Below are 54539 nucleotides of genomic sequence, written 5' to 3'. Positions count from 1 at the left end.
GGAGACGGCGTTCGTGTCGCTGGCGGCGCCCGACGTGCCCAGCGGACTCGACCGGTGCGCGAGGCTGGGGGCGCGGCGGATCGTCGTACTCCCCTACTTCCTCTTCACCGGCATCCTGCCGGACCGGGTGCGGCAGCAGACCGAGGGCTGGGCGGCGGCGCACCCGGGGATCGAGGTGCGGTCGGCCGACGTCATCGGACCCGAGCCGGAACTGCTCGACCTGGTGATGGAGCGGTACGAGGAGGCCGTCAAGGGCGACCTCAGGATGAACTGCGACTCGTGCGTGTACCGCATCGCGCTGCCCGGCTTCGAGGACAAGGTGGGGCTGCCGCAGCAGCCGCACTTCCACCCGGACGACGACGGGCACCACCACGGGCATCACCACCACGGCGGGCATGCCCATGCGCACTGAGGACACCGCCGGGCACGATCTGCGCCACCACGGTGACGCGGAGGTCCGCGACGACGGGTCCGAGCTGGTCGACATGGCCGTCAACGTCCGCGCGGACACGCCGCCGGCGTGGCTGCGTGAGCACATCGCCGGGTCGCTGGACTCCCTCGCGGCCTACCCGGACGGGCGGGCCGCGCGGGCGGCGGTCGCGGCGCGGCACGGGGTTCCGGTGGAGCGGGTGCTGCTGACGGCGGGGGCGGCGGAGGCGTTCGTGCTGCTCGCGCGTGCGCTGAAGGTGCGCCGGCCGGTGGTGGTGCATCCGCAGTTCACCGAGCCGGAGGCGGCGCTGCGGGACGCGGGTCACTCCGTGGACCGGGTGCTGCTGCGGGAGGCGGACGGCTTCCGGCTGGATCCGGGGGCGGTGCCGGAGGATGCCGACCTGGTGGTGATCGGCAACCCGACGAATCCCACGTCGGTGCTGCATCCGGCCGCGGGTGTCGCCTCGCTCGCCCGGCCCGGGCGGGTGCTGGTGGTCGACGAGGCGTTCATGGACGCGGTGCCGGGTGAGCGGGAGGCGCTGGCCGGGCGGACCGACGTGCCGGGTCTGGTGGTGCTGCGCAGCCTGACCAAGACGTGGGGGCTGGCCGGGTTGCGGATCGGCTACGTGCTGGCCGCGCCGGAGACGATCGCGGAACTGGAGCGGGCCCAGCCGCTGTGGCCGGTGTCCACGCCCGCGCTGGCGGCGGCGCGGGCCTGCGTGGCGCCGCGGGCACTGGCGGAGGCGGCGCACGCGGCTCACCGGATCGCCGCCGACCGGGCTCATCTGGTCGCCGGGCTGGCGGAGTTCGCCTCGGACGGGCTGCGGGTCGTGGCGCCCGCCGAGGGCCCCTTCGTCCTCGTACGGATGCCGCGTGCCGCCGCGGTGCGCCGGCGTCTGCGCGACCTCGGTTTCGCGGTCCGGCGCGGGGACACGTTCCCGGGCCTGGGTGAGGAGTGGCTGCGGCTGGCGGTACGGGACCGGGCGACGGTCAACTCCTTCCTCCAGGCTCTCGAGCGGGCCCTGACGTCGGCGCATCGCTGATCCGGGGCACCCGTCCCCGCGTGCCGTCCGGGAAACGGATCCCGACGGTGCCGTCGGCGGTGGCCGACGCGCTCGTCCCCGTGCGCACGGCGCGCGGGTCGGCGGTGAGCATGACGAGGGTGACCAGCAGCGGTGGGGCGCAGCTCGGTTCGAGGCAGGGGTCGCCGAGTGGTGGCCGTAGGCGTTGGTGTCGAGGGCCTGGGCCACCGGCCCTGCGGCGTCGCCCCAGCCGTACGGGCCGACGAGCGCGCAGGTCAGTCCGTTCCCCGGCGGGCCGGCGTCCAGCCGGGGCCGGTGCGCGCGGCCGGCGGTGCGGTGTCGTCGGCGACGGCCCGGCCGCCCTCCCGTAGCGGTGTGCCCGGTGGCGCGTCGATACGGTGCACGTCTCGATGCGGTGTCCGTCCCGGTCGCCCTGCCAGGAGGCCGCACGGCGTCCTTCGACGCCGAGGGGGTGGATACGGCCGCGCTGGGACGGGGTGCCGTCGGCCGCGAGCGGGGCGATGTGGTTGTCGGGGGCGGGGCTGCGCGCCCGTCTCGGGGCCGCCGCGCCGGCGTGGGCGAACCGGGCGTGGTCGGGACTGTCCTCGGCGGTCGCCGGCGGGGGCGGAAGGCGGTCGCTGCCGTCCCGGTCCTGACGCAGAAAAGGAGTTGACCCACGTCAGCGCGGGGCGCCGAACGCGGGTCGCGGGGTGAAAACGCCTACTCCGCCGAGTTCGCCGGCTACTCGACCACCAGCCCGTTCAGCACCACCCGCCGAGGTGACGCCAGCACGCGCACGTCCGTCCGCGGGTCCGCCTCGTACACCACGAGGTCCGCCGGTGCGCCCTCCTCCAGGCCGGGGCGGCCGAGCCATTTCCGCGCCCCCCAAGTCGTCGCCGACAGCGCCTCGACCGGCGGGATCCCGGCGGTGACCAGTTCCGCGACCTCGGCCGCGACCAGGCCGTGGGCGAGCGAACCCCCGGCGTCCGTGCCGACGTACACCGGGATCCCGGCGTCGTAGGCGCCGCGCACGGTGTCGTAGCGCCGCTCGTGCAGTCGCCGCATGTGCGCCGACCAGCGCGGGAACTTGCTCTCGCCGCCGTCGGCGAGCCGGGGGAAGGTGGCGATGTTGACGAGGGTGGGGACGATCGCGACGCCACGCGAGGCGAACAGCGGGACCAGGTCCTCCGTCAGGCCGGTCGCGTGCTCGATGCAGTCGATGCCGGCCTCGACCAGGTCACGGAGGGATTCCTCGGCGAAGCAGTGGGCGGTCACCCGGGCGCCCAGGCGGTGGGCCTCCGCGATGGCCGCCTCGACCGCCGCACGCGGCCAGCAGGCCGACAGGTCGCCGCGGTCGCGGTCGAGCCAGTCGCCGACCAGCTTCACCCAGCCGTCGCCGCGCCGGGCCTCCTGGGCTACGTACGCGACGAGGTCGTCCGGCTCGATCTCGTGGGCGTAGTTCCGGATGTAGCGGCGGGTGCGGGCGATGTGCCGGCCGGCCCGGATGATCTTCGGGAGGTCCTCGCGGTCGTCGATCCAGCGGGTGTCGGAGGGCGATCCCGCGTCACGGATCAGCAGCGTGCCCGCCTCCCGGTCGGTCAGCGCCTGCTTCTCGGCCACGTCCTTCTCGACCGGGCCGTGCGGGCCGATACCGACGTGGCAGTGGGCGTCGACCAGGCCGGGCAGCGCCCAGCCCTCGACGGACGTCACCTCGCGGGCGCCGGCCGGGCGGTCGTAAGAGATCCGGCCCCCCACCACCCACAGCTCGTCCCGGACCTCGTCCGGACCGACGAGGATCCGCCCCTTCACATGCAGTACCGCGCGATCGCTCATGTACCGCACCTTAGTGAGCTACCGCTCGCCCTTGCCCACCTGGTCCGAGGTCTCCTCCTCCACCTCGGCCATCGCCGGGTCCAGCAGGCGGGAGAGAAAGTGACGGGTGCGTTCGTGGCCCGGGTTGCCGATGACCTGGTCCGGGGAGCCGTCCTCGACGATCACGCCACCGTCCATGAAGACGACCCGGTCGGCGACCTCGCGGGCGAAGGTCATCTCGTGCGTGACGACCATCATCGTCATGCCCTCGGTCGCGAGCATGCGCATCACGGCCAGGACGTCCCCGACCAGCTCCGGGTCGAGCGCCGACGTCGGCTCGTCGAACAGCATCACCTGGGGGTCCATCGCCAGCGCGCGGGCGATGGCGACGCGCTGCTGCTGGCCGCCGGAGAGGGAGGAGGGGTAGGCGTCCGCCTTCTCGGCGAGGCCCACGCGCCGCAGGTTCTCGGCGGCCACCTTCGCGGCCGTCGCCTTGTCCCGCCTGAGCACCCGGCGCTGCGGGAGGGTGAGGTTCTCGGTGACGGTGAGGTGCGGGAAGAGGTTGAACTGCTGGAAGACCATGCCGATGCGGCGGCGTACGGCGTCGATGTCGACGTCGGGGTCGGTCAGTTCAGTGCCGCCGGCGAAGACCCGGCCCCTGGTGGGCTCCTCCAGGAGGTTGACGCACCGCAGCAGGGTCGACTTGCCGGAGCCGGAGGGGCCGATGACGCAGACCACCTCGCCCTGGCCGATCTCCAGGTCGATGCCGCGCAGCACCTCGTTGTCGCCGAAGGACTTGTGCAGGTCCTGGATCCGGACCTCGGGGGTGGTCACTTGACGGCCTCCTGGGCCTTTGCCTCCATACGGCGGACGAGGAAGCCGAGCGGGATCGTGACCAGCAGGTAGCACAGGCCGGCGACGAGGATCGGCGTGGAGTTGGCGGTCGTGCTGGCGAGGTCGCGTCCGTACTTGGACAGTTCGCGCTCCTCCAGGGTGACGCCCAGGAACAGCACCAGTGAGGAGTCCTTGAAGAGCAGGACGAGTTCGTTGGTGAGCGGCGGGAGGATGATCCGGAACGCCTGCGGCACGATGATCGAGACCATGGCCCGGGCGGGCGAGAAGCCCAGCGAGCGCGCCGCCTCCATCTGCCCCCTGGGAACGGCCTGGATGCCCGCGCGGATCGTCTCCGCCATGTACGCGGCCGCCACCAGGCCGAGCGCGAGGGCGACCTTGCCGTAGGTGCCGCCGATGATCTCGGTTCCGGGGAAGGCCAGCGGTACGGCCACACCGATGAAGATGAAGATCAACAGGGCGGGCAGGCCGCGGAATATCTCGATGTAGACGCCCGCGAGCCAGCGGTACGGGCCCACGGACGACAGCCGCATCAGCGCGAGGAGCATGCCCAGTGCCAGTCCGACGACGAAGCCGGACACGGTGTAGAGCACGGTGTTCTCCAGCGCCAGCGTGATGACGTCCGGGAACATCCGGCGCGCGATGTCGAGCTGCGCGAACTGGTTCTGCAGCTGTCCCCAGTCGGCCGTGACCGCGAAGGCGATCACGGCGGCGACGAAGACGGCGTACTGGATGCCGCGCGACAGACTGCGCTTCTGGGTCCGGGTCAGTCCCTTCTTCACGGGCCGGACCGGTACGTCGGTGTCGGTCATGGGGTCAGGAGGCCGAGGGGGAGGCGGCGGACGCGTCGTACGGGCCGATCCACTTCTCGTACAGCTTCTTGTACGTGCCGTCGGCCTTGGCGTCGGCGATGGCCTTGTTGATGGCGGCGAGGAGCTTGCTGTTGCCCTTCTTCACCGTGAAGCCGTACTGCTCACCCGTACTGAGGTTGTCGGCCACCTTGAAGGCGTTCGCGTTGGCCTTGTCCTTCAGCCAGCCCTGGACGACCGGGTAGTCGATGACGACGGCCTGGACCTGGCCGGTGCGCAGGCCGTTGAGGACCGCGTCGGAGGACTCGAAGGAGACCGGGTCGAAACCCTGCTTCTTCGCGTAGTCCTCGCCGGTGGTCTGCGCCTGGGCGCCGAGCTTCTTGCCCTTGGCCTTGACGTCGGCGAGCGAGGTGATGCCGCTCTTGTTGTCGACGAGGACGGCCTGGGTGGCGTTGAAGTAGGGGTCGGAGAAGTCGACGTGCTTCTTGCGCTCGGCGGTGATGGTCATGCCGGCCGCGGCGAGGTCGCACTGGCCGGAGTTGAGGAACGCGCCGGTCTTGAAGTTCTCGAAGGGCGTGTCGACGATGGCCTGCTTCACGCCGAGGTCCTTGGCGACCAGGTCGATGAGGGAGACGTCGAAGCCCTGGACCTTGCCGTCGATCTCCGACTGGAAGGGCGGGTACGGCAGGTGGGTGCAGGTGGTCAGCTGCCCCGCCTTGACGACCTTGACCCCGCCGGCGGCGGTCTTGGAACCGCTGCCGCCGTTGCCGGTGGAGGTGCAGGCGGCCACGAGCACCAGCCCGGCCGTCGCGGTGGTGGCGGCCAGAATGCGGGTCCGGCGCCCGGAGGGGGTGTTCACGGGGGGCCTCCTGTGGGGGAACTGTGGGTTCCGATTATAAGGAGATGTTTGGGTCTCTCAAACCAAACCGATGGTTACAAGGCTGTCTCGCCTAAGAAGTCTCCGGGCGCCGGCGGTTGACTCCGGCCGGCGCCGGAATCACGCGCCGCTGCCGGTGCCCCGTGCCATGCTCCCCCCATGGCCTCCCACCCGTCCCACACCCTTCCCGACGGCCGCCCCGTCCCCCTCATGACCGGCGAGGAGCGGCCCATGCTGGAGAGCTGGCCGGCCTTCCACCGGGCCACGCTGGAGCTGAAGTGCGCGGGGCTGGACGACGCGCAGGTGCGGCTGGCGTCGGCGGAACCGTCGCCGTTGACGCTGCTGGGGCTGGTGCAGCACCTGGCGGAAGGGGAGCGGAACTGGTTCCAGCGGGTGTTCGCCGGGCTCGCCGTGCCGCCGGTGTTCGAGGAGGAGAGCGGGTACGCCCTCGATCCCGGCCGGGGGCTGGACGAGGCGCTCGCGGCGTGGCGGCGGGAGATCGCCCGGGGGCAGGAGCTGTGCGCCGGGCGGTCGCTGGACGACACCGGGCGGATCACCGACGGCCCGATGGCCGGTCTCGAGGTCGGTCTGCGCTGGGTGCTCATGCACATGGTCGAGGAGTACGCCCGGCACAACGGTCACGCGGACATTCTGCGGGAGCGTATTGACGGTGTAACCGGAGCGTGAATTCAAGATGATTTGCTAATTCTTATTTCCAGGTAGCTTTCCCCAGTGCTTCTGCCCGCTTTTCCGGGGCGTAAACACACGGATTTTCCGAGCGGGTTACACGCTTGTGACGCATTACACAGGCGTTCCGTTTTGCACCTTTCGAGACGCACAAACCGGTATATATAGCTCGCTCATCGCGCCCCTGCCCGCGCCCGCGTGATAACACAGGACCCCCACTGAAGTAACCCCATCCGGCCATGCATTTTTGAATTTCCATCGGTAAATTCAATCCGCATGACTGCCGCACAAGCAGACCTGCTCATCGACCGCCCGGCGGTGGCGGACGGAGCCGCGCTCTGGCGTATCGCCAAGGACTCCGAAACGCTCGACCTGAACTCCTCCTACAGCTACCTGCTGTGGTGTCGTGACTTCGCCGGCACGTCGGCGGTGGCGCGCGGGGCCGACGGAGAACCGGTCGGTTTCGTCACCGGGTACGTACGGCCGGAGCAGCCGCACACCCTGCTCGTCTGGCAGGTGGCGGTCGACGCCGCCCACCGGGGTCACGGCATCGCGGCCGCGCTGCTCGACGGACTGACCGCGCGGCTCGCCGCCGAGCGCGGGATCACCGAGGTCGAGACCACGATCACCCCGGACAACACCGCGTCCGAGCGCCTGTTCACCTCGTACGCGGACCGCCACGGCGCCGCGGTCTCCCGCGAGGTGCTCTTCGACACGGGCCTGTTCCCGGACGGGCCCCACGAGCCCGAGGTGCTCTACCGCATCGGCCCCCTGTCTTTCTGAACCCTCACGCAATCCCCCACGCAACCCCCCACACACTCCCCCAGGCCCTCCCCACGCACGAGGAGCGATTCGTCGTGACCATCACCCAGCCCGACCTCAGTGTCTTCGAGACCGTGGAGTCCGAGGTGCGCAGCTACTGCCGCGGCTGGCCCACCGTCTTCGACCGCGCGCAGGGCAGCCGCATGTTCGACGAGGACGGCCACACGTACCTGGACTTCTTCGCCGGTGCCGGTTCCCTCAACTACGGGCACAACAACCCCGTCCTGAAACGGGCGTTGATCGACTACCTGGAGCGCGACGGCGTCACGCACGGCCTCGACATGTCGACCAGCGCCAAGCGGGCCTTCCTGGAGTCCTTCCAGAACCTGGTGCTGCGCCCGCGGGACCTGCCGTACAAGGTCATGTTCCCGGGGCCGACCGGCACCAACGCCGTGGAGTCCGCGCTCAAGCTGGCCCGGAAGGTGAAGGGGCGCGAGGCGATCGTGTCCTTCACCAACGCCTTCCACGGGATGTCGCTGGGCTCGCTGGCCGTCACCGGTAACGCCTTCAAGCGGGCCGGCGCTGGCATACCGCTCGTGCACGGGACCCCGATGCCCTTCGACAACTACTTCGACGGCAAGGTCCCGGACTTCCTCTGGTTCGAGCGGCTGCTCGAGGACCAGGGCTCCGGGCTCAACAAGCCCGCCGCCGTGATCGTGGAGACGGTCCAGGGCGAGGGCGGCATCAACGTCGCACGCCCGGAGTGGCTGCGGGCGCTCGCCGACCTGTGCGAGCGCCAGGACATGCTGCTGATCGTCGACGACATCCAGATGGGGTGCGGCCGTACCGGCGCCTTCTTCTCCTTCGAGGAGGCCGGCATCACGCCGGACATCGTCACCGTGTCGAAGTCCATCAGCGGCTACGGGCTGCCGATGTCGCTGTGCCTGTTCAAGCCCGAGCTGGACATCTGGGAGCCGGGCGAGCACAACGGCACCTTCCGCGGCAACAACCCGGCGTTCGTCACCGCCACCGCCGCCCTGCAGACGTACTGGGCCGACGGGTCCGCCATGGAGAAGCAGACCCGCACCCGGGGCGAGCAGGCCGAGCAGGCGCTGATCGCCATCACCGAGGAGAACCTCGCCGACGTCAAGGAGTACCGGGGCCGGGGGCTGGTGTGGGGCCTGGAGTTCCACGACAAGGGCCGGGCCGACCGGATCGCGCGGCGCGCCTTCGAGCTGGGGCTGCTCATCGAGACCTCCGGTCCGGAGAGCGAGGTCGTCAAGCTGCTGCCGGCGCTCACCATCACGCCGGAGGAACTGGACGAGGGCCTGCGCGTGCTCGCCCGTGCCGTCCGCGAAACCGCCTAGCGACCACCTGGCAGGCGTCCAGCAAGGAGGAAGTACACCACCGTGATCGTCCGTTCGTTCAAGGACATCGAAGGCACCGACCGGCACGTGAAGGCCGCGTCCGGCACCTGGGAGAGCAAACGCATCGTGCTGGCCAAGGAGAGGGTCGGCTTCTCCCTGCACGAAACGATTCTGTACGCCGGGACGGAGACGTCGATGTGGTACGCCAACCACATCGAGGCCGTCGTCTGCGTCGAAGGCGAGGCCGAGCTCCGCGACCACGAGAGCGGGCAGACCCACACGATCACTCCCGGCACCATGTACCTCCTCGACGGGCACGAGCGGCACACGCTGCGCGTCAAGGAGGACTTCCGCTGCATCTGCGTGTTCAACCCGCCCGTGACCGGACGGGAGGACCACGACGAGAACGGCGTCTATCCGCTGCTCACCGAACCCGAGGAGGTGTGACGACCAGTGACCATCACGACCACCACGACCACCGTCACCGACCTGTACCCCAGCCGAGGCACCACCGAGGTGTCGATCCCCCGCCAGGATCCGGTCGTCTGGGGTTCCCCGGACACCCCCGGCCCGATCTCGACGGCCGATCTCCAGGCGTACGAGCGTGACGGCTTCCTCGCCGTCGACCAGCTGATCACCCCGGACGAGGTCACCGTCTACCAGCGGGAGCTGGAGCGGCTCGTCACCGATCCGCGGATCAGGGCCGACGAGCGCTCGATCGTCGAGCCGCGGTCGAAGGAGATCCGGTCGGTCTTCGAGGTGCACAGGATCAGCGAGGTCTTCGCGAACCTGGTGCGGGACGAGCGGGTCGTCGGGCGGGCCCGGCAGATCCTCGGCTCGGACGTCTACGTCCACCAGTCCCGGATCAACGTCAAGCCGGGCTTCGGGGCCAGCGGCTTCTACTGGCACTCGGACTTCGAGACCTGGCACGCCGAGGACGGTCTGCCGAACATGCGCACGGTGTCGGTCTCGATCGCGCTGACCGAGAACTACGACACCAACGGCGGCCTCATGATCATGCCGGGTTCGCACAAGACGTTCCTGGCGTGCGCCGGCGCCACGCCCAAGGACAACTACAAGAAGTCGCTGCAGATGCAGGACGCGGGCACGCCGTCCGACGAGGCGCTGACCGGGCTGGCGAGCGAGTACGGCATCCGGCTGTTCACCGGCAGGGCCGGCTCGGCGACCTGGTTCGACTGCAACTGCATGCACGGGTCCGGCGACAACATCACGCCGTTCCCCCGCAGCAACGTCTTCATCGTGTTCAACAGCGTGGAGAACAAGGCGGTCGAGCCGTTCGCGGCCCCGGTGCGCCGACCGGAGTTCATCGGCGCCCGGGACTTCACACCGGTGCGCTGACGCGATGCACGCCGTTCCAAGGGCCTCCGTGCTGCGGCAGCCGGAGGCCCTTGGCGTGTCACAGCGCCGGGTAGTCCGTGTACCCCTCGGCTCCCCCGCCGTAGAAGGTGGCCGGGTTCGCTGTGTTGAACGAGCCGCCCGCCTTCAGCCGGGCCGGGAGGTCCGGGTTGGCGAGGAACAGCTGCCCGTAGGCGATCAGATCGGCGGTGCCGTCCTCGACGAGGGCCAGCGCCTCCGGCCCGGTCGGGCCCTCGGTCGCCGGGTTGAGAACGAAGGCGCCGCTGAACCGCTTGCGCAGCGCCGAGGTCAGGTCACGGGTGCCCGCCGCCTCCATCACGTGCAGATACGCCGGCCCCAGCGGCTCCAGCGCGTCGGCCAGCGCGGTGTACGTGGGCTCCGGCCCGGGTTCCTCGATGTCGTTGAGCGGGTTGCCCGGGGAGAGCCTCAGTGCGGTGCGCCCGGCGCCGATCGCGGCGGCGACGGCCCGGACGGTCTCCACCGCGAACCGGATGCGGCCCGGCACGGAGCCGCCCCATTCGTCGGTGCGCCGGTTGCTGCCGGACGCCAGGAACTGGTGGATCAGGTAGCCGTTGGCGCCGTGGAGTTCGACCCCGTCGAAGCCGGCCTCGATGGCGTTGCGGGCGGCGGCCGCGAAGTCGGCGATGGTGGCGCGGATCTCCTCGCCGGTCAGTTCGCGGGGCGTGACGAAGTCCTTCGGGCCCTCGTGGGTGTAGACCCGGCCCCGGGCGGCGACCGCCGAAGGGGCGACGTTGACCAGTCCGTCGGGCAGCAGATCCGGGTGGCCGATGCGGCCGGTGTGCATGAGCTGGGCGAAGATCCGGCCGCCGGCGGCGTGCACGGCGTCGGTCACGGCACGCCAGGCGGCGACCTGCTCGGCGGTGTGCAGGCCGGGGGTGCCGGGGTAGCCCTGGCCGACCGCCGAGGGCTGGATGCCCTCGGTGACGATCAGACCGGCGGAGGCGCGCTGGGCGTAGTACTCGGCGGTGAGGGCGGTGGGCAGGCCGCCGTCGGCGGCGCGGCTGCGGGTCATGGGCGCCATGACGATGCGGTTGGCCAGGCGCAGGCCGGGGAGGTCGATCGGGTCGAAGGCGGTGGTCACGGGTAACCCCCAGAGGATGACTTATTTGGTCGGCCAAGTAACGCGGCCGGGTCCACCATAACCCATTCATTGGTCGGCCAAGTAAATATCGGCTGGATACCCTTCCGGTCGGTACCACCAGGACGACGGGAAGTGCGGGAGCAGCGATGGACGCCACCGAGGAGCCGGCAGCGGCGAGCGCCCCAGCGGACGCGGCCGGGCCGGCCTGCCCCCTTCCCGCGGCCGCGCGCGGCGGGCCGGTCAGCCACGCGCTGAGCCGGGTGGCGCGGCTGCACCGCACGGCCGCCGCCGGCCGGCTGCGCGGAATCGGGCTCTACCCGGGTCAGGAACTGGTGATGATGCACCTGTGGGAGAACGGTCCGGCCCGGCAGTCGGAGCTGATCCGGATGCTCGGCCTGGACCCGTCCACGGTCACCAAGATGCTCCAGCGACTGGAGCAGGGCGGGCACGTACGGCGGCTGCCCGACCCCGCCGACCGGCGTGCCGTACGGGTCGAGGCGACGGAGTCCGGTGCCCGGCTGCTCGCCGAGGTGGAACGGGCGTGGAGCGCGCTGGAGGAGGAGAGCCTCGCCGGGCTGACCCCGGCCGAGCGGGAGCAGTTGCTGGCACTGCTCGGCCGGGTCGAGGCCAACCTGTGGTCACGGAACGCGGCGCAGCCCTGACGGGGTCAGCCGGCGAGCACGTCCAGCAGGCGGTCGACGTCCTCGGGGGTGTTGTAGAGGTGGAAGGCCGCGCGCAGGTTGCCCGCGCGGTTGGAGACCTCGATGCCGGCGCGGCTCAACTCCGGCTGCCGGGTGCCGAGTCCGGGCACCGAGACGATCGCCGAGCCGGGCGCGGGCACGGGCTCGTGGCCGAGCGTCGCGAGCCCGGCCCGGAACCGGTCGGCGAGGGCCAGGTCGTGCCTCTGGACGGCGGCCACGCCGAGTTCCTCGATCAGTTCGAGGGAGCGGCGCAGCCCCGCGAAGGTGAACAGGGCGTGGGTCAGGTCGAACCGCCGCGCCGAGTGAGCGAGTTGGGCCACCGGGCCGTAGCAGCTGTCCCACGGTTTCTCGGCCGCGACCCACCCGGCGAGCACCGGCGTCAGTCCGCCGAAGTCCTCCGGGACCACGAGGAAGGCCGCGCCGTGCGGGCCGAGCAGCCACTTGAAGGAGACGGAGACGGAGAAGTCGCAGGCGTCGGCGTCCATCGGCAGCCAGCCGGCAGCCTGGGAGAAGTCGACGTAGGTGCGCACCCCGTGTGTCCGGGCGGCCTCGCGCAGTGCGGGCAGGTCGGCGATCCGCCCGTCGGCGGACTGGGCGGCGCTGACCGCGACGAGCGCGGTGTCCGGGCGGACGGACTCGGCGATCCGCTCCAGCGGGACCGTGCGGACCTTGAGGTCGCCGCGGACGTGGAACGGGTTCAGTACGGAGGTGAAGTCGTCCTCGGCGGTGAGGACTTCGGCACCCGCGGGCAGCGAGGCGGCGATCAGCCCGGTGTGTGCGGCGACCGAGGCGCCCGCCGCCACCCGGGTGGCCGGGACGCCGGCGAGCCGGGCGTACGCGGCCCGGCAGGCCTCGACGTCCTCGAACAGCGGAGTCAGCGGCCTGCCTTCCGCCCGGAGCACCGCCGCCTCGTGCAGGGCGGCGACGGTACGGGCGGGCAGCAGGCCGTTGCTCGCGGTGTTCAGGTAGGTGCTCTTCGGGCTGAACTCGGCGCGGGCGAGGCTCTCGAAGGTCTCCATGGGTCCACTGTGCGGCCCGATGAAGTCACAGTCCATTGCGGATTTTTACGTGGAACCGCTAAGAAGCTCTTATAGGTGCGCCCTGAGCTGCGGTTTTCATCCGTGCTGCGGCACCGCGCACCCCTCCGGACCGCATGCCTCCGCGTCACCCTGGTCGACCGGCTTCAGCGGGGAGCGCTCGCCCCAGGCCTGGGTCAGCGCCTGGGTGAAGACCTCGGCGGGCTGGGCGCCGGACACTCCGTACTTCCGGTCGAGGACGAAGAAGGGCACGCCGCCCGCGCCGAGCTGGGCGGCCTCGCGCTCGTCGGCACGGACCTCGTCCGCGTAGGCGGCCGGGTCGGCGAGCACCTCGCGGGCGGTGTCGCCGTCCAGTCCCGCCTCGACGGCCAGCTCGACCAGCCGCTCGTCGCCCTCCGTGAAGAGGGACCGCTCCTCGGCGAAGTTCGCCCGGTACAGGATCTGGATCAGCGCGTCCTGCCTGCCGTGCTCCTTGGCGAAGTGCAGCAGGCGGTGCATGTCGAAGGTGTTGCCGTGGTCGCGGCCGCGGGTGCGGTAGTCCAGGCCCTCGGCGGCGGCCTGCGCGCCCAGGTTGTCCTCGCCGGCCTCGGCCTGCGCCTCGCTCATGCCGTACTTCTTGGTCAGCATCGCGATCACCGGCTGCACGTCGCCCTTGGCGCGGCCCGGGTCCAGCTCGAAGGAGCGGTGCACGACCTGGACCTGGTCGCGGTGCGGGAAGGCCGCCAGCGCCTTCTCGAAGCGGGCCTTTCCGACATAGCACCAGGGACAGGCGATGTCGCTCCAGATTTCGACGCGCATGTCTTCGGCTCTCTCCCGGCTCGTACCGGACGGAGACTCTCTCCGCCCGATACGTGAACGTTCAAGAACAGCGGTTCATTCCCGGACACGGAGTAGCGCAGGAACGTCGAAGGCGGCGGCGAACCCGACGGTGACCCACGCGATCAGCTGGAAGTCCCCCTCGGGCACGTCCGTCGCCGGCGCTACCGCTCGAGAACGCCGTTGAACCGGCGCGGAAGCCCGAGCGGATTGTCGTCCCGAAGCTCCGCCGGCAACAGCGCCTCGGGCGCGTTCTGGAACGCGACCGGCCGCAGCCACCGCTCGATGGCCGTACCGCCGACGGACGTCGAGGGGGACGTCGTGGCCGGGTACGGCCCGCCGTGGTGCTGGGCGGGCGCGACCGCCACACCCGTCGGCCAGCCGTTCACGAGCACCCGCCCCGCCAGCGACGTCAGCTCCTCCAGGATCTCCGCACCCCGGCCCTCACCCGCGGCCTCCTCGGCCGACAGGTGAACCGTCGCGGTGAGGTTGCCGGGCAGCCGGGACAGGACGGCCGAGGCCTCGCCCTCGTCGTCGTAGCGGACCACCACCGTGACCGGCCCGAAGCACTCCTCCAGGAGCAGGTCGTACGCCCCCTCCTCGGCCAGCTTGCTCGCCGGCACCGTGAAGAAACCCGCGCTGACCGTGTGCTCGCCGCCCGCGCCCGGGGTCACCGGGGACTCCACGCCGGGGAGTCCGGCGCGTTCGGCGACGCCGGAGAGGAAGTTGTCCCGCATGCGGTGGTCGAGCAGGACGCCCGCGTCGGTGTCGCTGACCGCGTCCGTGAGGGACTTGACCAGGCCGTCGCCCGCCACGCCGGACGGCACCAGCACCAGGCCGGGCTTCACGCAGAACTGCCCGACGCCCAGGGTCATCGACCCGGCGAGCCCGGCGCCGATGGCCTCCGCGCGCTCGGCGGCGGCGGCCTCGGTGACGACGACGGGGTTGAGCGAGCCCAGCTCACCGTGGAAGGGGATCGGCACCGGTCGCGCGGCGGCCGCGTCGAAGAGGGCACGCCCGCCCCGGATCGACCCGGTGAAGCCGGCGGCGGCGACCTGCGGGTGCTTGATCAGCTCGATGCCCGCCTCGAAGCCGTGGACCAGGCCGAGCACGCCCTCGGGGATGCCGTGCTCGGCGGCGGCCCGGCGCAGCACGTGGGCGACCAGCTCGGACAGGGCCGGATGGTCGGGGTGGGCCTTGACGACCACAGGGCAGCCGGCGGCCAGCGCGCTCGCGGTGTCGCCGCCGCCGACCGAGAAGGCGAAGGGGAAGTTGGACGCCGAGTACACGGCGACGACCCCCAGGGGCACCCTGTAGCGGCGCAGGTCCGGGACCGGCGGCGTCGCGGTGTCGTCGGGGTGGTTGATGATGACGTCGAGGAAGGCGCCCTCGTCGACGATGTCCGCGAAGGCCCGCAGCTGGTAGCAGGTGCGGGCGAGTTCGCCGGTCAGCCGGACCGGGCCGAGCGCGGTCTCCGCGTCGGCGGTCTCCACCAGCCCGTGCTCGGCCGCTTCCAGACCGGCCGCGGCGGAGCGCAGGAACGCCGAGCGGACCGTGCGGTCCGCGAGGGCGCCGCGCGCGGCGTGCGCTGCCGTGACTGCGTCGTCGACCTCGTCCGCTGTGGCTTCCACCGCAACCTGTTCACGCTGCTTCCCGGTGCGCGGGTCGACACTCCAGACTGGTGCTGCTGCCACGCGGGTTCCTCCACATGTGATGCCGCAGGACGGGGTCATCCACCAGGGTCGTTCGATATACTGAACGCTGTCTCTGATGATGAATCTGCTGTCGGAGACTATATCTCCGGTTCTCGTCGAACGAAGGGGTCAAGGGCGATGTCGGCAGGCGAGACGGGGGGCGGAGCGCAGGTCAAGTCCGCGGTGCGGACGGTTGAGCTGCTCGAGTACTTCGCCGGACGCCCCGGTATGCACTCCCTCGCGGCGGTCCAGGAGGCCGTCGGCTATCCCAAGTCCAGCCTGTACATGCTGCTGCGCACGCTGGTGGAACTGGGCTGGGTGGAGACGGACGCGACGGGCACGCGGTACGGCATCGGGGTGCGGGCGCTGCTCGTCGGCACCTCGTACATCGACGGCGACGAGGTGGTGGCGGCGGCCCGGCCGACGCTGGACCGGCTCTCCGACGACACCACGGAGACCATCCACCTGGCCCGCCTGGACGGCACCAACGTGGTGTACCTGGCCACCCGCCAGTCCCAGCACTACCTGCGCCCCTTCACCCGGGTCGGCCGCCGCCTGCCGGCCCACTCCACCTCCCTCGGCAAGGCGCTGCTCGCCACCCACACCGACGAGCAGGTCCGCAAGCTGCTCCCGGAGACGCTGCCCGCGCTGACCGAGCACACGACCACCGACCGGGAGAAGCTCATCGAGGAGCTGCACCAGGTGCGGGAGCAGGGCTTCGCCGTCGACCGCGAGGAGAACACGCTGGGGCTGCGCTGCTTCGGCGTGGCGATCCCGTACCGCACCCCCGCCCGCGACGCGATCAGCTGCTCGGTGCCGGTGGCCCGGCTGACCCCCGCCCACGAGCAGATGATCAAGGACGCCCTGTTCGACGCCCGGGACCGGCTGACGCTGGCGACGCGCAGACTCTGAGGAGGGCAGCGCCTCCCCCGTCCGGCGGAGACGGATCGTCGGCGGGCAGGAGGTGCCGTGCGCCGTCCGTGCGGGAGCGTGGACGCATGACACAGCCACTGGCTCCCACCCGCGCCCTTCGCGTCCCCGACCGCCGCCACCGGTTGCCGCGCCTCGTCGCCGTCGCCGCCTGCATGCCGTATCTCGGGCTCAAGGCCGCCTGGATCGCCGGGAGTCGCGTGGGGATCCCGGACGGCAGCCCCCTGCTGGAGCACCGGGCGACCATGGTGGTCGCCAACGGCGTCACCGTGCTGATGGACGGGACGGTCGTCGTGCTGGCCCTGCTGCTGACGCGCCCCTGGGGGATGCGCGTCCCGGCCTGGCTGCTCGCGGTGCCGATGTGGGTCGCCACGGGACTGCTCGCGCCGATCATGGCCGGGTTTCCGCTCCAGCTGCTGGTGCGGGCGGTCGACGGCGGGGGCGGGGGCGGTGAGGACGAGCCGTTCCTCGACGGCTGGGTGTTCGCGGTGGTGTACGGCGGGTTCATCGTGCAGGGCCTCGCCCTCGGGGTGCTGTTCGCGCGCTACGCCCGCGAGCGGTGGGGGCACCTGTGGCGGGGGCGGGTGTGGGAGCTGCCCGTCGGGAGCGCGGGGGCCGCGCAGCGGACGACGGCCGTGGCGGCGGCGGTGTTCGCGCTGCTCCCGGCCGTACCGCGGCTGCTGTGGGCCTGCGGGGGCACCGCCGGGCTGAACGCGGGCCGAGTGGCGGACCCGAGTGCCGGGCCGCGCGCCGTGGAGGCGCTGTACGTCGTCTTCCTCGCCGCCGCCGTCACCGGTGCCTGGCAGCTCGCCTTCCGCCGGGGCCGCCCCCTGCCGGTCACCGTGCCGCTCGCCCTGGCCTGGGTCGGCTCCGGCGCGGTGGCCTGCTGGGGCGGCTGGATGACACTGGCCTCCCTGCTCGTGGTCCACGACTCCGCCGACCGGCCCACACAGGTGATGACCCTCACCTACGCTGGCCAGATGATCGTCGGCCTGCTCGTGGCGAGCGTCGTCACGCACTTCCTCGCCGAGCGGTCCCTCCGGGCTCCACGGCGGCCGGTGTGACCGAGACCCTCCGGTTCCTGTTCGGCAGGCGGGCGCGGCGCCGCTGGATCCATCTGATCCTGGGCGGCGCGCTCGCCATGCCGTACGTTCTCGTCGGCTCCGTGGTCATCGGGCCACTCGCCGGCGTGGACGACGTCTTCACTTCGCTGCCCCTGCAACTCGGCTCGTTCGCCGTCGGATTGCCGCTCGCCTGCGTCACCTCCCTCTTCCCGCTCACCCGGCCGCTGGAGTCGGCCGCCGCACGCGCCCTGTGCGGCCTCGGCCCCGACGCCCTCGCCCACGGCCCGGCCCGGACGCGGGCCGCCCGGGCGCGTACGGCGGCCTGGTTCACGCTGCACCTGGGGTTCGGCGGGATCATCTCCGGGATGTCGCTGGCCGTACCGCCGTTCGCGGCCGTACTGATCGCGCTGCCCCTGGTCTCCTGGCTGCGCGACGCACGGCTCGGGCTGCCCGAAGTCCTCGATCACACCTGGGCGTTGGCACTCACGCCGATCGCGGGCCTCGCCACGCTCCTCGCCCTCGCCGCCTGCGCCGCCGGATCCGGCGCCCTGCTGGCCCGCTGGGCGCCCGCCCTGCTCGGCCCCACGCCGGAGGACCGGCTCGCCGCCGCCGAGTCCCGCGCCGCCGACCTCGCTGTACGCAACCGGCTCGCCCGCGAGCTGCACGACTCGGTCGGCCACGCCCTGAGCGCCGTCACCCTCCAGGCGAGCGCGGCCCGCCGGGTGCTCGACAGCGACCCGGAGTTCGTCCGCGAGGCGCTCGCCGCCATCGAGGACACCACCCGGCGCACGGTCGGCGAACTCGACGCGGTGCTCGGCGTGTTGCGGGACGGCGACGCGCCCGGCACGGCACCCGCGCCGACCCTCGCGGACGACCTCGACGGGCTCCTCAGGCGCACCCGGGCGGGCGGGCAGCGCGTGACGGCGGCCGTGGCCACCGACCCGGCCGCGCTGCCCGCGCTCGTCTCCCGCGAGGCGTACCGGATCGTGCAGGAGGGGCTGAGCAACGCCCTGAAGCACGCCGGCGAGCGGGTCACCCTGCGGATCGAGACCGCCGACGAGCATCTGGAGATCACCCTGGAGAACCCGCTCGGCGAGGCGCCCGCCGAGCGCCCCGGCGGCGGCCACGGCCTGCGCGGGATCGCGGACCGGGTGCGTCTGCTGGGCGGCACGTCGCAGGCCGGTGCCGCCGGGGGAACGTGGCGACTGCGTGTACGACTGCCGTTGAAAGGACCCGCATGAGAGGACCCGCATGACCCACCCGCCGATCCGTGTCGTCCTCGCCGACGACGAGCGCATGGTCCGCACCGCCCTGCGCGCCATCCTCTCCGCCGAGCCGGACGTGGAGGTGGTCGGCGAGGCGGCGACCGGGGCCGAGGCCGTGTCGGTGGTCCGCGAGCTGCGGCCCGACGTCGTGCTCATGGACGTCCGCATGCCTCGCACCGACGGCATCCGGGCCACGGAGCAGATCCTGGCCACGCTCGACCCGCCGCCCCGGATCGTCGTGGTCACCACGTTCGAGAACGACTCCTACGTGTACGACGCCCTGCGCGCCGGCGCCTCGGGGTTCCTGCTGAAGCGGGCCGACGCCGACGCGCTGGTCCAGGCGGTCCGGCTGGTGGCCCGTACCGACAGCCTGCTGTTCCCGTCGGCCGTGCGGGCGCTGGCCGCCGAGCACGCGCGCGTGAGGCCGGCGCCCCCGGCCTGGGTGAGCCGGCTCACGGGACGCGAGCGCGAGGTGCTGCGGTGGATGGCGGCCGGGCTCACCAACGCAGAGATCGCCCACCGCATGGAGGTCGGCCCCGCCACGGTGAAGACGCACGTCGCGGCGGTCCTGGCGAAGACCGGCACCCGGGACCGGACCCAGGCGGTGATCGCCGCGTACGAGGCCGGCTTCATGAAGCCGCGATGAGAAAAGCGGGCGAACGGGAACGATCGCCGCCGTCCCGCTCGTCTTCTGTGCGGGATGAACAAGACGATCAGGCGGGCGTCCGTCTTCGCGCTGCTGCTCGTGCTCACCCTGCTGGTCAGGGCGACGTGGGTGCAGTTCTACGACGGCAAGGCCCTCGCGGACGACAAGGACAACCGGCGCAACGCGATCGAGACGTACGCGGAGCCGCTCGGGAACATCGTCGTGGCCGGCGAGTCGATCACCGGCTCGGCGCGCACGAAGGGCAGTGACCTCGCGTACAAGCGCACGTACAAGGACGGCAAGCTGTACGCGGCGGTGACGGGCTACGCCTCGCAGGCGTATGCGCCGACCCAGCTCGAGGGCGTCTACCAGGACCTGCTCAACGGCACGGACACCCGGCTCAAGACGGTCATGGACACCGTCACCGGCAAGCGCGCCGACCCGGGGGACGTGGTCACGACGATCGACCCGGACGTGCAGAAGGCGGCGTACGACGCGCTCGGCGACAGCAAGGGCGGCGCCGTCGCGATCGACCCGAAGACCGGCAAGATCCTCGCGGTGGTGTCCACCCCGTCGTACGACCCGTCGTCGCTCACCGACGCCGGCACCGCGGGCACCGCCTGGAAGAAGCTCAACGCCGACCCCGGCAAGCCGCTCACCAACCGGGCGCTGCGCCAGCCGCTGCCACCGGGCTCGACGTTCAAGCTGGTCGTGGCGGCGGCCGCGCTGGAGGACGGCCTGTACGAGAACGTGGACGAGGACACCGTGAGCCCGGACCCGTACAAACTGCCGGGCACCACCAGGGTCCTGGAGAACGAGAACACCGCCGCGCCCTGCGAGAACGCGTCCATACGCGTCGCCCTGCAGTACTCCTGCAACAACGTCTTCGCGAAGATGGCCGTCGACCTCGGCCAGGACAAGGTGAAGGCGATGGCCGAGAAGTTCGGCTTCAACGACGACAAGCTCGACGTGCCGGTGCGGGCGTGGGCGAGCGTGTACCCGTCGGACATGGACAAGTCGTCCACGGCCCTGACGGGCATCGGCCAGTTCGACGTCACCGCCACCCCGCTGCAGATGGCCATGGTGTCGGCCGCCATAGCCAACGGCGGCAAGCTGGTCTCACCGCACATGGTGTCGCGGATCACCGACGGCGGCGGCGATGTGCTGAAGGACTACGACGACAGCACGGACGGCAAGGAGATCGTCAGTTCCTCGACCGCCGAGCAGTTGCAGTCGGCGATGCGGACGGTCGTCGAGCACGGCACCGGTACGAACGCGAAAATCTCCGGCGTGACCGTGGGCGGCAAGACCGGTACCGCCCAGCACGGCGAGAACAACAGCAAGACGCCGTACGCCTGGTTCACCTCGTACGGCAAGTCCGAATCGACCGGCAAGGAGGTCGCCGTGGCGGTCATGGTGGAGCAGTCGGACGCGGCGCGGTCGGAGGTCAGCGGTAACGGACTGGCCGCGCCGGTGGCCAAGGCGATGATGAAGGCCGCGCTGACGAACTAGCCGAAACACACGGGGGCGGCTCTCCCGAGCCGCCCCTCATCGCACCTCACGGCTCACTTCACGCCGAGGATCTGCTCCACGGGATCGATCGCGAAGTACACCAGGAACAGCGCCGAGACACCCCACAGCAGCCAGTTGACCTCCTTGGCCTTGCCGAGGACGGCCTTGATGACGACGTACGCCAGGAAGCCGGCGCCGATGCCGTCGGTGATGGAGTACGTGAACGGCATCGCGGCGATGGTGAGGAAGGCCGGGATGGCGATCTCGTACCTGTCCCAGTCGATGTGCTTGACGTGGGTCATCATCAGGAAGCCGACCGCGATCAGCGCGGGCGCGGCGGCCTGGAGCGGGACGATGGTGAGCAGCGGGGTGAGGAAGAGCGCCAGGCCGAAGAGGCCGCCGGTGATGAGGTTGGCGAAGCCGGTGCGGGCGCCCTCGCCGACGCCGGCCGCGGACTCGATGTAGGCGGTGTTGGAGGAGGCGGAGCCGATGCCGCCGGCGACGGCGGCGGCGCCGTCGATGAACAGGACGCGGCCGATGCCGGGCACCTGGCCCTTCTCGTCGAGCAGCCCGGCCTCCGCGCTGATGCCGACGATGGTGCCCATGGCGTCGAAGAAGTCCGACAGGATCAGGGTGAAGACCAGCAGGACGGCGGTGAGGACCCCGGCCTCGGCGAAGCCGCCGAACAGGCTGAAGTGACCGACGAGTCCGAAGTCCGGGGCGGCCACGATCTTGTCGGGGACCCTCGGGGTGGTCAGGCCCCAGCTCTTGATGTCGGCGACGGCGTTGATGACGATCGCGACGACGGTCATGGTGACGATGCTGATCAGGATCGCGCCCTTCACCTTGCGGGCGACCAGCGCGATGGTGAGCAGCACGCCGAGACAGAACACCAGGACCGGCCAGCCGGTGAGCCGGCCGGCGGCGCCCAGTTGCACGGGCACGGTGGTGTTCGCCGCGTCGGGGATACGGCTGACGAACCCGGCGTCGACGAAGCCGATGAAGGCGATGAACAGGCCGATGCCGACGCCGATGGCCTGCTTCATCTGCTGCGGGATGGCGTTCATGATCGCTTCCCGGAGTCCGGTGAGGACCAGGACGCAGATCAGTGTGCCTTCGAGGACGACGAGGCCCATGGCGTCGGCCCAGCTCATCAGCGGGGCGAGCTGGAAGGCGACGACGGCGTTGAGGCCGAGTCCGGCGGCGATGGCGAGGGGCAGGTTGCCGCCGACGCCCATGATGATCGTCATCACACAGGCCACGAGGGCGGTGGCGGTGACCAGTTGACCGGTGTCGAGCGTGTGCCCGAACTTGTCCTTGGCGCTGCCGAGGATGATCGGATTCAGGACAAGGATGTAGGCCATGGTGAAGAAGGTGGCGAAGCCGCCGCGTATCTCCCGGCCGAGGGTCGATCCGCGTTCGGAGATCCGGAAATAGCGGTCGACGCTGTTCGCCGCGGGTGGCGCGGCGCCCGGCCGGTCGGCCACCTTCTGTGTCTGGGACATCGTGTGCTCCTTGTTGCCTGATGATCGGTCTGCGGATGCCGGCTGGATTGTTCCCCCGTTGAACCCGCTTCAGGTTTTCTCCGTGTTACGGAATCAGGTGCCACCACCACGAGCGCGGCGGCCGGGACGCGAAGGACGACGGCTACACGATCATTCGAAGACGCGGCAACCCTTGCGGCACCGACGGCGACCAGGAACAGGGACAGACGGAACCTGGCACCGACGCAGCGCCCCGGACGGACGCCTTCGCCAACGGGCCTCACCACAGAAACAACCATGCGTTCGTTTTCGACGTCCCTTCCAGTGCGTGACAGAACTGCCCCGATCTGCTGGCCTGAGCCCCCCTCGGCCAGCACGGCCGGCTGGAGCCCCCCTCTGCCGGCCACGAGAACGCCCCGCCGGTGACGACCGGCGGGGCGTTCTTCCTTGCCAGCCCGTGGTGAGGAAGGTCGTCGCGGGCAGTGAGCCGTGTTCGACGGCAAGGCGGGCGGTGACGGCACGCACCGGGAGACGACGATCGACCGCCCGTGGTTCGCGGCCAACGGGACGATCGAGCCGGTCGTACCGACGCTGGAGTCGATCAGGCCCGTACGGGCCGCCGCGACTAGCTGACGAAGTACGTCGGGTTCGGGAGCTTGTACGTCCGGTCGGCGTAGCCACCGTCCAGGTCCGAGTACTGGTCGCCGAAGTTGGCGACGATCTCGTACCCGAGGTCGTCCTCGATGTGCTTGCGGGTGCCGGACTTGTACTGGACGGTGGTGCAGTTCCAGGTGCCCGGGGTAGCGCAGGAGCTGAGGTAGGACGGCGGGTTCGTCTTGTCCTTGAGGAACATGTGGTCGGCATCGAGGTTCACATCGGCGCCGATCTTCTTCAGGTTCTCGACGGCGGCGGAACGCTGCGCCTCGCTCAGGCCCGAGTTGTAGAAGACCTCGACGCCCTTGGACTCGGCGTACTGGACCAGCTCGGGGCTGCCGAAGACGGCCGGCCGGTCCGCCTTGTTCACGTAGTCGGCCCAAGTGGTCGAGTTGTACGTGTAGTTGTAGCGCTTCTCGTAGTCGAGGCTGAGCAGCAGCGTGTCGTCGATGTCGAAGACGACCGCGGGCTTCTCGCCCCGGTGGTGCGCCTTGCGGGCCGCCTGGTCGACGTGCTTCCTCGCCGCGGCGTCGATGCGCGCCAGGTCCTTGGCGTAGGGGCTGTCCGGGGACGCCTGGTACACGCCGTTGCTGTCGGCCGTCGTGCCGTAGTAGGTGTCGATGTCCTTCACCAGTTGCCCGATGTTGTAGGGCTCGTGGGTGGAGTTCGCCGTGGACTGACCGGCGGTGGCCGCGCCGGCGCCGTACAGGGCACCGCCGGCGAGGGCACAGGCGGCGACCACGGCGGCCGCTCTGAGGGACTTCCGCATGGAATCTCCGGGTCTGATGTGGTGGTTGTTGCACCAGGTCCCGCACTGTCTACGCGCATCACACCCAGGGATGCGACCCTAGTTATCCGATCGATACAATCCGGCCATGGAGCCCGGCAATCCGTCAGGCGTGGTTCTCCGTATTGAATGGGTGAGGTAATCCCTCCTGGACAACGGCGCCATTGACGGGTTTCACCCAAACTCATGGTCGATATACTGACGCGGTGGGACTGGATCACGCCTCGCTGACGGCTCTGGCCGTCCTCGGCGACGAGCAGCGTCGTCGCATGTTCGAGTTCATACGACGCGAGCGACGACCGGTGACGCGTGAAGAGGTGGCCGACAGCCTCGGGATCTCTCGCAAGCTGGCGGCCTTCCATCTGGACAAACTGGTGGCAGCCGGTCTGCTCCAGGCCCACTACGGCTCCCCCGCGGGCATCCGCAAGGTCGGCCGCAGGCCCAAGGTCTACGAGCCGGTGGCCGACGCCATCGCGGTGAACATCCCCGAGCGTCGCTACGGCATGCTGGCCGACGTCCTCACCGAGGCCGTGCTGACCGAGACGGAAGGCGAATCGGCCCGCGACGCCGCGCTCCGCGTGGCGTTCCAGCGCGGGGAAGCCCTGGGCGGCACCGAACGCGAACGGGTACGCCCCGGGCGGCTCGGCGTCGAACGGGCACTGAGTCTCGCCGCCGAAACGCTCGAGGAGTTCGGGTTCGAACCGGAGCGCGCCGCGCCCACCCTGCTGCGGTTGCGCAACTGCCCCTTCCATCCACTGGCGGCACAGGCCCCGGAGCTGGTCTGCAGCGTCAATCAGGCTTTCCTGGCCGGCTACCTGCGGGGCCTGGGAAGCGACAGGACCACCGCGGTGCTCGCCCCTCAGCCCGACTCGTGCTGTGTCGAACTGCGCGGCGACGACAGGGCTGGAGGCACCTCGGACCCGGGAACCACCTGCGGGCGATGAGGCCGGGCCCGACTTCCGCCCGTAGTGCCGGCGCTTCCGCGGGGTCGCCCCATCCATGTCCGTGACCAACTGGAGTCACGATGAACTCCGCGCATGCCGCAGAAACCACCTTGCGAGGACTGGGAGTCTGTTGCGCCATCGGCAACGTGGTGCTGCACGGACTCCTTGTCTCCGATCACCTCGAGGAGAAGTTCTACATAGGCGTCCTCTTCGCCGTGGGCAGTGCCGTCATGCTGGGGGTGGCGGCGGGACTGGTCGTCATGAAGCGTCCTCTGGCCGCGTGGCTGGCCGGAGCGCTCGTCAGCCTCGGCATGCTCGCCGGTTTCCTGCTCTCGCGTACGACCGGCCTGCCGGACGGGTACTACGAGGCCGGCTGGGAGCCGCCGTACGGGGCCCTCTCCTTGCTTGTCGAGGGTGTCTTCACCCTTGCTTTCCTCGCCTGGCTCGGAGAGCGGACGGCGGCCGGCACCGCTCGCCGGCTGTCGCACACGGCGCCGCAGTCCTCGACGTGCCCGACACGTCCTTCGACACCGTCGTCACCCTGATGCAGCATCACCTCCCGCAGGAGCCGCGCCCGCGGCACCGCGCGAGACGCACCGTGTACTGCGACCGGGGCGGACGGCTGCTGGTCGTGGGGTTCCGGCCGGGACACGGCCAGCCGCTTGCCGCCCCTGGTGACGTGGACGTCGGCCAGAAATTCGAAAGCACTCCGGATTCTTTTCTTCACCGGATCACCTCGAACGCGTGCCCACGGCCTCCTCGGCGCCGCCACGCTGGTGCCGGTGCTGCCCGCCGCCCTCGGCGTCGGCGGGAGCCGACCGGGCTCCCGTTTCGTCCGGGCCTCAGCCGGGGGAGCGTTCGGCAGGGCCGAGTGCGCTCCCCAGCCGCACGTTCCAGCGTCCGGCACGTCCGCTGAACTCGGTGGCGACCAGCGGTGCCACGTCGATCCGCCAGAAGGCGGACTCGGGCGCTCCGAGCACGCGCACCGTCGCGGCTCGGACGACCTCCGGCTCCACGACGGCGAGCGTCCGGCCCGGCAGCCGCGCGGCCTCTTCCAGCCAGACCCCGACGCGCGCGCAGAGCCGGTGCACCGACTCCCCGCCGTGCGGGGCGGCGGCCGGGTCCGCCAGCCACTCCGCGACCGCCTGCGGCTCGTCGGCGCCGAGCTCGGCCAGCGTCCGGCCGCGCCAGCGGCCCACGTCGAGCCCGGCCAGCGCCGCCACCGCGGTGGCGTCCAGGCCCAGCGCGGACGCCGTCTCCCGGCACCGCACCGTGGGGGAGGCGAGCATGCGGTCGGCAGCCGGAAGGGAGCCCGCGGCCGACCGGGCACGCGCGGCGCCGGTCGCATCGAGCGGGCAACCGTCGTCGAAACGGGCTTCCCGCAACGCCCCGCTGATCGCGGGTGAGACCAACATCACTCGGCTCGTCATCCGCCCGTCCCCGTGCCCTCTCCGAACCCGATTTCCTTGTCATGCACGGGATCTGGCGCCGTGGCCCGTGCTCCCCGGCGCGCACCCCGCCGCCCGTGCGCCCTTGGCCGAACCTCTGCTTCGCGGTACGTTCGGCGCGATACCGACGACGGTTCCACGGAAGCCGGTGAGATTCCGGCACGGTCGCGCCACTGTAAGCCCCGTTCGCACCCTGCGGTGCGGGCCGGGGTGAGTCAGACCCGCGCCGTCGTCACGTGCACCACCAAGACGGGACGCGAGTTCCCCAGGAGGTCCTGCCATGGCGCAGTCCGTCGCTCAGCCGACCACTACCCCCACCGCCGTACCCGCCAAGCTGCCGATCGGCACGATCGCCCCCTGGGCGGTCTTCTTCGGCATCCTGATGCTGGTCCTGCTCTACTTCGTCGGCGCCGAGCAGGGTGCCACCTCGGTGATGTCCGGCGAGAACGTCCACGAATGGGTGCACGACGCCCGCCACCTGCTCGGCTTCCCCTGCCACTGACGACGGCGGAGAAGCGTACGAGCCCATGGGCCCCCTGAATTCGGCAACGGTCCGAAACCTCCTGGTGCGTGGCATGCTCGCGGGTCTCGCCGCGGGCCTGCTCGCCCTCGTCGTCGCCTATTTCCTGGGCGAGCCGCGCGTCGACTCGGCCATCGCCTACGAAGAGGCGCACTCGCACGAGCACGGCATGGAAGCCGTCAGCCGCACGATGCAGTCCACCGGCGGCCTGGCCACCGGCGTCCTCGTCTACGGGGTCGCGTTCGGCGGCATCGCCGCCCTCGCGTACTGCTTCGCACTCGGCCGCATCGGCCGCTTCGGGCCGCGCGCCGGCGCGCTGCTCCTGGCGGCCGCCGGCCTGGTCGCCGTGTACGTCGTGCCGTTCCTGAAGTACCCCGCCAACCCGCCGTCCGTCGGCGACCCCGACACCATCGGCAAGCGCACCACCCTGTACTTCCTGATGATGGTCCTCAGCGTGCTGCTGTCCGTCACCGCGGTGATCATGGGCAAGCGCCTGGCTCCGCGCCTGGGCAACTGGAACGCGACGCTGGCCGCGGGGGCGTTCTTCCTCCTTGCCGTCGGCCTGGCCTACGGCTTCCTGCCGGCTGTCAACGAGGTCCCCAAGGACTTCTCGGCCACTTTGCTGTGGCAGTTCCGGCTGGCGGCCCTCGCCGTCCAGGTCACCCTGTGGACCGTCTTCGGGCTGGCCTTCGGAGTGCTGGCAGAGCGGGTGCTGGTCCCCAGGCCCGCGAAGGCGGTCGCACCGGAGGAGGGCGCTGCCCGCGGCAAGGCGGCTGCTGTACCCCGTTGAGGCCGCCGAGCCGTGGCGCGGGTCAGTGGTAGGCGTGCACGACGGCGTGTCCCTTGCCGCGGCCGATCATCCACCGGTTGAGGGGCGTGGTGACCAGGAACGCGAGGGCGAGGGAGAACGCCAGCGAGCCCCAGAAGAGGGCGCTGCTCAGGCCCGCGTCCATGGCCCCGGGGATGCTGACGACGACCGTGTTGTCGATCAGTTCCATCACGGCGATGGAAACGGTGTCGGCGGCGAGCGCCACCTTCAGGGCCTGCCGCGCCGCCAGGCCCGCCCGCAGGACGCCACGCATGGTGAGGGCGTATCCGAAGACGAAGGCGAGGGCGATGGACAGTGCCACCGTGGCGGCGTCGTGCAGCCCGGTCGCGGTGCCGATGACCATCCCGAGAACCTCGCCGATCGCGCATCCGGTCAGGCAGTGCAGGGTGGCCTGGGCGGCCATGCGCCAGCTCGGCCCGCGGCCCCCAGGGGCAGCATGTCCGGTGTGGTGATGCTGGTGGGTGGAGTGGTCCATGGTTCCCTCTTTCCAGGACGTCTCTCTCGCGGGCACCCACGTCAACCAGATACCCCCTGGGGGTATTCCCGCCCCTGCGGTACGATCCGCCGGCTGGTCGACGCCCTGGCCGAGTGAGGCTGCCGGGGCGGAAGGGTCAGACGGTTCTGGTCTCGCCCTCGCGGGCGGTGTCGGTGGGCCTCCCGGCGGCCACGGCGGCGCGGGCGGTCGCCGTCTCACGGGTGAGCGCGGGCCCGACGTGGGTGACGAGCAACTCCCGTACACCTGCCTCGCGGGCCACGCGCCCCGCGTCCTCCGGGGTCAGATGGACCTGTTCGCCTTCGCGATGCTCGTCGATGTCCGCCTCGCAGAGGAACAGGTCGGCGCAGGAGGCCAGTTGGGTGAGCGCGGCGCAGGGGCCGCTGTCCCCCGAGTACGCCAGGACGCTCCCCTGGCACTCGGCGCGCAGCCCGTACGCCTCGGTGTCGTGGGCGACGGCGCGGGCGGTGAGGCGGAGGTTCCAGTGCTGGACGGCGTGCTCGTCGTACAGGGGACGGAAATCCATGACCTCGCTCAGGAAGTCCACGTCCGGTCGGCCGAGGAATCCCGCCAGCCGCCTCGCGCAGTCCTGCGGCGCGTACACCGGGACGGGCGCGGGCGGGGTCAGTCCGCCGAAGGCGAAGGCATGGGCGGCGGCGAGCAGATCGGCGCTGTGGTCGGCGTGCAGATGCGAGATCCAGATCGCCGTGAGCCGCGCCGGATCCGTGTGCCGCTGCAACTCGGCGAAGGTCCCCGTCCCGGCGTCCACCCACACCTCGGCGCCCCCGCCGCGCAGCAGGTACCCGGAGCAGGGGCGGCCGGGCCCCGGGTGCGGGGAGGCGGTGCCGAGGACGGTGAGGCTGAGGGGCACGCAAGGAGCGTACGTGGCGCCGTACCGCCCTGCCTCGCGATTACGGCATCGTCGTCCACCCCGGATCCCGCCCGCTCAGCCCCACCGCCCGGTCCAGCAGCGGTGCGCCGTCCGGGACGGGGACGACCGGGCCGAAGATGCCGCCGCGGCCCGGGTCCTCGGCCGCCGCGAGGAGGAAGCCGTACGACGCCTCCAGCGCGGCCGGGTCGGGGGCGTACTCCTGGCCGGTGGCACGGGCCAGGTCCCAGCCGTGGACGACCAGTTCGTCGGCGGCGACCGCGCCCGCGACCGCACCGGGCAGGTCCACGCCGCCGGCGCGGGTCATGCCGGTCCAGGCGTCGGGGTCGCGCCAGGCCTCGGCGAGTTCGTCGAGGACCTTGGGCAGTTCCTCGCGCCAGCCGGGGCCGATGTCCGGCACGGCGGTGTCGGGGCTGGTGTCGGTGGTGACGCCCAGGTCCTTGCGGGCGGCGTCGCGGAAGGCGGTGGCGAGGCCGATCAGGTGGCCCAGCAGGTTGCGCACCGCGTAGTCCGGGCACGGGGTGGCGGCCGAGAGCCGCTCGTCGGTCACGCCCTCGGTGAGCCGTGCCAGGGCACGGGTCTGCGGGCCGAGGTCGAGGGTCGTGTCGGTCATGACGTGCTCCTCCGGGAGTGCGGTACCGGTACGGAGGGTGGACCGGCCGGGGCCGGGAAACTCATCGGTGCCGTTCCCGGCCGGTCGCTTTCCCGAGGCACCTTCCCGATGTCCGGGGGCGCCCGCCGTCTGTGGAGGCATCCCGCACTGCGCCCGCTGGTCATGGCCGGCGGTGCGGCGATGCTGTTCGGCGCCCCGAGCAGCACGACGGCATACGCCGTCGTGGACAGCCTCGGCCACTCCCCCGCGTGCACCGGTGTCCTGTACGCCGTGCAGGGCACCGGCTCGGTGGCGGTCGGACGCTGCGCCGGCTCGGCGAGCGGCGGTTCGCGGTGGGCGGGATCGCCCTGATGGCGGTCGCGGTGGCCGGGCGGGCGGTGCCGTCCGACGCGGTGGCGCCGGCGTGCAGCGCGGGGATCGGGCTCGGGCTGCCGTGCGTGCTGATCGCCGCGTTCACCGCCGTACAGCGCGAGACACCGGGGCCGCTGCTGGGCCGTATGACCGCCACCGCCCACACCCTGATGTTCACGCCGAACGGGCCGGCCGTCGGAGCGGGCCTGGTCGTACTGGTCGACCACCGGCTGCTGCTGATCCTGTTCGGCCTGGCGCTCCTCACCACGACCGCCGCACTCGCTCAGCGCGCGGACAGCGCCGCACGCACCGCCGCCAGGTCCGCGTCCGACGCCAACCCGGCGTGATACAGCCGTAGCTCCGTGGCCCCCTGCTCCCGCGCCCGGGCCGCGTCCGCCGCGAGGGTGTCCGGGCTGCCGCCCATACCGGAGACCACGGTGAAGCCGGCGGCGATCACGGCCCCCGCGCGGCCCTGATCGGCGAACGGCGTCAGCAGCCCCGTGCCGCCCGCGCAGGGCACCACCACGCCGTCCGCCACGGACAGGACGTGCGCGGGGTCCACGCCCGCGTTGGCGCCGCAGTGGTAGGACACCGGGTCCGCGTGCAGCAGGACCTGGAAGCCCTCGGGCGCGGCGGCGCGGACGGCGGCGACCGCCTCCTCCTGGAGCGTGCGGGCGGTCCGGTCGCGCCACGCGCGCGTGGCGGCCGCCGTCTCCGCGCCGAGGAGCCTCTCCACGCCCGCCCAGCCCCCGTCGTCGGCCGCGCCCTGCCACAGGGGCTCCAGCGCGGTCCGTACGGAGGCCGCCAGCGCGTCGGCGTCCAGGCCCTCCTCCGCGTAGCCGGCCCGGCAGTCGGGGCAGAAGCACAGCGCCATCAGGTACTGCCCGGTCTCGCCGAGGCCGACCCCGCCGGTCTTGTCGTGGGCGTGCAGGTGCTGCAGCCCGTACCAGCCGAGGGATTCCAGCTCCGTGCCGCGCGCTCCGGGCCGTACGGCGGCCTCGGCGGCCAGGCCCACCAGGTACGCGCGCGTGGCGGGCTGGGCGATGCAGGGCGCCCAGGGGTAGCGGTCGCCGTAGGCGTTGACGACCGAGGTGCCGGGGTGCTCGGCGCCGAGGCGGGAGTTGTGCGCGAGGACGACCCAGGTGTGGACGTCGAGGCCGGCCGCGACGAGGGCGCCGGCGGCCTCGCCGTAGGCGTCACCGGGGGCCCAGTCGCCGGCCGGGTACGGGCGCAGGGCGCGGTCCGCCCAGCGGTCGGGGTCGACGGGGTAGAGCACCGCCGCGTGCTCGGCGGTGATGATGCGGTGGCGCGGGTGGCGGGGGGTCAGCGCGCGCGTGGAGTGGTAGGCGGCGGCGAGGGTCACCTGCGCCACGCCGAGCGCGGCGATCCGCGCGGGGGCCGCCGGGTCCCCGTTGACGTCCCAGGGGTAGACGAACGCCGACGCCCTCACACGTCCTCCTCGAGCAGCGCGTACCCACGCTCGATCAGCTGGGCGAGCTGCTTGACATGGTCCTCGGCCGGCTCGTGCAGCGGGGGCCGCACCTCCCCCACGTCGAGGCCGCGCAGCCGTACGCCCGCCTTGACGAGGGCGACGGCGTAGCCGCGGCCCTGGGCGCGCAGTTCGACGAGCGGGCGGAAGAAGCCGTCCAGCAGGCGGTGGACGGTCGCCTCGTCGCCCGTCTCAAGCGCCCGGTGGAACGCGAGGGCGATCTCGGGCGCGAAGCAGAACACGGCCGAGGAGTACAGCGTGATGCCGATGCCGCGGTAGGCGAGCTGGGTCTGCTCGGCGGTGGGCAGGCCGTTGAAGTAGAGGAAGTCGCCGGGGGCCTCGGTGCGGACGGCGCTGACGATCCGCTGCATCAGGTCCAGGTCGCCCACGCCGTCCTTGAACCCGATGATCCCCTCGGTACGCGCCAGCTCGACCACGGTCGCGGGCGTGAAGACCGCGTTGTCGCGCTGGTAGACGATCACGGGCAGCTCCGTGGCGGCGGCCACCTCCCGGTAGTGGCGCAGGAGGCCCTCCTGGCCGGGGACGACGAGGTAGGGCGGCATGGCGAGCAGGCCGTCGGCGCCGGCCGCGCGGGCGAGTCCCGCGTACCGCACGGCGAGCACGGTGCCGTATCCGGCGCCCGCGACGACCGGTACGCGTCCCTCCACGGCCTCGACGGCCGCCCCTACGCAGGCCTCGAACTCCTCGGGCAGCAGGGCGTGGAACTCGCCGGTGCCGCAGCAGGCGAACACGGCGGCGGCCCCGGCCTCGACGCCCTGGCGCACGTGCGTGCGATAGACGCCGAGGTCGACGGAACCGTCCGGACCGTACGCGGTGACGGGGAAGAACAGCGGCCCCCGGGGGTCGCGGAGACGAGCGGCGAGAGGGGCTGGCGTCACGGGCTCTCCCTGTCGGTGCATATTTCTGATCAACGTCTACATTTCTGAACGCGCCCACGCTAAAGGCCCCACTCGACGCGGGTCAAGCACGCGAACGCGCTGATACAGGAGCGGATTTCCGCACTCCAACGCCGCACTTGACCACACACACCGGCCCTCCCTAGCGTGTCCATGCATGTGAATGTCGGACAAGAATCCGGACGTGCATGCGTCGATCCAGCCGCCGCCCGAGCCAAGGAGACCCAGGATGCCCGCTCCCCGTACCGTTCTGCTCACCGGCGCCGCCGGCGGGCTGGCCACCCTGATGCGCGGACTGCTTCCGGAGTACGGCTACGACCTGCGCCTGTTCGACGTGCGCCCCGTCGAGGACGCGCCCGAGGCGGTCACCGCGGACCTCGCCGACAAGGAGGCCCTGCGCGAGGCGGTCCGGGGCGTCGACGCGATCGTCCACCTCGCGGGCATCTCCCTGGAGGCGTCCTTCGAGAAGATCCTCAAGGCCAACATCGAGGGCACCTACAACCTCTACGAGGCGGCCCACCGGGAGGGCGTGCCGCGCATCGTCTTCGCCTCCTCCAACCACGCGGTGGGCTTCACCCCGGCCCCCCGGGGCGATGCCCCCCTCATCCCGATCGACACCCCGCGCCGCCCGGACACCTTCTACGGCCTGTCCAAGTCCTTCGGCGAGGACCTCGCGCAGTTCTACTGGGACAAGCACGGCCTGGAGACCGTCTCCGTGCGCATCGGCTCCTGCTTCCCCGAGCCGACCAGCGTGCGCATGCTCTCGGTGTGGATGAGCCCGGCCGACGGCGCCCGCCTCTTCCACGCGGCCCTGACCGCCGAGAACGTCGGCCACACCGTCGTCTACGGCTCGTCCGCCAACACGCGCCTGTGGTGGGACCTGACGACCGCGCGGGCACTCGGCTACGAGCCGCGGGACGACTCCGAGCCGTACGCCGGGAAGCTCATCGCCGAGCACGGCGAGCTGGACCCGGAGAACCCGGCCCACGCCCACCTCGGCGGCCACTTCGTCAACGATCCGCCGATCTGGCCGCACTGACGGCGGGCGCGGCGGAAAAACGACCCTGACAGCGGCGGGGCGGGCACCGAACGGGCCCGCCCGCCGCCGCCTTCGGGCACGGACACCGCCCGATCACACGTCCCCGGCCGAAGCCGCCCAGGTCCGAGGGCGGGCACACCCGACGGCGAACGGGCACACCCGGGCGGTATCGGGCAGGCAACAGACCTGGTCAGCGCCCGAGACCCGCTGTACAACTTCCCCCATGGGCCCCACCGGGCCCGAACGGGCAACACGGCGGGAAGGCGGTGTGAGGCATGAGCGGAAGAACGGCGGAAGAACGCCAGCGGGAGATCGTGCGAGCGGCACGCGCCACCGGCATGGTCGACGTCACCGCGCTCGCCGCCGAGCTGGGCGTGGCCAAGGAGACCATCCGGCGCGACCTGCGCGCCCTGGAGGACCACGGCCTGGTGCGCCGCACGCACGGCGGCGCCTATCCCGTGGAGAGCGCCGGGTTCGAGACGACGCTCGCCTTCCGTGCCACCAGCCACGTACCCGAGAAGCGCCGGATCGCGGCCGCCGCGGCCGAGCTGCTCGGGGACGCGGAGACCGTCTTCGTCGACGAGGGCTTCACCCCGCAGCTCATCGCCGAGGCCCTGCCCGCGGACCGGCCGCTGACCGTGGTCACCGCGTCCCTGCCGGTCGCCGGCGCGCTCGCCGGGACCGAGAACGTCTGCGTCCTGCTCCTCGGCGGCCGGGTCCGCCCCGGTACGCTGGCGACCGTCGACCACTGGACGACGAAGATGCTCGCCGGCTTCGTCCTCGACCTCGCCTACATCGGCGCCAACGGCATCTCCCGCGAACACGGCCTGACCACGCCCGACCCGGCGGTCAGCGAGGTCAAGGCCCAGGCGATCCGCGCCGCCCGGCGCACCGTCTTCGCCGGGGTGCACACCAAGTTCGGCGCGGTCAGCTTCTGCCGGTTCGCCGAGGTCGGCACGCTGGAGACGATCGTGACGAGCACGCTGCTCCCGGCGGCCGAGGCCCACCGGTACTCGCTGCTGGGGCCGCAGGTGATCCGGGTGTGACATCCCGACCCGGTCCGTAGATCAAACCCACTGCCCTCCAGAGCACATCCACGCCATAGCACGCCCCTTATCTCCCTATACGTCCAGGAGCGATCCATGCGAACCCAGAGCCGACGACGGCCGCCGCGAGCCATGCTCGCCCTGGCCGCCGCAGGGACGCTGCTCGCCCCGCTGCTCTCCGGCTGCTGGGTCGGTGCGGGCGGGTCCGGTTCCGGCGGCGACTCCATCAACGTCCTGATGGTCAACAACCCCCAGATGACCGAGCTGCAGAAACTCACCGCCGCCCACTTCACCAAAGAGACCGGCATCAAGGTCAACTTCACCGTCCTGCCCGAGAACGACGTCCGCGACAAGATCAGCCAGGACTTCGCCAACCAGGCGGGCCAGTACGACGTGGCCACCCTCTCCAACTACGAGATACCGATCTACGCCCGCAACGGCTGGCTGCACGAGATGGACACCTATGTCGCCAAGGACCCGGCCTACGACGAACAGGACGTCCTGGGGCCGATGCGCCAGTCCCTCACCGCCGACGACGGCAAGCTCTACGGCCAGCCCTTCTACGGCGAGTCGTCCTTCCTGATGTACCGCAAGGACGTGTTCGACGCCGAAGGCCTGACGATGCCCGCGCACCCCACCTGGACCCAGATCGCCGGCCTCGCCGCCGAGGTGGACGGCGCCAGGCCCGGCATGAAGGGCATCTGTCTGCGCGGCCTGCCCGGCTGGGGCGAGGTGATGGCACCCCTCACCACGGTCGTGAACACCTTCGGCGGCACCTGGTTCGACAAGGACTGGAAGGCACGGCTCGACGCCCCCGCCTTCGAAAAGGCGACGAAGTTCTATGTCGGCCTCGTCCGCGAGCACGGTGAGTCCGGCGCCGCCCAGTCCGGCTTCGCCGAGTGCCTCAACAACATGACCCAGGGCAAGGTCGCCATGTGGTACGACGCCACCTCCGCGGCCGGCTCCCTGGAGGCCAAGGGCTCCCCCGTCAAGGGCAAGCTCGGCTACGCCCCCGCCCCCGTGGAGAAGACCGAGTCCTCCGGCTGGCTCTACACCTGGGCCTGGGGCATCCAGAAGGCGTCCCGCAACCCCGACAAGGCCTGGAAGTTCGTCTCGTGGGCCTCCAGCAAGCAGTACGAGCAACTGGTCGGGGACGAGATCGGCTGGTCGAACGTCCCGGCGGGCAAGCGCGCGTCCACGTACACCAACGCCGCCTACCGCAAGGAGGCCGCCGCCTTCCAGGACATGACGAAGGACGCCATCGAGAACGCCCGCCCGAACGACCCCGGCGTGCAGCCGCGCCCCGCGCCCGGCATCCAGTTCGTCGGCATCCCCGAGTTCACCGACCTCGGCACCAAGGTCTCCCAGGAGATCAGCGCGGCCATCGCCGGACGCCAGTCCGTCGCCTCGGCCCTGAAGAAGTCCCAGCAGCTCGCCGAGCGGATCTCCAAGGAGTACGAGGGACGATGACCGCCACGACAACGGCCCCCGTGGCCGCACCATCCATGCGCACGACCCGCCGGCCCTCCGCCCGGCTGCGCGCCTGGGCCACCCGCGCCCCGCTGCTCCCCGCGCTGGTCTTCATGATCGCCGTGACCCAGCTGCCGTTCGTGGCCACGCTGGTGATCTCCTTCTTCGACTGGAACGCCCTCTACCCCAAGGCCCGCCACTTCACCGGCCTCGACAACTACCACCAGGTGCTCACCGACGCGGACCTGCGCCACTCGGTGTGGACGACCGTCCTGCTCACGGCCGCGGTGGTCCTGATCAGCCTGGTGCTGGGCCTGGCCCTCGCGCTGCTGCTGGACCGGCGGTTCCGCGGCCGGGGCGTGGTGCGCACGCTGCTGATCGCCCCGTTCCTCGTGGTCCCGGTGGCGGCGGCGCTGCTGTGGAAGCACGTGCTCTACAACCCCGAATACGGGCTGCTGAACGGCCTGTTGCACTACGTGGGCGGCCCCCAGCCGGACTGGATCTCGAACACGCCGCTGCTCGCGGTCGAGGCCTCCCTGGTGTGGCAGTGGACGCCCTTCATGATGCTGATCCTGCTCGCCGGCCTGCAGAGCCGCGACCAGCAGCAGATCGAAGCGGCGAGAGTGGACGGCGCGAGCGACTGGCAGATATTCCGCCATCTCACGCTTCCGCACCTGCGCCGCTACCTGGAGCTGGGCGCGCTGCTGGGCTCGATCTACATCGTCCAGAACTTCGACGCGGTCTTCACCATCACGTCCGGCGGTCTGGGCACCGCCAACCTGCCCTACACCGTTTACCAGAGCTTCTACCAGGCCCATGAGAACGGCCTCGCCTCGGCCGCGGGCGTGCTGGTGGTCATCGGCTCGATCGTCATCGCGACCTTCGCCCTGCGCGTGGTGTCGTCCCTGTTCCGCGAGGAGGTGTCCCGCGCATGAGTGCCATCGCCGTACGCGTCAGGAAGCACCGGGGCGTTGGCCTGGGCCTGCTGGCCTGGCTGGCCGGCATCGTCTTCTTCCTGCCCATCGCCTGGATGGCGCTGACGTCCTTCCACTCGGAGCAGGACGCGGCGACCAACCCGCCGTCCTTCGCGGCGTCGCTGACCCTCGACGGCTACCGCGAGTTCTTCGGCACCGGCGGCGGGGCGAGCCCCTGGCCGGCGCTGGTCAACTCCACGGTGGCGTCGGTGGTGTCCACGCTCTGCGTCCTGCTGCTGGCCCTCCCGGCGGCGTACGCGCTGTCGATCCGGCCGGTGAGGAAGTGGACGGACGTCCTGTTCTTCTTCCTCTCCACGAAGATGCTGCCGGCGGTGGCGGGCCTGCTCCCGATCTACCTGTTCGCCAAGAACACAGACATGCTGGACAACATCTGGCTGCTGGTCATCCTCTACACCTCCATGAACCTGCCGATCGCGGTCTGGATGATGCAGTCCTTCCTGGCCGAGGTCCCCGTGGCGGTGATCGAGGCGGCCCGGGTGGACGGCGCGCGCCTGCCGACGATCCTCGCGCGCGTGGTGGCCCCGATCGCCCTGCCCGGCATCGCGGCGACGGCCCTGATCTGCTTCATCTTCAGCTGGAACGAACTGCTCTTCGCCCGCGTGCTCACCGGCGTGGTGGCCGAGACGGCCCCCGTCTTCCTGACCGGCTTCATCACCAGCCAGGGCCTGTTCCTGGCCAAGGTGTGCGCCGCGTCGCTCGTCATCTCCCTGCCGGTGCTCGCCGCGGGGTTCGCCGCCCAGGACAAGCTGGTCCAGGGCCTGTCGTTGGGAGCCGTCAAATGAAGGCCGCCGTCATCGAGTCCGTGGGCCGCGCCGTCGTCACCGAGGTCCCCGACCCGACGCCCGGCCCCCGCGACGTCGTCGTCGAGGTCGCGGCCTGCGGGCTGTGCGGCACCGACCTGCACATCCTTCAGGGCGAGTTCGCGCCCAAGCTCCCGATCGTGCCCGGCCACGAGTTCGCGGGCGAGGTGGTCGGGGTGGGCACCCAGGTCACGGAGGTGTCCGTCGGCGACCGGGTGGCGGTGGATCCGTCCCTGTACTGCCACGAGTGCCGGTACTGCCGTACCGGCCACAACAACCTCTGCGACCGCTGGGCGGCGATCGGCGTGACCACGGCAGGCGGCGCGGCACGCTACGCCGTCGCCCCGGTCGCGAACTGCGTACGGCTGCCCGAGCACGTCCGCACCCAGGACGCGGCCCTGGTGGAGCCCCTGTCGTGCGCGGTGCGCGGTTACGACGTACTGCGCTCACGCCTGGGCGCGCACGTGCTGATCTACGGCTCCGGAACCATGGGCCTGATGATGCTGGAGCTCGCCAAGCGCACGGGCGCGGCGAGCGTGGACGTGGTGGACGTGAACCCGGCCCGGCTGGAGACGGCGCGTCGGCTGGGCGTCTCCGCGTCGGCGGTGAACGCGGACGAACTGGACCGGCCGCAGGGCTGGGACGTCGTCGTCGACGCGACCGGCAACGCGGCGGCGATCCAGGACGGCCTGGACCGGGTGGCCAAGGCGGGGACGTTCCTGCAGTTCGGGGTGGCCGACTACGCGACACGGGTGACCATCGACCCGTACCGCATCTACAACCAGGAGATCACGATCACCGGCTCCATGGCCGTCCTGCACAGCTTCGAACGCGCGGCCGAGCTCTTCGCGAACGGGGTGCTGGACCCGGAGGTCTTCATCAGCGACCGGATCCCGCTGGAGCGCTACCCCGAGGCGCTGGAGCAGTTCGCGGCGGGGGTGGGACGCAAGATCGTGGTGGTGCCGCAGGGGCTCGGCTCCAGCCCGTCCGGCGTTTGAGGACGAGGCCCGTTCAGGGCCGAACGGGGGTTGGGGTGAAGTCCCCAGCGGCAGGGGGTCCGGGGCTGCCCCCCGAAAACGGGGCGCAGGCGACGCAGCCCCCGCCACGGTCCAGGTGCGGAGCCCCTGGTGGGGTCGAAGGGGCGGAGCCCCTGGAGACGGGACGGGTAGGGGCGGCGGGGGCGAAACCCGTCGGCCCGCCCGCCGGCGGCCCGCGGCGGTCACTCCCCCGATTGACCGCCGGGTAAGGGAACGGTAAAGCGGGTTCGATCGTTCACCCGGCATGACAGCTATGACCCCTGGCTCGAACATCCCTCTGTCCGTCTCCCGCGTGGCGGTGGACGTCGCCGCGCCGGTGCGGCTCGACGTGTCGGGCCTGCTGCTGACCGCCGACGGCAAGGTGCGCTCAGACGACGACTTCATCTTCTACAATCAGCCCAGCGGGCCCGGCGTGACGTACCGGTCCGGCGGCGGGACCGCACCCGACGCGATCATCGTCGACACCGCCGCCGTCCCGCCCGGCATCGAGAAGATCGTCGTCACCGCGAGTCCGGACGCCGCGGGCCAGACCTTCCAGGGCATCGAGCCCACGGCGACCATCCGCAACGCGGACGACGGGTCCGCTCTGGCCACGTTCACGCCACCGCAGCTGGGCACCGAGACGGCGCTGGTGGTCGTGGAGATCTACCTGCGGGGCGGGCAGTGGAAGGCCCGTGCCGTCGGCCAGGGCTACGCCAACGGGCTCGCGGGCATCGCGACCGACTTCGGCGTGACGGTGGAGGAGCCGGCGCCGGCCCCGGCACCCGCTCAGACCCCGCAGCCGGTCACCGCTCCCCCCGCGCCGGTCACCGCTCCCCCCGCACCCGCGGTACCCCCGGCCCCGCCCGCGCCGCCCGCCCCCGGCGCCGGCAAGGTCAACCTCGACAAGGGCCGGGTCAGCCTGCAGAAGAACCAGACCGTCTCCCTCGTCAAGGGCGGCCGGCCGCTGCTGTCGCAGGTCAGGATGGGTCTCGGCTGGGAGCCCGCGTTCCGCGGCAAGGACATCGACCTGGACGCGTCGGTCATCGCCTACGGCCCGCAGCGCAACCACATCGACAGCTGCTACTTCGGCAAGCTCACGATCCTCAACGGCGCGGTCAAGCACTCCGGTGACAACCTCACCGGCGAGGGCGGCGGCGACGACGAGGTGATCGCGGTCGACCTCGGGCGTCTGCCGCAGGAGGTCACCGGCCTGGTCTTCACCGTGAACTCCTTCTCGGGCCAGAAGTTCACCGAGGTCGCCAAGGCCTACTGCCGCCTGCTGGACGCGGCGACCGGCGAGGAACTGGTCCGCTTCGACCTCACCAGCGCCGAGCCGCAGACGGGTGTGATGATGGCCAAGCTCGTCCGGCAGTTCTCCGGCGAGTGGGACATGACCGCGATGGGCGACTTCGTCAAGGCCCGCACGGTACGGAACATGGTGCAGCCGGCCGCTCAGGCCCTGTAAGCACTGGCAGGAAGCCCTCGTACCAAGCCCTCGTACGATGCCTGCGGGTGCCCCCGGCTCCCGGGGGCACCCGGCGCTCACTTCTCGGCGCCGGGCCGCAGCCCCTCCGTCAGCAGGGACAGATACCGGCGGATGTGCCGGCCCTGCGCGTTCGCCAGCTCGGACGCCGTCGCGATCCCGTGGGCCAGCCTCAGGACCTCGATCGGCTCGATGTCGGCCCGCAGGGTTCCCTCCGCCTGGGCCGCCTCCACCAGCCGGGTCGCCGCGTTCCGCATCAAGGTGCCGCACGCCGTGAGGGCGGCGGAGCCGGTTCCCGCCGTGACGGCCGAACCCTCGCTCCGCACCACCGTCATCCGCCTGGCTTGGCACCGCCCTCCTCGTCGTCGTCACCGCCTACCTGTTGGTCGGCTTCGACTCCACCGTCGTCAACGTAGCGCTGCCCGGCATCCAACAGGACCTGGGCTTCAGCCGCACCGGTCTGTCCTGGGTCCTCAACGCCTACACGCTCGCCTTCGGCGGCCTGCTGCTGCTCGGCGGACGCACCGGCGACATCCTCGGCCGCCGCCGCACCCTCACCGTCGGCGTGCTGCTCTTCGCCGGCTCCTCCCTGCTCGGCGGGCTCGCCACCGACAGCGCCTGGCTCCTCGCGGCCCGCGCGCTGCAGGGCGTCGGCGCCGCCCTCATCGCGCCCAGCACCTCGGCATCTACTCCTCCATGGCCGGCATCGGCGCCTCCGTCGGCCTGGTCCTCGGCGGCATGCTCACCTCCTGGGCGTCCTGGCGCTGGTCCCTCCTGAGCAACGTGCCCATCGGCATCGGCGTCGCCGTCGCCCTGCCCCGCTTCCTCACCGAGACCCCGCGCCACGCGGGCCGGTTCGACACGGCCGGCGCGCTCGCCGGAACCGCCGGGACGACCTCGCTGGTGTACGCGTTCATCCGGGTCTCGGAGACCGGCTGGAGCGACACCCAGGCCATGCTCGGCTTCGGCACCGCCGCCGCGCTGCTGGCCGGGTTCGTCCTCGTCGAGTCCCGCGCCGCCCAGCCGATCATGCCGCTGCGCCTGTTCGCCGACCGCAACCGGGCGGGCGGCTACACCGGCGTCCTGCTGCTGCCCGCGGGCATGTTCGGCGCGTTCTACTTCCTCACGCTGATCGGCCAACACGTCCTGGGCTTCAGCCCGTTGCGCGCCGGGTTCGCCTTCCTGCCGATGACGCTGGCGATGTTCACGGTCGTCCGCTTCGTACCCCGGCTGCTGGCCCGCCTCGGCGCCAAGCCGGTCCTGCTGACGGGCATGGCGCTGGTGGTCGCGGCGAGCCTGTGGCTGTGGCGGCTCGGCCCGGGCGACGGCTATGCGACCGGCCTGCTCGGCCCCCTGCTGCTCTTGGGCATGGGCGTCGGCCTGAGCTTCATGCCGCTCAACGCGACGATCCTCGCGGCGGTCGAGCCACGCGAGGCGGGCGCCGCATCGGGTCTGCTGCAGACCCTCCAGTGGCTCGGCGGCACGCTCGGACTCTCCGTCCTGGTCACGGTGTTCGGCACGGCGACCCGGCACGCCACCGGTTCCCCGGCCGAGATCCTGACCCACGGCGCGTCCCGCGCCTTCGGCGTCGGCGCTGATCGCGCTGGGCGCGCTGCTGGTGTCGGCGTTCGTGATCAGGGGGCGGGACGAACGGCCGTGAGTGGGTGTGGCCCGCACCCCGCGGAGAAGTGCGGGCCACGCCTGCGCTCAGGCCGCCCAGGGCCAGTCGGCGTCCCGAGCGGCTTCGAGCAGGGACACCATCCGGAAAGCCGCGTCCGAAAGCCCCCCGAAGGTGTGCCGGTTCCCCTTGCCCGACGGCCCGTGTCCCGCCCGGTAGCCCTCCAGGTTCCAGGTGTAGACCGGGACGTCGGCCGGGACCTGCTCGGTCGGGTCGCCGTAGTAGCTGTGCGCGTACTGCTCGTCGGTGACGATCAGCACTCGGTCGTGCTTGCGGTAGTGCTTGCGCACGGCCGCCGTGGTGTCGGTGCCGCCCAGGTTGCCGAAGCGTCCCAGGATCTTCAGCACCGACTCGCCCTTGGTGAACCGCACGCGCCGGCTCGTCGTCCCGAACTCGACGAGGTCCGCGTCCGCCGCGCGCAGTGCGAGCGCCGTGCCGAAGACGGCCGCCGCGTCGGCCCGGGTGAGCTGCGAACGGTCGGACACCTGCGAGTAGAACATCGAGCCCGAGCGGTCCACGAGCACCAGCGTCCGGCCGGGCAGCGCGGGCACGTTGGCCAGCGAGTGGCCGAGCGCCTGCTCCAGCGGGTACGACCAGCGCAGCGAGGGCGCGTGCTGGTATGCGGCGAGATACCGGAAGGGGAACTGCCGCGAGCGCGCGACCTCCGCCGGGTCGCTGATCCTGGCCGCGACCCGGGCCGCGACCTCGTCCGAGACCCCGGCCTCGTCGAAGTTGCGCAGGTTGCGGGCGAGCGCCATCGACCCCATGGACGGGATCACGGACTCCCAGGCCGCCTTGTCCATCGGTCCCTGGAGCCAGCCGGCCAGGGCCTCCCAGGTGAGGCCCGCCGCCGCCAGCCGCTCGGCGCCGTCGGGTGCCGTGACGACCGCCCGCCGCCGCTCGGGCGGCAGCGCCATCAGCTCGCGGTGCGCGGTGAGCACGGGGCTCGACGCGGGCGGTACGGCGGTGTCGGGGTGGTGACGGCGGTCGAGGGCGTACTGGAACAGCTCGCCCTGCCACGGCTTGTCCGGATCCGGCGCAGCGTGCACCAGGTTGAGGATGTCGCCGAAGCGGTAGCCCTTGGAGGCGGTGTCGTACTTCAGCAGCGACTTGCCGTGGTAGAGGCGGCGTACGGCGTCGGCGACCCCGCGCTTGACCGGCTTGGGGAGGGCGCGGCCGTACGTCGCCGTCCAGTACGCGAGCAGCTCGCCGGGCTCGTCCGGGCGCTGGAGTACGCGGTCCACGACGCGGCGGTTCGACGGACCGTCGGTGACGCCCGCGTCCAGGCGCGCCTTCACGTACTCGGCGGCGCCCACGATCGAGGCCGTGCGCATGTTTCCCTCGCCGCGCAGCCAGCCGAGCAGGCCGGCCGTCCAGGACGGGTCGGTGACGGCGAGCTCGCGCACGAGCGTGGCGAACCGGTCGTCGCGGTCGGCGCCGGTCTCGTAGAAGGTGTTCTGCCCGACCAGGTTGGACACGGCGAGCAGGAAGAGCTCGGAGCGCGCCTCACGCTCGCGTCCGCGGCCGCCCTCGTACGTACGCAGGACGCGCCCCGTGGAGGTGACGCGGGAGGTCGGCCGCGCCTTGGCGGCCTTGGTGTTGAACCGGGCCATGGTGAATTCCCCCGAATTCGTGGTTGCGTTGGTTTCGGGGGGAGGCGCAGCAAAAGGAGGATGCCCGAGGACAGAATTCGGCGACGGCACATAATCAGGCGCGTCTTCCATTTCCGCCACATCGACCCTGGGTCGATGACGGGATTCGAACCCGCAACATACCTGATCCACGAAGTACCCGTTGCCTTCGCACCGGGCACCCACCATGAGCTGCGCCTCCCGAGATCAGTTCCGCACCGGGAGGTGCGCGTGAAGTTGTGGTGTCCAGAGATCGAGGTCGGCGGAACCGACGTGTGGTGCTCTAACCCCTGAGCTACACCGGCTCGTTGTGCCGGTGGCGGGACTCGAACCCGCGGCCGCCCCATTATGAGTGGAAGTAGGTCCTGCCTTCGCACCTGGACATGCATCACTCTAGGAGGCGACCCGCGGGACGAGCGAGCGAATTAATTACCGCTTCTGGCGCTTCCAGGGGCCCGTGATGGCGAGCATGACGCCGGGATCCTGGATGTTGGCGAACAGGGTGCTGCCGTCGGGTGAGAAGGTGACGCCGGTGAACTCGCTGTACTCCGGCTCCGCCTCGGTGCCGATGTTGAGCTCGTTGCGGGCGATGGGGTACGTACGGCCGCTGTCGGTAGCGCCGAACAGGTGCTGGACGCCCTCGCCGTCCTCGGCGATGACCAGGCCGCCGTAGGGGGAGACGGTGATGTTGTCGGGGCCGTCGAAGGCGCCGTCGGCGGACGGGTCCGGGTTCACGCCGAGCAGGACCTTCAGGGTCAGCGTGCGGCGCCCGGGGTCGTAGAACCAGACCTGGCCGTCGTGCTGGGCGGGGCTCTCCTCGCGGGCGAAGGAGGAGACGATGTAGGCGCCGCCGTCGCCCCACCACATGCCCTCGAGCTTGCGGGCTCGGGTGATCCGGCCGTCGGTGAACTGCTTGCGGACGGAAGTGGTCCTGGCGTCACGGTCGGGGACGGTCACCCAGTCCACCCCGTACACCGTGCCGGTCCTCGTCGCCCGGGAGAGGTCGTCGACGAACTTGCCGCCGGAGTCGAAGCACTTGAAGGCCTGGAGCACGCCCGCGTCGTCGGCGAGGGTGCGCAGCATGCCACGGCCGTGGTGGAAGCCCTCCGGCGGGGTCCAGCGGTACAGCAGGCCGTTGGGGCCGGACGCGTCCTCCGTCAGGTACAGGTGGCCGCGCCTGGGGTCGACGACGACGGCCTCGTGGGCGTAGCGGCCGAGCGCCTTGACGGGCTTGGGGTCGCGGTTGGCGCGGCGGTCGGCGGGGTCGACCTCGAAGACGTACCCGTGGTCCTTGGTCATGCCGTTCTGGCCGGCCTTGTCCTCGGTCTCCTCGCAGGTCAGCCACGTGCCCCACGGGGTGTTGCCGCCCGCGCAGTTGGTGGAGGTGCCGGCGATGCCGACCCACTCGGCGACGTGGTCGCGGCGGACTTCGACGACCGTGCAGCCACCGGAGGCGGCGGGGTCGTAGACGAGGCCCTCGGTGAGCGGCACCGGGTACGTCCAGTTGGCGCGCGGGCCCTTCAGCTCGTGGTTGTTGACCAGGAGAGTGGCGCCGCGCGGGCCGCAGAACGTGGAGGTGCCGTCGTGGTTGGAGGGGGTGAACTCACCCGACTCCAGTTTGGTCCTGCCGCTGTAGGTGATGATCCGGTACTTGAAGCCGGCGGGCAGCGCCAGGATGCCGTCGGGGTCGGGGATCAGCGGCCCGTAGCCGACTCCGCCGTGCGCGCCGGCCGCCTCACCGCCCGCCTCGGTGTCGGTGGACGCGAGAGCGCCCGGCGCGGTGGCGAGGGCGCCGACGCTGCCCGCCAGTGCGACTCCGGCACCGGTGATCGCGGATTTTCTGGCGAAGTCCCTGCGGGTGAGCGACATGGTGTCTCCTGTGACGGTGTGCGTGCCGTGGAGGGTGGCGGACCTCGGGTCGGCGAAACAGTCCCGCCCGTCCCTGAACGGGAGTTGAACACCGGACGACTTCACCGGGCCCGCTTCCATGAATCCGTAATTACTCACCCACGGCCCGCAAAAGTCCCGCCGACTTCCGGCCGTTGCGGAAGACTTCGCTCGTTCGGCGTGCGACTGAGGCTGCCGCAGCCGCGACGGGTGACCTCAACCGCCGCGCTGCGACCGCGCCTTGAACGCCGCCTTCCTGGCCTCCTTCGCCACCCGCTTGTCGGGGTGGAGCCGCCCCATCGCCTCCAGGACGTCCGCCGTCGCCGGATGTTCCACCCGCCAGGCCGCCGCGAAGAAACCGCTGTGCTGGCGGGCGAGGCCCTCCACGAGGGCCTGGAGTTCCTCCGAGTTGCCCTCCGCCTGGAGCTGGGCGGCGACCGTGTCGATGGTCAACCAGAAGACCAGTTCCTCGGAGGGCGGCGGTACGTCGGCGGCGCCGTGTTCGCTCAGCCAGACCCGGGCGAGACCGCCGAGTTCCGGGTCGTCGAGCACGTCGCGCAGCGCCGGTTCGGCCTGGGCGCCGACCAGGGAGAGCGCCTGCTGGCAGCGCAGCCGGCGCAGCGGCGCGCCGGGGTCGCCGCCCCGCGCGGCGGCCAGCAGCTCGCGGGCGGCGGCGAGGGGTTCGCGGCGGGCGAGCCACTGCTCGGTCTCGGCCTGGGCGGCGGCAGGCGGGAAGGCGGAGGTGCCGTCGAGCAGGACGTCCGCGCCCTTGTCCGCGAGTTCGCCGACGGCGGGCGCCTCGAACCCGGCCTCCAGCAGCCGCGCCCGCAGCCCGTACGCGCCGAGCGGGGTCAGCCGGACCATGCCGTACCGGGTGACGTCGGTGTCGTCGACCGGTCCGGACGGCTCCCCGGCGGTTCCGTCGGGGCCGTCGGCGTCCGTCATCAGGGCCTCGTCGACCGGCTGGTACTCCACGAGCCCTATCGGCTCGAGCACCCGGAACTGGTCGTCCAGCCGCATCATGGCGTCGGAGACCTGCTCCAGTATGTCGTTGGTGGGCTCCCCCATGTCGCTGGGCACGATCACCGAGGCGGCCAGCGCGGGCAGCGGGACGGGGGTTCCGCCGGGGCCGTCCTCGCTGACGGTGAGCAGGTAGAGGTTGCCGAGGACGCCGTCGAGGAAAGCGGCCTCGGCTTCGGGGTCCCAGTCGAGTGACGAGAAATCGACCTCGCCGCCGGCGTCCATGGCGTCCACCAGACCGTCGAGGTCGGGCACGCTCGCGTCGGCGACCACGGTCTCCAGCGCGGCGAGCCACACCGCGAGGACGTCGTGCGGGGAGCCGCCGGTGAGCAGTGCGAGATCCTGCCCCGCGGCCACGGTCCCGGCCTCCTCGTCGGTGATCTCGACCAGGCCGGCGTCCAGGGCGACCCGCCAGGCCTCGCCGGCGAGCGCGGCGGCGTCGTCGCCGCTCAGTGACAGCGCTTGTGCGGCGGCCGGGAGCTGCTCGTCGACCAGCCCGCCCCCGGCGTCCACGCGGGTTTCGGGTCCGGCCCAGCGGGCGAGCCGGGCGGCCCGGGAGAGCAACGGCGTGGACAGCGCGTCGCGCGCCAGCTCCGCTTCGGGGTGCAGCCGCACCGGCGGCAGGGGGGAGCTGTCTGACATCGGCGGGTTCTCCTCGGACCTTGAAAGGCTTCAGCCGCTCAGCCTAGACGGATTTCGACCCATGCCGCCCGGTTCATCTCCCCGACGGGAGCCGTACATGGCCGAAACCTTGACAACTGGCCTGACCAAGCAGGAGATTGACGCGCGTAGAAGTCGGGGGACAACTGTTCACTCACGCGTTCCTCCGTTTCTACGCGTGTCATGCACGCTCCACTCAGGGCACGCTGTCCCACCCTCGTCCCGGCGCTCACGCATGTCCCCGGAGGGATCCCTTGCCGAGCAGGTCTTCCGCGCGCCTCGCCGCGCTCACCGTCGCCGCCGTCTGCAGCGCGGCGTCCACCATCGCCCTCACCTCGCCCGCACACGCGGACTCCGTGCGCATCCACGGCATCCAGGGCACCACCCGAATATCGCCGTACGCCGGCCAGAAGGTGACGGACGTGCCCGGCGTCGTCACGGCCACCCGCACCTACGGCTCGTCCCGGGGCTTCTGGATCCAGGACGCGGTCCCGGACGACAACCCGGCGACCAGCGAGGGCGTGTTCGTCTTCACCAGCTCCACCCCGAAGGTCGCCGTCGGCGACTCGGTCACGGTCACCGGCACGGTCTCGGAGTACGTGCCCGGCGGCGCCTCGACCGGCAACCAGTCGCTGACCGAGATCACCAAGCCGGCGGTCACGGTCCTGTCCAGCGGCAACACCGTCCCGGCCGCCACGGTGATCGACGCCGAGTCGGTACCGGCCGAGTACACCCCGGCCGGCGACACCGCCGCGAGCGGCTCCGTCAACGGACTGGCCCTGGACCCGTCGAAGTACGCCCTGGACTACTACGAGTCCCTGGAGGGCATGAACGTCCAGGTCGCCGACGCCCGCGTGGTCACCGCGACCGACCCCTACAGCGAGCTGTGGGTCACGGTGAAGCCGCACGAGCACCGCAGCCGCCGCGGCGGCACGGTCTACGGCTCCTACGACTCCCAGAACACCGGCCGCCTGCAGATCCAGTCGCTCGGCCCGACCGCCGACTTCCCGAAGGCGAACGTCGGCGACACGCTGACCGGCACCACCACCGGCCCGCTGGACTTCAACCAGTACGGCGGCTACACCCTGGTCGCCGGCCGGCTCGGCACCCTGAAGAGCGCGGGCCTGGAGCGGGAGACCACCCGCAAGCAGTCCCGCGGCGAGCTGGCGGTGGCCACCTACAACGTCGAGAACCTCGACCCGTCCGACGCCACCTTCGAGGAGCACGCCTCCGCGATCGTGAACAACCTCCAGTCGCCGGACATCGTGTCCCTGGAGGAGATCCAGGACGACAACGGCGCCACGGACGACGGCACGGTGGACGCGAGCGTGACCGTGAACAAGCTGATCGACGCGATCGTGGCGGCCGGCGGCCCGAAGTACGGGTGGCGCTCGATCGACCCGGTCAACGACCGGGACGGCGGCGAGCCCGGCGGCAACATCCGCCAGGTGTTCCTCTTCAACCCCGAGCGGGTGTCCTTCACCGACCGCGCGGGCGGCGACTCCACCACCGCGGTCGGCGTCACCAAGGAGCACGGCAAGGCGCGGCTGACGGCCTCGCCGGGCCGGATCGACCCCGCCAACGCGGCCTGGACCTCAAGCCGCAAGCCGCTGGCCGGGGAGTTCGTCTTCCGCGGCAAAACGGTGTTCGTGATCGCCAACCACCTCAACTCCAAGGGCGGCGACCAGGGCCTGACCTCGCAGTACCAGCCGCCGGTGCGCAGCTCGGAGGTCCAGCGGCACGCGCAGGCCACGGCGGTGAACGCCTTCGTCAAGGACATCCTGTCGGTCCAGAAGAACGCGGACGTCATCGCGCTCGGCGACATGAACGACTTCGAGTTCTCCGGCACCACCAAGATCCTCGAGGGTGACGGCGAGCTGTGGTCGGCGATTCTGTCGCTGCCGAAGAGCGAGCGCTACACCTACGACTACCAGGGCAACGAGCAGGTCCTGGACCAGATCCTGGTCAGCCCCTCGATCCGGCGCGGCTGCGACTTCGACTACGACAGCGTGCACATCAACTCGGAGTTCAACGACCAGATCAGCGACCACGACCCGCAGGTCCTGCGGTTCCGCCCGTAGCACCCGCGGGCCGAACGGAGAAAAGGGGTCGCGGGCTCAGGTGAGGATCCCGCGATCCCTCCCGGTCGTCGCGCCCGTTCAGCGGCGGGCGTGGCGCTGGCGCCACCAGATGCCTGCCACGACGAGTGCCGCGCCCGCCGCGCCGACGACCAGCGTCGGCACCGGGTGCCGCGTCCCCGCCTTGACGAAGGTGCGCGCCGGGCGCGGAACGCGCCGCTCGACGGCGTGCCCGGCGTGGCCGGCCGAGTCCTGGACGGCGTGTCCGGCCCGGCCCGCCCGCTCCTGCACGGTGTGACCGGCCCTGGCCGCCCGCTCCTGCACGGTGTGACCGGCCCTGGCCGCCCGTTCCTGGACGGTGTGACCGGCCTGCGCGGCGCTGCTGCGCAGCTGCACGGTCATCGCGCCCGCCTTGTCCCTGAGGTCGGCGGCCCGGGCCAGGGCACGCCCCTTCACGTCCACCCTGGCCGCCAACTCCTCGACCGTGCTGCCGAGCTGGCTCCTGGTGCGCTGGATCTGCTGCCGAAGTTCGTCGGGGCCCTTGGCGCCGGCCCCGCCGGGTCCGCTCCTGTTCGTCATCGGTGCGCCCTTTCCCTGATCTCGTCGACGTCTGCCTTGACGCTGCCGAGCGTCTCCTCGGGCGTGGGCGGTGCGGCGCGCCGCAGCTGGGCGCGGCCGGTCGCGGCGAGCAGGCCGGCGACGGCGAAGAGCACCGCCGTGACGATGAGCGCCGCGGCCCACACGGGCAGCGTCAGCGAGAGGGCGGCGACGGCCGTGGCCGCCAGGCCCAGCAGGCCGGCGTAGGCGACGGCGCCCGCCGCGCCCAGCAGTCCGCCGCCGCGCCCGGCCCGCCGCCCCTTCTCGGCCAACTCCTCCTTGGCGAGGGCCACTTCCTGCCGCGCGAGCTGGGAGAGCTGTTCGGTGGCCCGGCCGACGAGTTCGCCCACCGAAGAGTGCTCGTCGGTCGTGGGCCGCACGTGCGTGGTCCCGGTCACGGTGTTCCGCCTCCTCTCGGTCCGGGACATCCGGGTACCCCGGCCGGTGACCGTTAAAGGGGGCGGTCAGACCGTCGAGGGGGCGCGGTCAGCCCTGTGCGGGCGGGCGCCGGTCCTGCCCTCCTCCCCCCGCCCCGCGCTCACCGAGCCGGGCCAGCTGGCTCTGGAACCAGTCGAGGCGGGCCTGCAACAGGGCCGCCTCCGCGACCAGTTCGGGCACGCCGAGTTCCCCGGGCCCCGCCGGGCCGTCGCCCGGTGCCGGGCCGGCGCCGCCCGCCACCACCCGCAGCCCGTCCCCGGCCAGCCGGGCGAAGGAGGCGAGCGAGAGGGACGTACGGCCGCGCAGGCACAGCGGGCAGGAGGCGGCCAGGGCGTGCCAACCGGACCTGCCCCAGCCCGCGTCGGCGAGCGCCGCCGGGGGCGCGCCGCAGGCGCAGGGGCCCACGGTGGCCGTGCGTACCCGCTGCCGGGCGTAGCGGAAGCCGCGCTCGAAGCGGATGTAGGCGCCGAGGACGGAGACCTCCAGCAGGACCGCCGCCCGGTGCTCGGTGGTGCACAGCAGCGCCTCGGCGGTCGTGCGGTCGTGCACGCAGTGGAAGCCGCAGTCGCACAGCCGCGCGGGCGGGCGGTGCCGGCGGCCGTAGACGCAGGACGCGTCGTCCACGACCGCGTACGGCAGCGCGCCGCCGAGCGACACACCGGTGAACCCGGCCCGGGTGCCGTCCTGGGACAGCACCGGGTGGGCGATCTTGTATCCGGTCGGCGGCTCCGTCGGGCGTTCCGTGGGGAGCCGCAGCCTCATCGCGCGGCCGGGACCTCTTCGGGCGCGGAGGCCTGCGGTTCGCGGATCTCCTCGGGGACGTCGCGTTCTTCCTCGTGCACGAGTGGCCGTTCCTCGGCGACTCCGGTGGCCAGTGCCTTGCCGAGCTTCATGGCGCCTCCCATGACCTGCGTCGGTGACCGTCTGGCCATAGTGACCCATGAAGGGCCGAGTTGGACACAGGGCGTGGCGCGCACCGATGGACGGTGAAGCAACGCTTACCAATACCTGATAGAAGAATTAAGTAGAGCTTCACCATCATCGCGCCGAGACTACTCCCATGACGACCACCCCGCACCCCTCCCCGCGTCCCTTCGGCCGCACGCTCTGCGCGATGATCACGCCCTTCACCGAGGCGGGCGCGCTCGACCTGGACGGCGCCGGGCGGCTGGCCGAGCGGCTGGTGGCGGAAGGCTGCGACGGTGTGGTGCTGAGCGGCACGACCGGGGAGTCACCGACCACGACCGACGCCGAGAAGGCGGCGCTCGTCTCGGCCGTCCGGGAGGCGGTGGGCGACCGGGCGGCGATCGTGGCGGGCGTGGGCACTTCCGACACCCTGCACACCGTGGAGCTGGCCCGGGCGGCCGAGAAGGCCGGCGCGGACGGGGTGCTGGTGGTGACGCCGTACTACAGCAGGCCGCCGCAGGACGCGGTGGAGGCGCATTTCCGTCAGGTCGCCGACGCGAGCGGCCTGCCGGTGATGCTGTACGACATCCCGGGCCGCACCGGCACCCGCATCGCTCCGGAGACGATGATCCGGCTCGCCGACCACCCCCGGATCGTGGCCGTCAAGGACTGCTCGTACGACTTCCTCGGCACCCAGAAGGTGCTGGCGCGGACCGGGCTGGCGTACTACGCGGGCTGCGACGAGCACATCCTCGCGCTGTACGCGGTGGGCGCGGCCGGCTACGTCAGCACGGTCGCCAACGTCGTCCCGGCCGGGCTCCGGGCGGTCCTCGACGCGTTCGAGGCGGGCGACACCCCCGTGTCCGCCCGCCTCCAGCAGCGCGCCACGCCGTTCATCGAGCTGATGATGGCGTCCGGCCTGCCCGGCACGGTCACCGCCAAGGGCCTGCTCAACGCCCTGGGCCTGCCGGCGGGCCCGGTCCGCGCCCCGCTGCGCCCCGCCGACCGCGAGACGGTCGACAGACTGCTGGCGGCCTACGAGGAGTTCACGGCCAGCTGATCGGCGCGCGCCGGTCAGGGCTGGGCGAAGACCGGCTGCCAGCGTCCCGCGGCCCCGTCGTTGCCCTTGCGGAAACCACTCAGCGGTACGACCTTGTCGCTGCCGATGGTGACCAGCACGAGCCGGTTGTGGAACTCGTTCGAGCCGGGCGTGATGTCCCAGGCGATGAGCGACTTCTCACCCACCCAGGCGAGCAGCTGCTGCCCGCGCACCTCGGTCTTCTTGCCGGTGGCGGCGTCGAGGATCCAGGAGGAGGTCTTCCACTTCTTGCCCGCGAAGTCACCCGCGACGAGCTTGCCGCTCGGCGACTTCCCCGCGTCGACGAACCAGTCCAGGTACTTCTCGCTCGCCGGAACGGGGACCTCGGCACCCTCGAGGTCGTAGAACTGCTTGCCGATGTCTCCCATGGGGTTCCCGGCCCAGACGAACCGGCCGTCGTCGCTGAGGGCGAAGTCCTGGCGGGCGTTGAGGAAGCCGCTGCTGTCGACCTTGCTCCAGGAACCGTTGCCGGAGGCCACGTCGAGGACGTAGAAGCCGGTGCGGGGCGAGGTGGACGGCGCCTCCCAGCCGTCGGATCCCGCCATCTTGATCCGCCGGTCGGGATTCTCGCCGTAGGTCGTCGCGACCAGCTTGCGTCCGTCCCGCGAGAACGCGAGGCCCCCGACGCCGTGGTCGACCGGAATCCACCGCTTGACCTCGCCGGTGGTCAGGTCGAGCAGGCCGATCCGCGAGGCGGGCAGGTTCTGCTCCAGTACGGCGGCGGTCTTCATGCCGGGAGCGACGGCGACGTAGGACCACTTCGTGGTCTTCACGTACTTTCCGGTCTTGTGGTCGAGCAGCCAGTAGGTGCGGACGGAGACCGCCTCGTCGGCCGACTTCTCCACGGTCTTCTGGATGTAGTAGGCGGCCAGTGTCGTGCCCCCGGCGGAGATCAGCCGGCGCGGCGGCGACTGGTCGGGGTGGGCGACGACCCGGCCGTCGGTGACGTGCGCGGGCCGCACGTCACGGCCGCCGCCGCTGTCCAGCAGCGGCACCCCCACGGCCACGGCGACCACCGTCGCGGCGGACGCGGCGAGGCAGGCGACGGTCCGGGTCCGCCGGCGCCGGCGCAGCACGAGCACCCGGTCGGCCAGGGTGCCGGACGGCGGTTGCGTCTCCCCCGCCATCTCGCGCAGGGAGTCGCGTACGAGTTCCTCGACGTTCACGGACGCACCTCCACGGGCGAGAAGTCACGGGACGGCAGCTGCTCGGCCCCGGCGGGGCCGAGCGCGGCCAGCTCGGGCGCGAGGGCGCGCAGCCGGGCCAGGGAGCGGTGGGTGGTGGACCGTACGGTGCCCACGGAGCAGCCCAGCAGGCGGGCCACCTCGGCCTCGGGCAGGTCCTCGAAGTAGCGCAGCACCAGCACCGTGCGCTGCCGCGCGGTGAGCCGGGACAGGGCCGCGCGCAGCACGAGACGCAGCTCGGCGGCGTTCGAGGCGTCCGGGGCCGCAGCGCTCTCCGGCGGTTCGGCGACGCTGAGTTCACGCCGGCGCCACTTCAGCCGCCAGCGGCTGATCTGCTGCCGGTACAGGATCTGCCGTACGTAGGCCTCGGGCTCGTCGATCCGCTGCCACCGCCCCGCCGCCTTGACCAGCGCGTTCTGCAACAGGTCCTCGCCGGCGTGCCGGTCCCCGCCGGTCAGCAGGACGGCCGTCCTCAGCAGCGCGGACGACCGGTTCGCCACGAACTCACGGAAGCTCTCCTGCGCTTCGGCATCCATCGTCACCTTCTCTTTCCCCCGGGCGGACCCGGTGTCCGGTCCCTGTATCCCTTGTGACGCGGCCGGCCGCCTGCCGCTATGCCTGTGCTGCCGGGAGGAAATCTTCCGCCGGTCCACGGCGCCCGGTGCCGTACGTTGTCCCCGTGAGCCGCCCCCTGCTGTACCTGGACGTCGACGGCCCCCTCAACCCCTACGCGGCGAAGCCCGAGCGGCGCCCCGAGGGCTACACGACGATCCGGGTGGCCCTGCACCCCGGCCGCGCCCTGCGGGTCTGGCTGAACCCGGCCCACGGCCCGGCGCTCCTGGACCTCGGCTACGACCTGTACTGGGCCACCACATGGATGGACGCGGCCAACCGCTGGATCGCCCCTGTCGTCGGTCTGCCCGCACTGCCGTACGTCGACTTCGGCGCGGGCCTGTTCGCCACGCGCCCCGACGGCGTCCACTGGAAGACGGAGGCCATCGTCGACCACGCCGCCGACCGCCCCTTCGCCTGGGTGGACGACGAGCAGAGCCCGGCCGACACGGAATACGTGACGGCCCACCACCGCGGTCCCGCGCTGCTCCACCACGTCGATCCGGGGCTCGGGCTGCGCGAGGAGGATTTCACCGTGCTGGCGGACTTCGCGACGTCCCTGCCGACATGACGCAGCGCCCTCCCGCACAGGGCGGAAGGGCGCTGCGGGGCCGCTGCCGTCAGTTGTGGCTGTGCAGTACCTCGTTCAGCCCGCCCCACACCGCGTTGTTCGGGCGGGCCTCCACCGTGCCGGTGACCGAGTTGCGGCGGAAGAGGA

Annotated in this window: 57 protein-coding genes, 1 tRNA gene, 2 pseudogenes and 1 riboswitch (2 of these 61 cut by a window edge); of the genes and pseudogenes, 31 read left to right on the top strand and 29 right to left on the bottom strand. The window is 71.7% G+C overall.

The annotated features are described in order from the left end of the window. A protein-coding gene (locus tag ACIBBH_RS03055) for a sirohydrochlorin chelatase (protein ID WP_399401298.1) crosses the window boundary here: on the top strand, positions 1 to 412 show its final stretch. The gene continues 512 nt to the left of window position 1, outside the view; the window shows 412 of its 924 coding nt (coding positions 513-924); its start codon lies off the left edge, out of view; the stop codon is at positions 410 to 412. Next, positions 402 to 1472 carry an Rv2231c family pyridoxal phosphate-dependent protein CobC gene (cobC, locus tag ACIBBH_RS03050; protein ID WP_399401491.1) on the top strand — a complete coding sequence of 357 codons (1071 nt, stop codon included), beginning with the start codon at positions 402 to 404 and terminating at the stop codon, positions 1470 to 1472. Before ACIBBH_RS03055 ends, cobC begins: the two co-directional genes overlap by 11 nt. A gap of 254 nt (positions 1473 to 1726) precedes the next feature. Here the strand turns inward: cobC and ACIBBH_RS03045 are convergent, their stop codons facing one another. The 5 genes from ACIBBH_RS03045 to ACIBBH_RS03025 all read right to left on the bottom strand — a co-directional run bounded on the left by ACIBBH_RS03045 (position 1727) and on the right by ACIBBH_RS03025 (position 5783). Continuing rightward, a complete protein-coding gene (locus ACIBBH_RS03045) occupies positions 1727 to 1855 on the bottom strand; it encodes a hypothetical protein (protein ID WP_399401296.1) in 129 nt (42 codons plus the stop codon). A gap of 337 nt (positions 1856 to 2192) precedes the next feature. Next, positions 2193 to 3284 (bottom strand): amidohydrolase family protein, encoded by a 1092-nt coding sequence (locus ACIBBH_RS03040; RefSeq protein WP_399401294.1) that lies wholly within the window; start codon positions 3282 to 3284, stop codon positions 2193 to 2195. Positions 3285 to 3302: 18 nt separating this feature from the next. Continuing rightward, on the bottom strand, positions 3303 to 4097 hold the full coding sequence (locus ACIBBH_RS03035) for an amino acid ABC transporter ATP-binding protein (protein ID WP_399401292.1): 795 nt from the start codon (positions 4095 to 4097) through the stop codon (positions 3303 to 3305). Then, on the bottom strand, positions 4094 to 4927 hold the full coding sequence (locus tag ACIBBH_RS03030; protein ID WP_399401290.1) for an amino acid ABC transporter permease: 834 nt from the start codon (positions 4925 to 4927) through the stop codon (positions 4094 to 4096). The genes ACIBBH_RS03035 and ACIBBH_RS03030 overlap by 4 nt, the downstream gene beginning before the upstream one ends. A 4-nt stretch (positions 4928 to 4931) precedes the next feature. Further along, a complete protein-coding gene (locus ACIBBH_RS03025) occupies positions 4932 to 5783 on the bottom strand; it encodes a transporter substrate-binding domain-containing protein (protein WP_399401288.1) in 852 nt (283 codons plus the stop codon). Positions 5784 to 5960: 177 nt separating this feature from the next. On the opposite strand from ACIBBH_RS03025, the gene ACIBBH_RS03020 reads away from it, so the two are divergent. From ACIBBH_RS03020 to thpD, 5 genes are all read left to right on the top strand, one after another. Continuing rightward, positions 5961 to 6488, top strand: coding sequence for a DinB family protein (locus ACIBBH_RS03020; RefSeq protein WP_399401286.1), 528 nt, complete (start codon positions 5961 to 5963; stop codon positions 6486 to 6488). A 276-nt stretch (positions 6489 to 6764) separates the two neighbouring features. Next, positions 6765 to 7271: a diaminobutyrate acetyltransferase gene (gene ectA, locus ACIBBH_RS03015; RefSeq protein ID WP_399401284.1), complete on the top strand. Its 507-nt coding sequence runs from the start codon at positions 6765 to 6767 to the stop codon at positions 7269 to 7271. 74 nt (positions 7272 to 7345) lie between these two features. Continuing rightward, positions 7346 to 8617, top strand: coding sequence for a diaminobutyrate--2-oxoglutarate transaminase (gene ectB / locus ACIBBH_RS03010; protein ID WP_399401282.1), 1272 nt, complete (start codon positions 7346 to 7348; stop codon positions 8615 to 8617). 42 nt (positions 8618 to 8659) lie between these two features. Continuing rightward, positions 8660 to 9064, top strand: a complete 405-nt coding sequence (locus tag ACIBBH_RS03005) for an ectoine synthase (RefSeq protein ID WP_399401280.1) — start codon at positions 8660 to 8662, stop codon at positions 9062 to 9064. Between the two features lie 12 nt (positions 9065 to 9076). Then, positions 9077 to 9976 carry an ectoine hydroxylase gene (gene thpD / locus ACIBBH_RS03000; protein ID WP_399401489.1) on the top strand — a complete coding sequence of 300 codons (900 nt, stop codon included), beginning with the start codon at positions 9077 to 9079 and terminating at the stop codon, positions 9974 to 9976. 58 nt (positions 9977 to 10034) lie between these two features. Here thpD and ACIBBH_RS02995 read toward each other — a convergent pair whose 3' ends face one another. After that, complete coding sequence (locus tag ACIBBH_RS02995) at positions 10035 to 11096, bottom strand: alkene reductase (RefSeq protein ID WP_399401278.1); 1062 nt, start codon at positions 11094 to 11096, stop codon at positions 10035 to 10037. 146 nt (positions 11097 to 11242) lie between these two features. Here ACIBBH_RS02995 and ACIBBH_RS02990 point away from each other — a divergent pair, with 146 nt between their 5' ends. Then, positions 11243 to 11758, top strand: coding sequence for a MarR family winged helix-turn-helix transcriptional regulator (locus tag ACIBBH_RS02990; protein ID WP_399401276.1), 516 nt, complete (start codon positions 11243 to 11245; stop codon positions 11756 to 11758). A 5-nt stretch (positions 11759 to 11763) separates the two neighbouring features. Here the strand turns inward: ACIBBH_RS02990 and ACIBBH_RS02985 are convergent, their stop codons facing one another. The 3 genes from ACIBBH_RS02985 to ACIBBH_RS02975 form a co-directional block, all read right to left on the bottom strand. Next, positions 11764 to 12816, bottom strand: coding sequence for an aminotransferase class V-fold PLP-dependent enzyme (locus ACIBBH_RS02985; protein WP_399401274.1), 1053 nt, complete (start codon positions 12814 to 12816; stop codon positions 11764 to 11766). 96 nt (positions 12817 to 12912) lie between these two features. Next, positions 12913 to 13632 carry a DsbA family oxidoreductase gene (locus ACIBBH_RS02980; RefSeq protein ID WP_399401272.1) on the bottom strand — a complete coding sequence of 240 codons (720 nt, stop codon included), beginning with the start codon at positions 13630 to 13632 and terminating at the stop codon, positions 12913 to 12915. A 182-nt stretch (positions 13633 to 13814) separates the two neighbouring features. Continuing rightward, positions 13815 to 15344 carry an aldehyde dehydrogenase (NADP(+)) gene (locus tag ACIBBH_RS02975; protein ID WP_399401270.1) on the bottom strand — a complete coding sequence of 510 codons (1530 nt, stop codon included), beginning with the start codon at positions 15342 to 15344 and terminating at the stop codon, positions 13815 to 13817. A 138-nt stretch (positions 15345 to 15482) separates the two neighbouring features. On the opposite strand from ACIBBH_RS02975, the gene ACIBBH_RS02970 reads away from it, so the two are divergent. From ACIBBH_RS02970 to ACIBBH_RS02950, 5 genes are all read left to right on the top strand, one after another. After that, complete coding sequence (locus ACIBBH_RS02970) at positions 15483 to 16256, top strand: IclR family transcriptional regulator (RefSeq protein WP_399401268.1); 774 nt, start codon at positions 15483 to 15485, stop codon at positions 16254 to 16256. Between the two features lie 86 nt (positions 16257 to 16342). Then, positions 16343 to 17338, top strand: a complete 996-nt coding sequence (locus ACIBBH_RS02965) for a hypothetical protein (protein ID WP_399401266.1) — start codon at positions 16343 to 16345, stop codon at positions 17336 to 17338. Continuing rightward, entirely contained in the window at positions 17335 to 18579 is a 1245-nt protein-coding gene (locus ACIBBH_RS02960) for a sensor histidine kinase (protein ID WP_399401264.1), read from the top strand. Before ACIBBH_RS02965 ends, ACIBBH_RS02960 begins: the two co-directional genes overlap by 4 nt. A gap of 10 nt (positions 18580 to 18589) precedes the next feature. Continuing rightward, entirely contained in the window at positions 18590 to 19249 is a 660-nt protein-coding gene (locus ACIBBH_RS02955) for a response regulator (protein ID WP_399401262.1), read from the top strand. Positions 19250 to 19303: 54 nt separating this feature from the next. Continuing rightward, complete coding sequence (locus tag ACIBBH_RS02950) at positions 19304 to 20761, top strand: peptidoglycan D,D-transpeptidase FtsI family protein (protein WP_399401260.1); 1458 nt, start codon at positions 19304 to 19306, stop codon at positions 20759 to 20761. A gap of 53 nt (positions 20762 to 20814) precedes the next feature. Here ACIBBH_RS02950 and ACIBBH_RS02945 read toward each other — a convergent pair whose 3' ends face one another. After that, positions 20815 to 22266, bottom strand: coding sequence for an NCS2 family permease (locus ACIBBH_RS02945; protein WP_399401258.1), 1452 nt, complete (start codon positions 22264 to 22266; stop codon positions 20815 to 20817). Between the two features lie 468 nt (positions 22267 to 22734). Here ACIBBH_RS02945 and ACIBBH_RS02940 point away from each other — a divergent pair, with 468 nt between their 5' ends. After that, positions 22735 to 22878, top strand: a complete 144-nt coding sequence (locus ACIBBH_RS02940) for a hypothetical protein (RefSeq protein ID WP_399401495.1) — start codon at positions 22735 to 22737, stop codon at positions 22876 to 22878. Here the strand turns inward: ACIBBH_RS02940 and ACIBBH_RS02935 are convergent. Next, positions 22871 to 23668, bottom strand: coding sequence for an HAD family acid phosphatase (locus tag ACIBBH_RS02935; protein ID WP_399401256.1), 798 nt, complete (start codon positions 23666 to 23668; stop codon positions 22871 to 22873). The genes ACIBBH_RS02940 and ACIBBH_RS02935 overlap by 8 nt on opposite strands. A 224-nt stretch (positions 23669 to 23892) precedes the next feature. On the opposite strand from ACIBBH_RS02935, the gene ACIBBH_RS02930 reads away from it, so the two are divergent. Together ACIBBH_RS02930 and ACIBBH_RS02925 are read left to right on the top strand one after the other, a co-directional pair. Next, a complete protein-coding gene (locus tag ACIBBH_RS02930) occupies positions 23893 to 24630 on the top strand; it encodes a helix-turn-helix transcriptional regulator (protein ID WP_399401254.1) in 738 nt (245 codons plus the stop codon). A gap of 80 nt (positions 24631 to 24710) precedes the next feature. Further along, entirely contained in the window at positions 24711 to 25175 is a 465-nt protein-coding gene (locus ACIBBH_RS02925) for a hypothetical protein (protein ID WP_399401252.1), read from the top strand. 297 nt (positions 25176 to 25472) lie between these two features. Here ACIBBH_RS02925 and ACIBBH_RS02920 read toward each other — a convergent pair whose 3' ends face one another. Beyond that, positions 25473 to 26060, bottom strand: coding sequence for a histidine phosphatase family protein (locus ACIBBH_RS02920; RefSeq protein WP_399401250.1), 588 nt, complete (start codon positions 26058 to 26060; stop codon positions 25473 to 25475). A gap of 117 nt (positions 26061 to 26177) precedes the next feature. After that, positions 26178 to 26322: riboswitch (cobalamin riboswitch) on the top strand. A gap of 36 nt (positions 26323 to 26358) precedes the next feature. On the opposite strand from ACIBBH_RS02920, the gene ACIBBH_RS02915 reads away from it, so the two are divergent. Beyond that, the gene (locus ACIBBH_RS02915) at positions 26359 to 26580 is read left to right on the top strand and encodes a CbtB-domain containing protein (protein WP_399401248.1); all 222 of its coding nucleotides are present in this window, start codon (positions 26359 to 26361) and stop codon (positions 26578 to 26580) included. A gap of 34 nt (positions 26581 to 26614) precedes the next feature. Then, positions 26615 to 27388, top strand: a complete 774-nt coding sequence (locus tag ACIBBH_RS02910) for a CbtA family protein (protein ID WP_399401487.1) — start codon at positions 26615 to 26617, stop codon at positions 27386 to 27388. Between the two features lie 22 nt (positions 27389 to 27410). Here the strand turns inward: ACIBBH_RS02910 and ACIBBH_RS02905 are convergent, their stop codons facing one another. From ACIBBH_RS02905 to ACIBBH_RS02895, 3 genes are all read right to left on the bottom strand, one after another. Continuing rightward, positions 27411 to 27902 (bottom strand): DUF4396 domain-containing protein, encoded by a 492-nt coding sequence (locus ACIBBH_RS02905; protein ID WP_399401247.1) that lies wholly within the window; start codon positions 27900 to 27902, stop codon positions 27411 to 27413. A gap of 136 nt (positions 27903 to 28038) precedes the next feature. Further along, on the bottom strand, positions 28039 to 28791 hold the full coding sequence (locus ACIBBH_RS02900) for an MBL fold metallo-hydrolase (RefSeq protein WP_399401245.1): 753 nt from the start codon (positions 28789 to 28791) through the stop codon (positions 28039 to 28041). A gap of 40 nt (positions 28792 to 28831) precedes the next feature. After that, complete coding sequence (locus ACIBBH_RS02895; protein ID WP_399401243.1) at positions 28832 to 29422, bottom strand: TIGR03086 family metal-binding protein; 591 nt, start codon at positions 29420 to 29422, stop codon at positions 28832 to 28834. Positions 29423 to 29530: 108 nt separating this feature from the next. Between ACIBBH_RS02895 and ACIBBH_RS02890 the strand changes: the two genes are divergently transcribed. Together ACIBBH_RS02890 and ACIBBH_RS02885 are read left to right on the top strand one after the other, a co-directional pair. Further along, a complete protein-coding gene (locus ACIBBH_RS02890) occupies positions 29531 to 29773 on the top strand; it encodes a hypothetical protein (RefSeq protein WP_399401241.1) in 243 nt (80 codons plus the stop codon). Continuing rightward, positions 29773 to 30120 (top strand): hypothetical protein, encoded by a 348-nt coding sequence (locus tag ACIBBH_RS02885; protein WP_399401239.1) that lies wholly within the window; start codon positions 29773 to 29775, stop codon positions 30118 to 30120. The genes ACIBBH_RS02890 and ACIBBH_RS02885 overlap by 1 nt, the downstream gene beginning before the upstream one ends. Here ACIBBH_RS02885 and ACIBBH_RS02880 read toward each other — a convergent pair. Then, positions 30057 to 31223, bottom strand: a complete 1167-nt coding sequence (locus tag ACIBBH_RS02880; protein WP_399401237.1) for a hypothetical protein — start codon at positions 31221 to 31223, stop codon at positions 30057 to 30059. The two genes, ACIBBH_RS02885 and ACIBBH_RS02880, sit on opposite strands and share 64 nt — an antisense overlap. Next, positions 31220 to 32161, bottom strand: coding sequence for a 5-dehydro-4-deoxyglucarate dehydratase (locus tag ACIBBH_RS02875; protein WP_399401235.1), 942 nt, complete (start codon positions 32159 to 32161; stop codon positions 31220 to 31222). Before ACIBBH_RS02875 ends, ACIBBH_RS02880 begins: the two co-directional genes overlap by 4 nt. Positions 32162 to 32408: 247 nt before the next feature. Between ACIBBH_RS02875 and ACIBBH_RS02870 the strand changes: the two genes are divergently transcribed. The 7 genes from ACIBBH_RS02870 (at position 32409) to ACIBBH_RS02840 (ending at position 40013) form a co-directional block, all read left to right on the top strand. Then, entirely contained in the window at positions 32409 to 33218 is an 810-nt protein-coding gene (locus ACIBBH_RS02870; protein ID WP_399401233.1) for an NAD-dependent epimerase/dehydratase family protein, read from the top strand. Between the two features lie 275 nt (positions 33219 to 33493). Continuing rightward, entirely contained in the window at positions 33494 to 34264 is a 771-nt protein-coding gene (locus ACIBBH_RS02865) for a DeoR/GlpR family DNA-binding transcription regulator (protein WP_399401231.1), read from the top strand. 96 nt (positions 34265 to 34360) lie between these two features. After that, positions 34361 to 35734 (top strand): ABC transporter substrate-binding protein, encoded by a 1374-nt coding sequence (locus tag ACIBBH_RS02860; RefSeq protein ID WP_399401229.1) that lies wholly within the window; start codon positions 34361 to 34363, stop codon positions 35732 to 35734. Continuing rightward, positions 35731 to 36669 (top strand): carbohydrate ABC transporter permease, encoded by a 939-nt coding sequence (locus tag ACIBBH_RS02855; RefSeq protein ID WP_399401227.1) that lies wholly within the window; start codon positions 35731 to 35733, stop codon positions 36667 to 36669. Before ACIBBH_RS02860 ends, ACIBBH_RS02855 begins: the two co-directional genes overlap by 4 nt. After that, positions 36666 to 37511: a carbohydrate ABC transporter permease gene (locus ACIBBH_RS02850; RefSeq protein WP_399401225.1), complete on the top strand. Its 846-nt coding sequence runs from the start codon at positions 36666 to 36668 to the stop codon at positions 37509 to 37511. Before ACIBBH_RS02855 ends, ACIBBH_RS02850 begins: the two co-directional genes overlap by 4 nt. After that, a complete protein-coding gene (locus tag ACIBBH_RS02845) occupies positions 37508 to 38527 on the top strand; it encodes a zinc-dependent alcohol dehydrogenase family protein (protein ID WP_399401223.1) in 1020 nt (339 codons plus the stop codon). The genes ACIBBH_RS02850 and ACIBBH_RS02845 overlap by 4 nt, the downstream gene beginning before the upstream one ends. 292 nt (positions 38528 to 38819) lie before the next feature. Next, positions 38820 to 40013 carry a TerD family protein gene (locus ACIBBH_RS02840; protein WP_399401221.1) on the top strand — a complete coding sequence of 398 codons (1194 nt, stop codon included), beginning with the start codon at positions 38820 to 38822 and terminating at the stop codon, positions 40011 to 40013. A 77-nt stretch (positions 40014 to 40090) separates the two neighbouring features. Here the strand turns inward: ACIBBH_RS02840 and ACIBBH_RS02835 are convergent. After that, positions 40091 to 40345, bottom strand: a pseudogene (locus ACIBBH_RS02835) (TetR/AcrR family transcriptional regulator); the annotation flags it as partial. Between the two features lie 14 nt (positions 40346 to 40359). On the opposite strand from ACIBBH_RS02835, the pseudogene ACIBBH_RS02830 reads away from it, so the two are divergent. Then, positions 40360 to 41691: pseudogene (locus ACIBBH_RS02830) on the top strand (MFS transporter); the annotation flags it as partial. A 47-nt stretch (positions 41692 to 41738) separates the two neighbouring features. Here the strand turns inward: ACIBBH_RS02830 and ACIBBH_RS02825 are convergent. From ACIBBH_RS02825 to ACIBBH_RS02810, 4 genes are all read right to left on the bottom strand, one after another. Further along, on the bottom strand, positions 41739 to 43322 hold the full coding sequence (locus ACIBBH_RS02825) for a TROVE domain-containing protein (protein ID WP_399401219.1): 1584 nt from the start codon (positions 43320 to 43322) through the stop codon (positions 41739 to 41741). Between the two features lie 332 nt (positions 43323 to 43654). Next, positions 43655 to 43724, bottom strand: a tRNA-Met gene (locus ACIBBH_RS02820). A 45-nt stretch (positions 43725 to 43769) separates the two neighbouring features. Beyond that, entirely contained in the window at positions 43770 to 45209 is a 1440-nt protein-coding gene (locus ACIBBH_RS02815) for an alkaline phosphatase PhoX (protein WP_399401217.1), read from the bottom strand. Positions 45210 to 45443: 234 nt separating this feature from the next. Beyond that, a complete protein-coding gene (locus ACIBBH_RS02810) occupies positions 45444 to 46889 on the bottom strand; it encodes a hypothetical protein (RefSeq protein ID WP_399401215.1) in 1446 nt (481 codons plus the stop codon). A gap of 272 nt (positions 46890 to 47161) precedes the next feature. On the opposite strand from ACIBBH_RS02810, the gene ACIBBH_RS02805 reads away from it, so the two are divergent. Beyond that, positions 47162 to 48988 carry an endonuclease/exonuclease/phosphatase family protein gene (locus tag ACIBBH_RS02805; protein WP_399401213.1) on the top strand — a complete coding sequence of 609 codons (1827 nt, stop codon included), beginning with the start codon at positions 47162 to 47164 and terminating at the stop codon, positions 48986 to 48988. A gap of 78 nt (positions 48989 to 49066) precedes the next feature. Here ACIBBH_RS02805 and ACIBBH_RS02800 read toward each other — a convergent pair whose 3' ends face one another. From ACIBBH_RS02800 to ACIBBH_RS02785, 4 genes are all read right to left on the bottom strand, one after another. After that, positions 49067 to 49564 (bottom strand): DUF3618 domain-containing protein, encoded by a 498-nt coding sequence (locus ACIBBH_RS02800; RefSeq protein ID WP_399401211.1) that lies wholly within the window; start codon positions 49562 to 49564, stop codon positions 49067 to 49069. Then, on the bottom strand, positions 49561 to 49980 hold the full coding sequence (locus ACIBBH_RS02795) for a phage holin family protein (protein ID WP_399401209.1): 420 nt from the start codon (positions 49978 to 49980) through the stop codon (positions 49561 to 49563). Before ACIBBH_RS02795 ends, ACIBBH_RS02800 begins: the two co-directional genes overlap by 4 nt. 88 nt (positions 49981 to 50068) lie before the next feature. Next, positions 50069 to 50782, bottom strand: a complete 714-nt coding sequence (locus ACIBBH_RS02790; protein ID WP_399401207.1) for a hypothetical protein — start codon at positions 50780 to 50782, stop codon at positions 50069 to 50071. Further along, on the bottom strand, positions 50779 to 50913 hold the full coding sequence (locus ACIBBH_RS02785; RefSeq protein ID WP_399401205.1) for a hypothetical protein: 135 nt from the start codon (positions 50911 to 50913) through the stop codon (positions 50779 to 50781). The genes ACIBBH_RS02790 and ACIBBH_RS02785 overlap by 4 nt, the downstream gene beginning before the upstream one ends. A 167-nt stretch (positions 50914 to 51080) precedes the next feature. Here ACIBBH_RS02785 and dapA point away from each other — a divergent pair, with 167 nt between their 5' ends. Continuing rightward, on the top strand, positions 51081 to 51986 hold the full coding sequence (gene dapA, locus ACIBBH_RS02780; RefSeq protein ID WP_399401203.1) for a 4-hydroxy-tetrahydrodipicolinate synthase: 906 nt from the start codon (positions 51081 to 51083) through the stop codon (positions 51984 to 51986). Between the two features lie 14 nt (positions 51987 to 52000). Here dapA and ACIBBH_RS02775 read toward each other — a convergent pair whose 3' ends face one another. Further along, on the bottom strand, positions 52001 to 53191 hold the full coding sequence (locus ACIBBH_RS02775) for a YncE family protein (RefSeq protein ID WP_399401201.1): 1191 nt from the start codon (positions 53189 to 53191) through the stop codon (positions 52001 to 52003). Beyond that, positions 53188 to 53745, bottom strand: coding sequence for a SigE family RNA polymerase sigma factor (locus ACIBBH_RS02770; protein ID WP_399401200.1), 558 nt, complete (start codon positions 53743 to 53745; stop codon positions 53188 to 53190). The genes ACIBBH_RS02775 and ACIBBH_RS02770 overlap by 4 nt, the downstream gene beginning before the upstream one ends. A gap of 143 nt (positions 53746 to 53888) precedes the next feature. Between ACIBBH_RS02770 and ACIBBH_RS02765 the strand changes: the two genes are divergently transcribed. Beyond that, positions 53889 to 54392: a hypothetical protein gene (locus tag ACIBBH_RS02765; protein ID WP_399401198.1), complete on the top strand. Its 504-nt coding sequence runs from the start codon at positions 53889 to 53891 to the stop codon at positions 54390 to 54392. Positions 54393 to 54441: 49 nt separating this feature from the next. On the opposite strand, the gene dapD is transcribed toward ACIBBH_RS02765, so the two are convergent. Next, positions 54442 to 54539 carry the 3' portion of a 2,3,4,5-tetrahydropyridine-2,6-dicarboxylate N-succinyltransferase gene (gene dapD / locus ACIBBH_RS02760; RefSeq protein WP_399401196.1) on the bottom strand. The gene runs 892 nt beyond the window's last position, so the window shows 98 of its 990 coding nt (coding positions 893-990); its start codon lies off the right edge, out of view; the stop codon is at positions 54442 to 54444.

This window comes from Streptomyces sp. NPDC051636 (assembly GCF_044453765.1).
Lineage (GTDB): Bacteria > Actinomycetota > Actinomycetes > Streptomycetales > Streptomycetaceae > Streptomyces.
The sequence above is the reverse complement of the archived record's forward strand: the minus strand, read 5'-3'. Positions and strand labels throughout refer to the sequence as shown.

Excerpts from the sequence above, each read along its gene's own strand:
- cobC (WP_399401491.1), top strand. The coding sequence starts at position 402 with ATGCGCACTGAGGACACCGCCGGGCACGATCTGCGCCACCACGGTGAC.
- ACIBBH_RS03040 (WP_399401294.1), bottom strand. The coding sequence starts at position 3,284 with ATGAGCGATCGCGCGGTACTGCATGTGAAGGGGCGGATCCTCGTCGGT.
- ACIBBH_RS03030 (WP_399401290.1), bottom strand. The coding sequence starts at position 4,927 with ATGACCGACACCGACGTACCGGTCCGGCCCGTGAAGAAGGGACTGACC.
- ACIBBH_RS03020 (WP_399401286.1), top strand. The coding sequence starts at position 5,961 with ATGGCCTCCCACCCGTCCCACACCCTTCCCGACGGCCGCCCCGTCCCC.
- ectA (WP_399401284.1), top strand. The coding sequence starts at position 6,765 with ATGACTGCCGCACAAGCAGACCTGCTCATCGACCGCCCGGCGGTGGCG.
- ACIBBH_RS02990 (WP_399401276.1), top strand. The coding sequence starts at position 11,243 with ATGGACGCCACCGAGGAGCCGGCAGCGGCGAGCGCCCCAGCGGACGCG.
- ACIBBH_RS02985 (WP_399401274.1), bottom strand. The coding sequence starts at position 12,816 with ATGGAGACCTTCGAGAGCCTCGCCCGCGCCGAGTTCAGCCCGAAGAGC.
- ACIBBH_RS02980 (WP_399401272.1), bottom strand. The coding sequence starts at position 13,632 with ATGCGCGTCGAAATCTGGAGCGACATCGCCTGTCCCTGGTGCTATGTC.
- ACIBBH_RS02970 (WP_399401268.1), top strand. The coding sequence starts at position 15,483 with ATGTCGGCAGGCGAGACGGGGGGCGGAGCGCAGGTCAAGTCCGCGGTG.
- ACIBBH_RS02965 (WP_399401266.1), top strand. The coding sequence starts at position 16,343 with ATGACACAGCCACTGGCTCCCACCCGCGCCCTTCGCGTCCCCGACCGC.
- ACIBBH_RS02955 (WP_399401262.1), top strand. The coding sequence starts at position 18,590 with ATGACCCACCCGCCGATCCGTGTCGTCCTCGCCGACGACGAGCGCATG.
- ACIBBH_RS02950 (WP_399401260.1), top strand. The coding sequence starts at position 19,304 with ATGAACAAGACGATCAGGCGGGCGTCCGTCTTCGCGCTGCTGCTCGTG.
- ACIBBH_RS02945 (WP_399401258.1), bottom strand. The coding sequence starts at position 22,266 with ATGTCCCAGACACAGAAGGTGGCCGACCGGCCGGGCGCCGCGCCACCC.
- ACIBBH_RS02935 (WP_399401256.1), bottom strand. The coding sequence starts at position 23,668 with ATGCGGAAGTCCCTCAGAGCGGCCGCCGTGGTCGCCGCCTGTGCCCTC.
- ACIBBH_RS02925 (WP_399401252.1), top strand. The coding sequence starts at position 24,711 with ATGAACTCCGCGCATGCCGCAGAAACCACCTTGCGAGGACTGGGAGTC.
- ACIBBH_RS02920 (WP_399401250.1), bottom strand. The coding sequence starts at position 26,060 with ATGACGAGCCGAGTGATGTTGGTCTCACCCGCGATCAGCGGGGCGTTG.
- ACIBBH_RS02915 (WP_399401248.1), top strand. The coding sequence starts at position 26,359 with ATGGCGCAGTCCGTCGCTCAGCCGACCACTACCCCCACCGCCGTACCC.
- ACIBBH_RS02905 (WP_399401247.1), bottom strand. The coding sequence starts at position 27,902 with ATGGACCACTCCACCCACCAGCATCACCACACCGGACATGCTGCCCCT.
- ACIBBH_RS02895 (WP_399401243.1), bottom strand. The coding sequence starts at position 29,422 with ATGACCGACACGACCCTCGACCTCGGCCCGCAGACCCGTGCCCTGGCA.
- ACIBBH_RS02890 (WP_399401241.1), top strand. The coding sequence starts at position 29,531 with ATGTCCGGGGGCGCCCGCCGTCTGTGGAGGCATCCCGCACTGCGCCCG.
- ACIBBH_RS02885 (WP_399401239.1), top strand. The coding sequence starts at position 29,773 with ATGGCGGTCGCGGTGGCCGGGCGGGCGGTGCCGTCCGACGCGGTGGCG.
- ACIBBH_RS02870 (WP_399401233.1), top strand. The coding sequence starts at position 32,409 with ATGCCCGCTCCCCGTACCGTTCTGCTCACCGGCGCCGCCGGCGGGCTG.
- ACIBBH_RS02865 (WP_399401231.1), top strand. The coding sequence starts at position 33,494 with ATGAGCGGAAGAACGGCGGAAGAACGCCAGCGGGAGATCGTGCGAGCG.
- ACIBBH_RS02860 (WP_399401229.1), top strand. The coding sequence starts at position 34,361 with ATGCGAACCCAGAGCCGACGACGGCCGCCGCGAGCCATGCTCGCCCTG.
- ACIBBH_RS02855 (WP_399401227.1), top strand. The coding sequence starts at position 35,731 with ATGACCGCCACGACAACGGCCCCCGTGGCCGCACCATCCATGCGCACG.
- ACIBBH_RS02850 (WP_399401225.1), top strand. The coding sequence starts at position 36,666 with ATGAGTGCCATCGCCGTACGCGTCAGGAAGCACCGGGGCGTTGGCCTG.
- ACIBBH_RS02845 (WP_399401223.1), top strand. The coding sequence starts at position 37,508 with ATGAAGGCCGCCGTCATCGAGTCCGTGGGCCGCGCCGTCGTCACCGAG.
- ACIBBH_RS02840 (WP_399401221.1), top strand. The coding sequence starts at position 38,820 with ATGACCCCTGGCTCGAACATCCCTCTGTCCGTCTCCCGCGTGGCGGTG.
- ACIBBH_RS02825 (WP_399401219.1), bottom strand. The coding sequence starts at position 43,322 with ATGGCCCGGTTCAACACCAAGGCCGCCAAGGCGCGGCCGACCTCCCGC.
- ACIBBH_RS02815 (WP_399401217.1), bottom strand. The coding sequence starts at position 45,209 with ATGTCGCTCACCCGCAGGGACTTCGCCAGAAAATCCGCGATCACCGGT.
- ACIBBH_RS02810 (WP_399401215.1), bottom strand. The coding sequence starts at position 46,889 with ATGTCAGACAGCTCCCCCCTGCCGCCGGTGCGGCTGCACCCCGAAGCG.
- ACIBBH_RS02800 (WP_399401211.1), bottom strand. The coding sequence starts at position 49,564 with ATGACGAACAGGAGCGGACCCGGCGGGGCCGGCGCCAAGGGCCCCGAC.
- ACIBBH_RS02790 (WP_399401207.1), bottom strand. The coding sequence starts at position 50,782 with ATGAGGCTGCGGCTCCCCACGGAACGCCCGACGGAGCCGCCGACCGGA.
- ACIBBH_RS02785 (WP_399401205.1), bottom strand. The coding sequence starts at position 50,913 with ATGAAGCTCGGCAAGGCACTGGCCACCGGAGTCGCCGAGGAACGGCCA.
- dapA (WP_399401203.1), top strand. The coding sequence starts at position 51,081 with ATGACGACCACCCCGCACCCCTCCCCGCGTCCCTTCGGCCGCACGCTC.
- ACIBBH_RS02770 (WP_399401200.1), bottom strand. The coding sequence starts at position 53,745 with ATGGATGCCGAAGCGCAGGAGAGCTTCCGTGAGTTCGTGGCGAACCGG.